Raw genomic sequence first — 57,192 nt, 5'->3', positions numbered from 1 at the left:
CGGCAAGTCCACGCTCATCCGCTGCCTCAACGGCCTGGAGACCATCCAGGGCGGCGAAATCCGTTTCAAGGGCCAGGTGATTCCGAACAACAGCGAGAAGACGTGGCGTCGCCTGCGCACCCAGATCGGCATGGTGTTCCAAAGCTACGACCTGTTCCCGAACCTCACGGTCGCGAAGAACATCGAACTCGGCCCCACCAAGGTGCAGAAACGTCCGAAGGCGGAGGTCGACGAGCAGATGGACCGTCTGCTGGCCGACGTGCAGCTGAGCGAATACCGGGACGCGTACCCGCGTGAACTGTCCGGCGGACAGAAGCAACGCATCGCCATCGTGCGCGCGCTCGCCATGAACCCCGAGCTCATGCTGTTCGACGAGGTCACCGCCTCGCTCGACCCGGAGATGGTGCGCGAGGTGCTGGAGCTCATGCTCCGGCTGGCCAAGCGCCATATGACGATGATCGTCGTCACGCACGAGATGGAGTTCGCCCGCCGTGTGGCCGACACCGTCATGTTCCTGGAGAACGGGGTGATCCTCGAACGCCAGTCCGGCAACGAGTTCTTCACCCATCCGTCCACGGACCGCGCCAAGGCGTTCCTGGACAGCATGTCGCCCGTGGGCGACGAATGACCCGGCGGTGGGGTCCATCCCGCCACCGCTACGACCTGTATTCCGAAACAACCAACAAACCAACCGACATGAGAGAGGAAACCATCATGTTCAATCTGAAGAAGATCGCCGCCGGCGCGCTCGCCGCGGTCACACTGCTGTCCGTGGCGGCCTGCGGCAACGGCCCCGACCCGGCCGCGGGCGGCGCATCCGTCTCCGGCCAGCAGGGCCAGACCGTCGAGGAGATTAAGAAGGCGGGCACCATCCGCATCGCGACGTTCGGCGACCTGCCGCCCTACGGCTACGTGAAGAACGACGGCACGCGCGCCGGCTACGACGTGGCGCTCGGCAACCAGATCGCCAAGGACCTGGGCGTCAAGGTCGACTGGGTGCAGGTCAACGCGGACGGCCGCGTCGACTCCCTGAAGTCCGACAAGGTCGACCTCGTGCTCGCGAACTTCACCGTGACGGACGAGCGCAAGCAGGTCGTCGACTTCGCCGAACCGTACATGAAGGTGTCCATCGGCGTCGTCTCCCCGGACAGCGCGAAGATCACCAGCGCCGATGAGCTCAAGGGCAAGGACCTCGCGGTGACGAAGGGCACCACCGCCGAAACCTACTTCACCCAGAACTACCCGGACGTGAACCTGCAGAAGTTCGATTCCAAGACCCAGCAGTTCCAGGCGTTCAAAGACGGCCGCGTCGCCGCCCTGGCCGACGACAACACGTACCTGTACGCGTGGGCGAAGGACAACCCGGGCTACACCGTGGGCATCAAGACGCTCGGCGACGAATCCACCATCGCGCCGGCCGTGAAGAAGGGCAACAAGAGCCTGCTCGACTGGACGAACAAGGAGATCAAGTCGCTGACCGCCGACGGCTTCTTCGAGAAGGCCTACGAGAGCGAACTCGCTCCGAGCTTCACCTCCGACATCAAGCCCGAGGATGTCATCATCAAGTGACCGTGCGTCCGCGGCCCGGACGCCGCGGACATCGGACGTGCGCGACCTCGTCGCCATATGGGTTGGCCCTCCGGTTCCGGAAGGAATCGGAGGGCCAACCCATATGCGTCGTTCCGGCATGCGCGGGACGGAGCCGGAACGACGGCGGAACGACGTGGGACACGCGACGCCCCGCCGTGTCCCACGGTCCACCCGGGTTCCTATGCTGCCCACTGTCGTAACGCCGGCGCGTCGCCGCGCACGACGCTGCCATCGGGAACAGGAGGAGTGTGATCGGCAAGGAGGCCGGGAACCATGGACGTGAGAATCATGAGGATAGAACGCGGTGTATTCGCGGTGCTGCACGACGGCGTGGGCGCTGGGACCGTGCGCAGAAAGCTGGTGGGGATGCGGCGCATGTGGCTGGCCGACGGCGCCAACGGCGCGCAGGGCGTGTTCCCCTCGAAGAAGGTCGCCGCCGCCTGGCTGGCGGAACGGGGCTGACGCAACCGTCTCCTTCCAGCCTCCGTCGAATCCGCTACATCGACACCTTGGTCAGAGGCATGGCCGAATCGATGGCGAAGTCGGGGGCGCTGGGGGCGACGCCCGCCTCCACAAGGTTCACGCCGAGCATGGCCACCATCGCACCGTTGTCGGTGCACAACTTCAATTCCGGGATGCGTACCTCCACGCCGTTCGACCGTCCGAATTCAAGCAGTTTGGCGCGCAGCTGCGAGTTCGCGGAGAAACCGCCACCCACGATGAGCGTGTCGGAATCGTATTGACGGCAGCCGCGCATCGCTTTCTTCGCAAGCACGGTGGCCACCGAATCAGCGAGCGACGCGCACACGTCGTCCACGGGAATCTCGCGCCCCGCGGCCTGCTCCCCTTCCACCCAGCGGGCGACGGCGGTCTTGACGCCGGAGAAGCTGAAGTCATACGGGTGCTTCGCGCCGGCCTGCCCCTGCGTGAGGCCCTGCGGCACCTTGATGGCATGCGGGTCGCCGTGCTGTGCGTGACGGTCGATGTGCGGCCCGCCGGGATAGGGGAATCCGAGCAGACGGGCGACCTTGTCGAAGCACTCCCCCGCCGCGTCGTCGAGCGTCGTGCCGGCCACGTCGATATGGCGTGCCACATCCTCGACGTGCAGCAGCGACGTGTGGCCGCCGGAGACGATGAGCGCCAACGTGTCCTTGGGGAACGGACCGAACTGCAGCTGGGTGACGGCAATGTGGCCAATCACATGGTTGATGCCGTACAGCGGTTTGCCAGACGCCCATGCGAGCGCCTTCGCGCCGGAGACGCCGACGGCGAGGCACCCGGCGAGTCCCGGACCGGCGGACACGGCGATCGCGTCCACGTCGGCGAGCGTCATGTCCGCGTCGGCGAGCGCCTTGGACACGCAGGGGACGAACGCCTCGGCGTGTGCGCGCGAGGCGATTTCGGGGATGACGCCGCCGTAGCGCGCGTGTTCCTCCATGGAGGAGGCGACCACGTTGGATACGAGCGTGCGTCCGCGCACGATGGCGGCGGCGGTCTCGTCGCAGGTCGATTCGATGCCGAGTACGATCGGTTCGCTCATTTCGTCTCCTCGTTGCTTGTGGGTTCGTCGTCCGTGTGATGCGTGTGCGGCTGTGCGTCGTTCGTCGTATTGTCGCCGGCGCTTTGGAATCCGACGATGTGTGGTTCGAGGTCTAGGACCATGACGTATGCGTCGATGCCTTCGGGCTGGTAGTAGCGTTTGCGCAGTCCTATGCGTTCGAAGCCGAAGCGCTTGTACAGTGCGATGGCGGGTTCGTTGTCGACGCTGACTTCGAGCAGCATACGTCGTGCGCCCTGTTTGTGCGCGCGTTCAATCAGCCAGGTCATCATACCGGCTGCGATGCCTTGCCTTTGGTGGGCTTTGCCGACGCCGACGTCCATGATTTCGGCGTCGTCGCCGTCGTACCAGTAGCCGGCGAATCCGCGTATGGCCGAGGCCGGCACCGTGATCGGCACTGTCGGGCCTTCATCCGTCATGATGTCGGGTTCTATGTCGAACACGTAGGTGCGTGCGGGGGCGTCGAGCTCCTGCCGTATCGACGTCTCGCTCCATGCGTGGTTGCCGAAGAGCTCGACCTCCAGCGCACGTACGGCGGCGACGGCGATCCCGCGGTCGAGGTCGTCCAGTGCGACGAGCATCAGTCCTTCCTCCCTGCGCCTTCATGGCCGAGCACATGCTTGAGCGGTGCAGGCACCTCGGCGTCCGGTCGGCGCAGATACAGCGGTTCGACGGGCGCCTGTGGGTCGTGCGCGTGTGCGATCGTCGCGTCTGCCGCGAAGATGTCGAGGCCCTGCCGCCCTTGGTCGAGCACGGACTCGTCGGTCATGTCACCGAGATGTTCAATGCCGCGCAGCGCGTCGGCGTATTTGGTTGCGCCGTGGCCGACGACGTCGATGACGATCTCGCCTTCGACCGTCGTCGCGTATTCGCGTACGGCGGCGTTCACGCGATCGGCAATCGACGCCGGATAGTCGATGTCCATGTCGATGAGCGTGCGCGTCATGGTTGCGTCGCCGTCGAGCGGGCTTGCGTACAGCGCGAAGTACAGCTGCTTGCGGCGGGCGTCGTTCACGGCGAGCGTGAGCACGTGGCTCGTCTTCGGGTCGCCGAGCGTGCCGGACTTGCTTCGCCGGATGAGGTTCCACTGCGCCTGCGGCGCGAGCACGTCGTGGCCGATGAGTTCGGCGCCGGTGGCGAAGGCGAGCGCTTTGGCGGCGACGATGCCGGCTCTGAGTCCGGTGAACGGCGCTGGTCCGGTGCCGACGATCACCGTGTCGATGTCCTGCGGCGTGTATCCGGCGTCCTTGACCGCACGCGCGATGTTCACCTGCAATCGTTCGACGTGGGTGCGCGAATCGGTTTCGACGATCGGCTCGTGTCCTGTGACGCCCACGGTGGAACCGTATGACGTGTCGATCACCAATACGCAGCCCATGTGTGCATCCTCCCGACGTCTGCCCGTTGCCTCCGGACGTGTTTCCTCCGGCCTGTAGAGAGTGTACACCGCGGACGGCGGCGGCGTCCGGTCAGAGCGTGAAGCCGTTCCAGCGTGCGCCGACGGGCACGAGGGTGACGATGCGCGTGCCGTCGCCGGTGAGTTCGCCGCCGGCGTCCATGGCGCCGGCATCGGCATCGTCGAGCGGACGCGCGATATGGATCTCGAGGCGTTCGGGCGCGAGGGCGGCGGCCATCTGTTCGCCCCATTCCATGAGCACGACGGTGTCGTCACTGGTGTCTTCGAGCTCCTCGTCAAGCCCCAAGGATTCGAGTTCGTCGAGGAGACGGTTGACGGCCGCCTGTCCGGGCGCGTAGTCGGCGCCGCCGAGACGGTACGCGTCGACGTGCACGAGATGCGCCGGGCTGCCGTCGGCGAACCGTCCGTCGAGTTCGCGGGCGATGGTGAACGTGGGCGAGACGATCGGCTCGCCGATGCCGAGTCCTTCACCGAATCCCTGCGCGAGCGTCGTCTTGCCTGCGCCCAGCGGCCCGGACAGGAGCAATACGTCGCCGCCGCGCACGCGTTTCGCGATGCGGCGTCCCAGCGCGCGCATGTCGTCTCCCGTGGGCGCTTCGACGACGATCCGTCCGTCCGTTTCGTTCGCTTCCGTTCCGCTCATGCCCGTCCTTTCGTCGCGATGGTTTCGATGCTGCGTTCCAGCGCGTACATGGGGTCTCCCCCGTTGGTCTTGCATTCCTCGTCCGCCCATGCGAGGGTCCTGATGCAGGTGGCCATGCCGGTGGACGTCCATCCGCCGAGTTTCACGTATTTGCGCGCCCATGGGGACATGCCGAGTTCGGCCGCGCTGATGGTCCCGGCGTTGAACGCGGACACTTTGGCCACGCTCCGCAGTTTCATGGCGAGCGCGCCGATGAGCGCGATGGGTTCGATGCCCTGTTCCACGGCGGAGCGCATCATGACGATGGCGTCGGCGGTGCGTCCGGCCATGGCGGCGTCGGCGACGGCGAAGCCGTCGACCTGCGGGTTGGCGGTGAGGTATTGGTTTACGCGGTCGAGGCCGATGGGGTCGTCGTCGAAGTCGAAGCACAGTTGGCGGCACATGGCGTTGAGTTCGCCGGTGCGTTCGCCGAGCACGTCGACGAGCTGTTGGGCGGCGAGTGGTTCGATGCGCCGATGCTGTTCCTCGAACCATCGGTAGACCATGTTGAGTTTGGCCTCGGGTTTCTTCAGGTCGGGCACGTCCTCCTTGCGCGCCCCGGCCTTGACGAGCCGTTCGACGAGCCGTTTGCCTTTGTTGCCGCCTTCGTGCCGGCAGATGACGATGCCCGTGGGGTTGGGGTCTGATGAGGCGTGTGCGCAGTAGTCGACGATGGCGTCGCCGAGTTTCTCGTCGGCGGATTGCAGGTTGTCCACGCGTACGACGGACGCGTCGGCGAGCAGGGAGGGGCTGACGGCCTCGTCGAACGCGTACCGGTCGGCCGTGGCCGCGTCCAGTTCGATGAATTCGGCGTCGGGACGTTTCCTGAGCGCCTTGTCGCACCATTCGCGCACGGTTCGCCCGTTGAGGTACGTGTCGCCTCCGAACACCACGCGGACCGCCGCGTTTCCTGTCTGTCTCGCCATGTCCTCCATCACCCCACATCCGGTGGACATCGGCGGTTCCGTTCGCCGCTCGGGTACAGTTGGTGCCATATGGGCATCATGGTTCCAAGGGAGGTCATCATGTCGTTGCCGAAGGAGATTCCGGCCGGGGCGCGCATCGTGGTGCGCGTCATCGAGGGCGTCGATCCGAAGGACGGGAGGACGAAGTTCCGTGATTTCGTGGGTCACGTGCTGTCCTGGGACGGCCGCACGTTGGAACTGTCGCGTGATGCCGCGGCGAATGGTTCACGTCCCCAGCAGCGGGTGAGCATCGACGCGGACACGATCGCCACGTTGAAGCCCGTGCCGGAGCGTCCTCGCGTGCGCCCGTAGCTTCCCGCCGGCGGCCGTTCCCCCACGCCGCCGGGTTCAGAGCGCGGACCGCAGTTGGACCCGCATGCGTCCCGCATCGCCGATCGCGACGATGTGCTCGCCGCGACGCGCCGACGCGAGCAGATCGGCCTGCCAACGGTCCCGGCCGGTGCGGATGTCACGCTCCTCGTATCGGGCGGCCATGCCGTCACCGACGGCCCTCTGCCGCGCCTTGTAGTTGCGGAACGGCTGACCTTCGGCGAAGAAGCCGCCCATCGCGCGACGCGCTGCCGCGTCGGCGCCGTCTTCCCCGTTGTCTGTTCCCGCGCGTTCGTCGCGCAGCAGGTCGGCGACGGCGGTCAGCCGCGCGGCCATGTGCCGCAGCAGCGCCTCGACGTTCTCGGCGTCCTCCTCGACCATCGCGCGCGTGCGGTCGGGGTCGGTCAGGGCCACGCGTGTCATGTCGCGCCAGCTGCCCGCGGCGAGCGCGGCGGCGACGTTGCGGTTCGAATCGCCGGTCAGTTCGTTGATGAGCGCGGTGGCGACGACGTGCGGCATATGGCTGATCATCGCGGCGGCCTTGTCGTGCGTGTCGTCGTCGAGGACGATGAGCCGGTCGCCGACGCCGTCGACGATGAGCCGTGCGACGGTGAGGAACCGCCCATAGTCGGTGGCGTCGGTCACGGTGACGGCCCACAGGGCGTCGTCGTAGAGGCGTGGGTCGGCGGCGGTCCAGCCGGACAGCTCGTTGCCGGCCATCGGGTGCGCGCCGACGTAGCGGTCGGACAGGCCGGCTGCCTCGACCTGGGCCCGCACCATGCCCTTGACGCTGCCCACGTCGGTGAGGGTGACGCCGGGCGCCGCGTCGAGCAGCGGCTTGAGCTCCCCGAGGACGGCGGGCATGGCCTTGAGCGGGTTGCATAGGACGATGACGTCCGGCGCGGCGTCGACGAGCGCGGCGAGCGTCGTCACGCAGCGGATGCCGTCCTTCTCGGCTTCGGCGTACGGGTGGGGCCGGTGGTTCCATGCGACGACGTCCACGCCGCGTTCGACGAGACGTCGGGCGAGCGAGCCGCCGATGAGCCCCATGCCGACGACGCCGACGAGACGAGGTCTCGTTCCCGCCGTCGAAGTCGATCCCGTGTCCGTCATGTCGTCTCCGTTCCTCATGTCCTTCGCGCCGGCGTCTACCACAGCAGTTCCCTTCCGACCTTGTTCGTATGCTCCCAGTCGGGTTCGATGCGCATCGCGTCGAGATGGACGCCGCCTTCCGGCAGCCGCCACGCCTCGACCGGGGGGCTGGGCCGGTCGCGTCGCGGGTAGACGGCGAGCGTCTTGAGCCAGATGCCATGTGTGGCGAAGGTTTCGAGCAGGGTGCGGAAGCGCGGCTCCCACGGGGCGGCGTCGAGCGTCGCGATGAAGCTGTAGGTGCCGTCGGTGCCTTTGATGGGCCGGGACATGAAGCTGGTCATGTTGAGACCGGCGTCACGCATCACGTCGAGCATGTTGGCCAGGACGCCGGGGCCGGTGATGAGCGGAATCAGCGTGATGATCGTCTCGAATTCGCCGATGGCATCCTCGCGGAACCGGCGGGACAGGTCGCGTACCTCATCACGTCGGGCGAGGACGAGGAATTCGGTGTGGGCGCCGTCGAAGTCCTGCACGCGTTCGGCGAGCGTGTCGAGCCCGTACAGTTCGCCGCAGATGTGCGGGCCGAACGCGATGCGCCCGGGCTTCAGGTCACGACAGGCGGCGGCGTTGGACGAGGCGGGCACGGCCCTGAGCCCGTGGTCGGCGATGAAGCGTCTGCATTGGGCGAGACCATGGGGATGAGCGGAGACGACAACGGGGTCGTCGCCGGAACGGTGCAGAGGGTCGTCGCCGGCGACGGCGAACGCGTCGAACGTCACGTCGACTCGGACGCGTGCGAACCCGGCGATGTCGGTCGCATCGATCAGGGCGTCGAGGTTCGGCACCACGTAGCCTTCGACGTTGTTCTCCCAGGCGATGACGCCCCAGCCGCGCCCCGACTGGACGGCGTCCATGATGGAGGGGACGTCGGGCAGGGCGACGAGGTCGAACCCGTCGGCGACAGCCGCGTCACCGGCGTCAGCTCCCCCGCCGACGGCCGGGCGCAACCGGTCCGCGGCCTCCATCGCCGCCTGATGGGTGAACGTGCCTTCCGGCCCGAGATAGAACAGTTCCCTGCATGTCATACCGCACCACTGTACCGGCATCCGCACGACGCCGCCGGTGACGCCGCCCGGATATGGACGGGAGGCCCTGTCCGCGGACGAGGTACGGCGGACTCATTCGGCCTTGCGCGGCGGAATGACGAACCAGCGCGACGGCAGGGCGAGCATGACGACCTGCACGACGATCACGCCATACAGCCATATGTAGCCGGCATGCTGGCTGAAGAACGGCATCGGCGTGGAGAACCCCGCCACGACGAGCGCGTCGTCGCCGGCGCCTCCCACCGCCAGCCCCCATGCCGTGATGGAGGAGACGATGAGGTGAAGGGCGAGTCCGGTGACGCCCTGCCGCGCGCGGGCGCAGAACGTCGACAGGCCGATGATGAGGAACGCCAGCGCCAGCCCGTAGGGGATGTCGGCGGAGGCGCCCATGCGGTGCGCGAGAGTGCCGAAGAACGCCGCGCCGGCGCCGGCCGCCAACGTGACGAGCGTACGGCCCACGGGGCCGAACCGGTGCGACCAGGGGGCGGACGGGTCCCGGCGCGGGCTGGGGGCGTGCTGTGTGGTCATACGGGCCACTGTACACCGTCCCTAGATACGCGAGGGAGCCCTCCGCATCCGCGGAAGACTCCCTCTATCGCTATCCACCTTTTGGGCCAGGTTCAGGCTCACTTGCCCTGGGCGGCGGCCTGGGCCGCGTTCTGGCGGCGCTGCTTGGCGCGCCACTTGTACCAATCCTCGCGACCGAGGATGATCTTGCGCACGCGGATGGACTCCGGGGTGACCTCGACGCACTCGTCCTCGTTCGCGAAGTCGAGGGACTCCTCGAGGCTCATCTTGATCGGCGGGGTGAGGGTCTCGAGCACGTCGGCGGTGGAGGAGCGCATGTTGGTCATGTGCTTGGCCAGCGTGATGTTGACGTCGAGCTCGTCCGGCTTGTTGTTGACGCCGACGACCTGGCCCTCGTAGACCGGGGACTGCGGTTCGACGAAGAAGTTGCCGCGGGCCTGCAGACGCTGCATGGCGTACGGGGTGGCCACGCCGGCGCGGTCGGAGACCATGGAGCCGTTCTGGCGGGTCACGATCTGGCCGGCCCACGGGGCGTAGCCGGCGGAGATGGAGGAGGCGATGCCGGTGCCGCGGGTGGCGGACAGCAGCGCGGTACGGAAGCCGATGAGGCCGCGGGACGGCACGGTGAACTGCAGGCGCACCCAGCCGGAACCGTGGTTGGACATGGAGTCCATGCGGCCCTTGCGGTCGGCGAGCAGCTGGGTGACGGTGCCCATGTACTCTTCGGGCACGTCGATGGTGGTGTTCTCCATCGGCTCGTTGACCACGCCGTCGATCTTCTTGGTGACGACCTGCGGGCGGCCGACGGTCAGCTCGTAGCCCTCGCGGCGCATCTCCTCGGCGAGGACGGCCAGCGCCAGCTCGCCGCGGCCCTGCACCTCCCAGGCGTCCGGACGGTCGGTGGGCAGCACCTTGATGGACACGTTGCCGATGAGCTCGCGGTCGAGACGGTCCTTGATCATGCGGGCGGTGAGCTTGTGGTCCTTGCCCTCGCGGCCGGCCAGCGGGGAGTCGTTGACGCCGAAGGTCATGGAGATGGCCGGGTCGTCGACGTGGATGAGCGGCAGCGGCTTGGGGTCGTTCGGGTCGACGATGGTCTCGCCGATCATGATGTCGTTGACGCCGGCGACCGCCACGATGTCGCCGGGGCCGGCGGAGGCCACGGGCTGGCGTTCGAGGCCCTGGGTGCGCAGCAGCTCGGCCACGCGGAAGTTCTCGATGGAGCCATCGACACGGCTCAGGCCGTAGGTCTTGCCCTTCTCCAGGGTGCCGTTGTAGATGCGGACCAGGCCGAGACGGCCGAGGAAGTCGGAGGAGTCGATGTTGGCGACGTGCGCCTGCAGCGGGGCGCCCTCCTCATACTCCGGGGCGGGGATGTACTTGATGATGTCCTCGAACAGGGGCTCGAGATTGTCGTTGTCCGGCAGGGCGCCGTCCGCCGGCTGGTTGGCGGACGCGTAGCCGGCCTTGGCGGCGCAGTAGATGACCGGCAGGTCGAGCAGCTGGTCGAGGTCGAGGTCGATGCCCTCCTCGGCGACGTCCTGGGCGAGGCCGAGCAGCAGGTCGGTGGATTCGGAGACGACCTCCTCGATGCGCGCGTCCGGACGGTCGACCTTGTTCACGCACAGGATGACCGGGAGCTTGGCCTCGAGGGCCTTGCGCAGCACGAAACGGGTCTGCGGCAGCGGGCCTTCGGAGGCGTCGACGAGCAGCACGACGCCGTCGACCATGGAGATGCCGCGCTCGACCTCGCCGCCGAAGTCGGCGTGGCCGGGGGTGTCGATGATGTTGAGGGTGATGCCCTCCGGGTGGCCGTACTTGGCGGCCAACGGGCCGGTGTACTCCACGGCTGTGTTCTTGGCGAGGATGGTGATGCCCTTCTCGCGCTCGAGATCGTTGGAATCCATCACTCGGTCCGGCACCTCCTCGCGTTCGTTGAACACGTGGGACTGCTGGAGCATCGCGTTCACCAGCGTGGTCTTGCCGTGGTCGACGTGAGCCACAATCGCCACATTACGGATATCACCGCGAACCGCCATCGAAACCTCTCTTAGATACTTGCCTGATAGTTTGTTGGTCGCCGTCGCGCGCCGGCCGTTCCGGCCGTGCGGCGTCGACGTTGCCTGCCTGGTACTTGATTCGGTTCTTCACCTGTCACTGACACAAACCGTCACGATGATACCCATACGGCCCGACCGTGCCGCGTCAGCCTCGGGTGAGGGCGGTGTAGGAGTCCTCGATGGCGAGGGAGATGCGTTCGATCTGCCCGCGGGTCAACGGTTCGCGGAAGGTCATGCGCAGGGCGGATTTGGCGACGGCCGGCTCGATTCCCATCGCAAGGAGCGTGGGCGGGATCTCATGGCGGCCGATCGCGCAGGCGGAGCCGGACGAGCAGGCGATGCCGCGCGCGTCGAGGTCGACGAGCAGCGCCTCGCCGGTGACGCCGGGGAACACGAACGAGACGTGTCCGGGAAGCCTGCGTTCCGGGTCGCCGGTGAGCTCCGCGCGCGGGACCACGCGCCGGACCGCGTCGATGAGCATGTCGCGCGAGGCGACCAGCTCACGGTAGTGCGCGGCCATGCGGGTGTTCGAACGCCGCAGGGCGATGGCGAGCGCGACGGCGCCGGCCACGTTCTGCGTGCCGGATCTGAGCCCCCGTTCCTGCCCGCCGCCGGAGAGGATCGGTTCGATGGGTACACGCCCGCGTACGAGCAGGGCGCCGAGTCCTTTGGGCGTGCCGAACTTGTGTCCGGAGACGGCGAGCGAGTCGATGTCCCAGTCGCGCATACGGATGGGGATGAGTCCTGCGGCCTGCACGGCGTCGACGTGGACCGGTACGTGGTGCGCGTGCGCGATCGCGACGATGCGTTCGACCGGTTCGACGGTGCCGACCTCGTTGTTGGCGAGCATCGTGGCGACGAGCGTGGTCCGCTCCCCCGCCTCGCTGTCGAGCGCGCGTTCGAGCGCGGCGAGGTCGAGATGCGCCTCACCGTCGACGGGGATGCGCACGACTTCGAAGCCGAGCCAGCGTGCGAGCCATTCGGCGGACCGCGTGACGGCCGGGTGTTCGATCGCCGAGATGATGATGCGCGGGGGCCGGGCGGCGTCGCCGCCCAGACCGAGACGCCGCATCCTCGCCATCGCGATGCCTTTGACGGCGAGGTTGTCGGATTCGGTGCCGCCGGAGGTGAAGATCACGTCGTCGGGTTTGGCGCCGAGGTCGGCGGCGAATGAGGCGCGGGCGGCGTCGAGCGCGCGGGCGGCGGTTTTGCCGGGCTGGTGGACGCTGGCCGGGTTCGCGTATGCGTCGGTCAGGAACGGGAGCATCGCGTCGATGACGTCCCGGCTGACCGGTTCGGTGGCGGCCGCGTCCAGATACAGTGTCTCGTTGTCGTCGGTCATGGACGTTCCTCCAGCCAGTCCAGTCCGAGGTCGATGGAGCGTACGGAGTGGGTGAGGGCGCCCACGGAGATGACGTCGACGCCGGTGGCGGCGACGGCGGCCACGCGTTCGAGACTCATGTTGCCGCTGGCTTCGACGATGGCGCGGCCGTCGATGAGTTCGACGCCGCGGCGTGTGTCGGCGAGCGTGAAGTTGTCGAGCATGATGGTGTCGGAGCCGCCTTCGACCACGGCGGGGATCTGGTCGAGCGAGTCGACTTCGACCTCGATGTGCGTGGTGTGTCCGACCTGTTCGCGCACGTGGCTGATCGCGCCGGCGAGGTCGATGCCGCGCGCGGCGAGTGCGGCGAGATGGTTGTCTTTCATCATGACAGCGTCGGACAGGCCGTAGCGGTGGTTGTGGCCGCCGCCGCAGACGACCGCGTATTTCTCGAACGGGCGCAGTCCCGGCGTGGTCTTGCGCGTGTCGGCGATGCGCGTGCGTGCGTAGCGGCGGGGGCGCACGACCGGGCCGTGCTCCCTCTCGTACCCGTCCGCGTAGATGGCGTTCACCGCTTTGACGAACGAGGCGGTCATCGTGGCGATGCCGCTCATGCGCTGGGTGAAGTTGAGGGCGACGCGTTCGGCGGTCAGCAGGTCCCTGACGGGCCCCGATACGGTGGCGAGCATCTGCCCTGCGTGGAAGCGTTCGCCGTCGGCGATGGCGGGCGCGGTCTCGATGCGTGGGTTCTGCGCCCGGAAGGCGGCGGCGAACACGTCGAGGCCGCTCATGACGCCGTCCTCGCGGGCGGTGAGCGCGGCCGAGCCGGTTTCGTCCGCCGGGATGGTGGTCTCGCAGGTCACGTCGCCGTAGGGCGCGTCCTCGGCGAGCGCCGCCTCGACGGCGGTGCGGATGATGTGCTGGGTGAGCATGGATGGTCTCCTCGTGTTCCGGTTCAGGCCCTGACGTAGGCGACGGAGTGCGCCCATTCGTCGCGGGGTTCCGGATGGTCGGTGCGTGCGTGGGCGCCGCGCGATTCGGTGCGGGCGAGCGCGGCCACGGCGGCGATGCGTCCGACGGTGAGCATGTCGCGGTTCTCCAGCGCGGTGACGTCGTCCGCGGTCCCGGCCTCTTCGACGGCGGCGTTCGTCGCGGCGAGTCCCTGCGTCAGCGCGTCGATGGCGTGCATGAGCCCGTCCGCGTCGCGCAGGACGCCGACGCCGTCCCACATCGTGTGCTGGATGCGTGTGCGGTCCCATACGCGGTCACCGCCGCGGTCCGGCGCGCCCGTCGGAACCGGGCCGGCAGGGTCGGTCAGTCGGATCGGGGCCGCGTCGTAGGCCGCACCGGTCGCGGAGTTGAGGAACGGTTCGGGCGACCACACCGTGTCGGCCGTGTCCTTGACGGCGGCGAGTCCCGCGCGGCGGCCGTAGACGAGTCCTTCGAGCAGCGAGTTGGAGGCGAGGCGGTTGGAGCCCATGACGCCGGTGCGGGCGCATTCGCCGGCGGCGTAGAGGCCGGGGATGGAGGTCCGGGCGTCGAGGTCGGTGCGGATGCCGCCCATGAAGTAGTGCGCGGCGGGCGCGACGGGGATCGGCTCACGGCTCCAGTCGAAGCCGAGGGAGCGCGTGTAGGCGTCGATGGTCGGGAACCGGTGTCTGAGGAACGCGGCGAGGTCGGGGTTCTCCTTCCGCATCGGGGAGACGTCGAGCATGACGGGTCGGCCGTTCTGGCGCTGCATGACGCGGAAGTTCTCTCGAGCGACGACGTCGCGAGGGGCGAGTTCGGCGCGCGGGTCCACGTCTTTCATGTAGCGGCGCCCGTGTTCGTCGAGCAGGACGGCGCCCTCGCCGCGCACGGCTTCGGAGACGAGGAAGTGTTCGCCGACGGCCATCGCGGTGGGATGGAACTGGTAGAACTCGAGGTCGGCGACCTGGGCGCCGGCGCGCCATGCGGCGGCGAGCCCGTCGGCGGTGGCGACGGCCGGGTTGGTGGTGTACGGGTACATGCGTCCCGCGCCGCCGGTGGCGAGGATGACGCGGCCCGCGGTCAGCGTCTCCGGCCGGGCCCCATGCGCGTCATCGTCGTCGATCAGGAGCCCGACGCCGGCGATGCGGCCGTCCTTGACGACGAGGTCCTTGAGGAAGGCGTGCTCGACGATGTGAATCAACGGGTTGGCGCGCACCATCGCGGACACGTCGAGTTCCAGTATCCTGCCGGTGGCGTCGCCGCCTGCGTGGACGACGCGTGCGCGCGAGTGCGCGGCTTCGAGACCGCGCAGCATGTGTCCTTCGGCGTCGCGGTCGAACCGGACGCCGAGCGCGGCGAATTCGCGCACGCGGTCGGCGCCCTCGCGTGTGAGGATGCCGACGGCCTTCGGATCGCACAGGCCGTGTCCGGCGGCGATGGTGTCGGCGGCGTGCAGTTTCGGGTCGTCGTCGGCGAAGATGGCCGCGGCGATGCCTCCCTGCGCGTGGTAGGTGTTCGATTCGACCAGTTCGGATTTGGTGACCAGCGTGACGTCGTGTCCTGTGCCGGCCACGGCGAGTGCGGCGGACAGGCCGGCCACGCCGGCGCCGATGACGATGATGTCGCTATCGCTCATTGCTTCTCCCCTGATACGGAAGCGTCACGGATGGACGCGGAGCATGCGCTCCAGCGCGATCTTGGCCTCGCGGGCGGTGTCCTCGGCGACGGTGATGCGGTTGACGATATTGCCCTGTTCGAGGTTCTCCAGCGCCCAGGCGAGGTAGGCGGGGTGGATGCGGTACATGGTGGAGCAGGGGCAGACGACCGGGTCGAGGCAGAACACGGTCTTGTCCGGGTATTGGGCGGCGAGGCGGTTGACGAGGTTGATCTCGGTGCCCACGGCGATGGCGGAGCCGGCCGGCGCGTTGGCGATCTCCTTGACGATGTATGCGGTGGAGCCGGTGCCGTCTGCCGCGTCGACGACCTGCATCGAGCATTCGGGGTGGACGATGACCTTGACGCCCGGGTACGCCTTGCGCGCGCGTTCGATCTGCTCGACGGTGAAGCGCTGGTGCACGGAGCAGAAGCCCTTCCACAGGATCATCCTGGCGTTCGCGTAGTCGGCGGGGTCGTCGGCGCCGCCCATCGCCTTGAACGGATCCCACAGCGGCATCTGGCTCAGCGGGATGCCCATGGCGCGCGCGGTGTTGCGCCCCAGATGCTGGTCGGGGAAGAACAAGACGCGGCGGCCTCGTGCGAACGCCCATTCGAGCACGGCGTGCGCGTTGGAGGAGGTGCACACGATGCCGCCGTGGCGCCCGCAGAAGGCCTTCAGGGCGGCGGAGGAGTTCATGTAGGTGACGGGGACGATCGGCTGGAGGCCGTCGGAGCCTGGCTTGGTCCCGCAGATCGCGCCGAGCTGCTCCCACGCATCCTCGACCTGGTCGATGTCGGCCATGTCGGCCATCGAGCATCCGGCGGACAGGTTCGGCAAGGTCACGGTCTGTTCCGGGGTGGAGAGGATGTCCGCGGTCTCGGCCATGAAGTGGACGCCGCAGAAGACGATGTGGTCGGCGTCGGGGCGTTCGGTCGCGTTCTTGGCGAGCTGGAAGGAGTCGCCCACGAAGTCGGCGTGCCTGATGATCTCGTCGCGCTGGTAGAAGTGGCCGAGGATGAGGAGCTTGGAGCCGAGGCGGCGCTTGGCGTCGGCGATGCGCTGCTGGAGCTCCTCTTCGGAGGCGTTGCGGTATTCGTCGGGCAGGACCTGCTGGCGCGGCGCGCCCACGGGCAGACGGTCGAGCATCGAGGCGCCGGGGCCGTAGCTGGGCTTGGTGGTGTCGAAATGCCACGGGTCGAGGGTGAGGCCCGCGTCGCAGGTGCTTTGCGCGCCGAGCCGGGCGATGATCTCGTCGACGGACGGCGCGGTGAAGGTTGAGGACATGTTCGTTCCTTTCGTGCATGTCCCGTTCCGTGCGGTGGAACGGGACGGTTGGCTTGTGTCGGCGTGTGTCGGCGTACGGTCAGCGTGCGAGCGCCGACAGGGCGTCGGCGTCCTCGCGCGCGTCCGGACGACGCCCATGCGGCCCGTCGCGTCCCGCATCCGGCGTTGGTTCCGACGCCCACTGCGCGGGGTTCCACAGGTCGCGCCGTTCCCCGTCGGCGGGTCCGGCCGGCGGTGAGACGTACCGGTAGACGGCCGCCGGCCGGTGTCGTCCGACGCGCTGCTTGGCGCCGGTGTCCTCGAGTTCCCCGGAGGCGAGCATCCGCCGCCGGAAGTTCGCGAGGTCGATGGATTCTCCGGTGATGGCCTCGTACACGTCGTGGAGTTGGCCCAGCGTGAAGGTCTCGCCGACGAGGCGCACGGCCACGTCCGGGTATTCGATCTTGTTTCTGAGGCGCCACAGCGCGTAGTCGATGATGCGGCGGTGGTCGAAGGCGAGTTCGGGCAGCTCGTCTTCGGGGAACCATCGGACGTTGTCGGCTTCGACGAGGTCCTTCGTCTCGGCCTGGCCGACGAGCGCCCAGTAGACGATGGACACCATCGGCAGTCCCCCGCGGGAGCGGTCGGGGCCGCCGAACGTGTACAGCTGCTCCAGATAGCGCGGATGCAGGGACGTGGTCGATTCGAGCGCCGCGTAGGCGGAGCGTTCGAGCGTGCGGTCGGCCGCGAGACCGCCGCCGGGCAGCGCCCACATCCCCAGATACGGTTGGCGCACGCGTCTGACCAGCGGCAGCCACAGCCGTCCGCGCCCCGATTCGTCCCGATCGGGCGCGAGCGCGAGGATGACGACGGAGATGCCGACCTGCGGCGGTGCGAGACGCCGTTCGGAGACGTTGCCGATGCCCATCCGGACCTCTTTTCCCTGCATGTGACCTTGGGTCGCGGCCCATGGCCTGTCATCGGGAAAGAAGCTTAACACCATTTATGGTCATAATGACCATAAATGGAAACGCCTGGAATTCCAAGGATTCCGACGGCATGATATACGAACGCTCCGTCGGGGCCGCGCATGTGCAGCCCCGACGGAGCGGAACACGGAACGACGAAGGGGGATCGTCAGACGCCGTCGCCGATCACCTCACCGACGTCGGGGAGGAACGGCGCCAACGACGGCAGCTGGCCGAGGGAATCGAGACCCATGTATTCGAGGAAGGCGTCGGTGGTGACCAGCAGCGCGGCGCGCGTCTCGGGATCCGTGCCGTCCTCGCGCACCAGGCCACGCACCGTGAGCGAGCGGATCACGCCGTCGGAGTTGACGCCGCGGACCGCCGCCACCCGCGCGCGCGTCACCGGCTGCCGGTAGGCGATCACCGCCAGCGCCTCGAGCGCCGCCTGGCTGAGTCTCGCGGCCTGTCCGTCGGTGACGAACGCGCGGACCACCGGCTCGTATTCGGCGCGGCTTGCGAACCGCCACCCGCGTACGCCGCGCCGCAGCTCGAACCCTCTGCGGGACACCTCGTAGGAGTCGGCGAGACGCTCCAACGCCTCCTCCACCAACGGCTCGCCCACACCGAGCACCCGCGCCAGCTCGCCGGTCTGCAGCGGCCGGTCGGCCACCATGAGCACCGCCTCGAGGCACGACTTCAGCCCGCCCGGGAAATCCTCCACGGCGAGATTCCCGGCGGCGGACGCCGTGGCGTTCTCCGTACGTCCCCGTCCATCGATCATGCGAAATCCCCCTCCTCTAGGTCCATGCCGGCGTCGCCGCCGGCACCCGGCATCCACCGCAGGTGCAGCGGGCGATACGGCCCGTCCTGCCTGAACTGCAGCGTTCCCTGCTTGAAGAACATGAGCACGGCCAGGAACCGCGCCACCACCTCGGCCCGATCCGAAGCGTCGGAGATGAGCTCGGCGAACGTAAGGGAGCCGCCGTCGCCCGCGCCGCGCAGACGGTCGCGCACCAGACGCGCCTGCGCCCTGAGGTCCACCAACGGCACGTGGAGCTGATGGACGCTCACCTCGGATGCCGGGGCATCCGCGAACACGCGCGCCGCGAGCATCGCCAGATCGGCGGGGTCCGTCGTCCACACCAAATCGGGCAGCATGGCCGACACGGCGTCATCCATGATCCCGGGATGCGCGAAGCTGCCGCCGTTCGCGGCGAGACGCGCGCGGAAATCGGCGGCGACGTTCTTGTACGCGCGGTATTGCAGCAGTCTGGCGAACAGCAGATCACGCTCGCGCAACGCCTCCATGCCGCTCACGTCCCCGCCGTCCCCGGTCTCCTCCGCGGGCAGCAGGGCGGCGCTCTTCGCCTCGACCAGCACGGCGGCGACGTCGAGGAACGCGCTCGCCTCGTCCATGTCGGCCGCGAAGTCCAGCCCGCGGGCGTAGGCGAGGAACTCGTCGGTGACACGGCTCAACGCGATCTCGGTCAGTTCGAGGCGCCTGTCGGCAATCATGCCGAGCAGCACGTCGAACGGCCCCGCATAGACGTCCAGATCCACAGAGAACCCAGGGGACGCTGGCGCGCCCGCCGTCGCGTCCTCCCCCGGCACGCCGCCCCCGTTCAGGCGACCACCCCGTTGGCGATGAGCTCCCGAGCCACCTCTCGGTACTCCTTGCTGGTCTTGTGCTCCGGCGCGAAGATAGTGATGGGCGCCGCGGCCACGGTGGAGTCGGGCAGCTTGATGGAACGGGAGATGACCGTATGGAACACCTTGTCCTGGAACGCCTCGTAGATGCGCTGCATGACCTCCTCGCAGTGCAGGGTGCGCGTGAACATGGTCACCAGCACGCCGTACACCTTGAGGTCCGGGTTGATGCGGCTCTGGACCTTCTCGATGGACTGCATGAGCAGGGCCACGCCGCGCAGCGCGAAGAACTCGGCGGCCACGGGGATGATGACGCCGTCGGCGGCGGTCAGCGCGTTCACGGTGAGCAGGCCGAGGGACGGCTGGCAGTCGATGATGATCACGTCGTACTCGTCCTTGAGCGGACGAAGCACGCTGGCGAGGATCTGCTCGCGTCCCACCTCGGTGACGAGCTGCACCTCCGCGGCCGAAAGGTCGATGTTCGCGGGGATGATGTCGAGGTTCTCGAACTCGGTGTGGCGCACCACATCGTGCACGTCCATGCGCACGTCGAACAATGCGTCGTAGATGGTCCTCTCCACCGTGTTGGCGTTGATGCCGAGGCCCACGGTGGCGGCGCCCTGGGGGTCGAAGTCCACGATGAGGCACCGGCGTCCGTACTGGCTCAGCGCGCCGGCGATGGAGATGGAGCTCGTGGTCTTGCCCACGCCGCCTTTCTGGTTGCACATGGCGATGACCCTCGCGGGACCGTGCTGTCTCAACGGTTCCGGCGCCGGAAAGGTCTCATATTCGCGTCCAAGCATATCCGTAGGCATACTGTTCACCTTATCATCATCATCCGTGTCGGTCCTTGCTTCGGCCGTGGGCGTCCGCGGCCCTCATCTCGCCCTGGGATGCGAGTTGAGGTACGTCTCGATGAGCGTCTGCGGACTGACATGCGTGTAGATCTGCGTGGTGGTCACGCTGGCGTGGCCGAGCAGCTCCTGCACGGTGCGTACGTCCGCCCCTCCCTGGATGAGATGGGTGGCGAAGGAGTGCCGCAGCGTGTGCGGGTGGAGCGGTTTGCCGAGGTGGGCGCGCTCCCCCGCCCTCCGCACGATGTCCCACGCCGATTGGCGGGACAGCCGGCGGCCGCGCCTGTTGAGGAACACGGCCCGGCGTTCCGGCATGCGTGCCGTTGATCTCGCCTCGAGGACGTCCCTGCCACGCGTGAGATAGATGCGCATCGCCTTGCACGCGTACGAGCCGATGGGGACCAGACGCTGCTTGTCGCCTTTGCCGGTGAGCCTGGCCACATGGTCGTCGTCGAGGTCGAGGTCGGCGAGGTCGGCGCCGACGGCTTCGGAGACGCGGCATCCGGTGGCGTACATGAATTCGAGCAGCGCCCTGTCGCGTGCGAGCACGGCATCCTCGAACCCGTACCGTCCCTCCCCGTCCGGATCGGGCATGGGGGCGGCGTCGAGCAGACGGGACACCTCGTCCACGGTGAGTACGTCGGGCAGGGTCTGCGCGCCCTTGGGCGCCTTGATCCGCGCGGACGCGTCCCGGACCACCATGTGCCCCGCGAACGCGAAACGATGGTATTCGTGCACCGCGGCGAGACGGCGGGCCTTGGAACGGGCGCTCTCCCCCTGGGCGTCCATCCACGCGACGTACGCCTCGACGTCGGCCGGGGATACCTGCGCCGGATCGGTCATGCCCCGTCCGCGGAGCCATGCGACGTACCGGCGTATGTCCGCGGCGTACGCGGAGACGGTGGCCTTGGCGAGTCCACGCTCCACGTCGATGTGGGCGAGGAACCGTTCGGTGAGTCTGTCGAATGCGTCGGTGTCGGTCATGGTGTCCTACGGTAGGCGTCTCGGGCGAAAAAAGGGACCCGCGATGCGGGTCCCTGATGTCTCATACGTCTCGCCGCCTGAGCGGCGCGGCGTCACGCCTCGACGGGGGCGTTCACGTCCTCCGGGAGGGCGGCCTTGGCGGCCTCCACGATGGTCTTGAACGTGTCCGGATCGGAGACGGCGAGCTCGGCGAGGGCGCGGCGATCCAGCTCGATGCCGGCGAGGTGCAGGCCCTGGATGAAGCGGTTGTAGGTGATGCCCTCGGCGCGGACGGCGGCGTTGATGCGCTGGATCCACAGCTTGCGGAAGTCACCCTTGCGGGCCTTGCGGTCGCGGAAGTTGTAGTTGAAGGAGTGGAGCAGCTGCTCCTTGGCCTTGCGGTACAGGCGGGAGCGCTGGCCGCGGTAGCCGGAGGCCCTCTCGAGAACGACGCGACGCTTCTTGTGGGCGTTCACTGCGCGCTTGACACGTGCCATAATCTATTTCCTCAGCTTTCTGAAAGTCTTGTTTGCGGAACCGTGGCTCACTTGGCGAGCATGCGGTTGATCTTGTTGGCCTGTCCGTTGCGGACGACCTCGTCGCGGCTCAGGGCGCGACGCTTGCGAGCGGACTTGTGCTCGAGGTTGTGGCGCATGGAGCTGCCGACGTGCATGAGCTTGCCCGTGCCGGTGCGGCGGACGCGCTTGGAAGCGGCGGAATTACTTTTCATCTTCGGCATTGCTGCCCTCCTTGTTGATGTGCTTCTTGCTGGAAGTCGCGGTGGAAATCGTCTGCTGGGCCTCGGCCGCGGCCTGGGCCTGGGCCTCCTGCTTGGCGGCGAGGCGGGCGGCCTGGCGGGCCTGGCGCTCGGCGCGGGATTCGGCGCCGCGGCGGCGCTGTTCGGACTGCGTATGTACCTTCTTGCCCTTGGGCGCAAGCGTCATGATGATGTTGCGGCCCTCCTGCTTGGGCTTGGACTCGACGGTGCCGTATTCCTCCACGTCGGCGGCGAGGCGCTGCAGCAGCTCGACTCCGCCGATCGGACGGGACTGTTCGCGGCCACGCAGCATGATGGTGACCTTGACCTTGTCGCCGCCGGAGAGGAAGCGGACCACGTGGCCCTTCTTCACCTCGAAGTCGTGGTCGTCGATCTTGAGACGGAAACGGATCTCCTTGATCTCGGCCGTGTTCTGATTGCGGCGGGCCTCGCGGGCCTTGATCTTCTCGTTGTACTTGAACTTGCCGTAATCGATGAGCTTGGCGACCGGAGGCTTCGCGTTGGGCGCCACCTCGACGAGATCGAGGTTCGCTTCCTTCGCCAGGTTGAGGGCGACCGAGGTCGCGATGACTCCCACCTGCTCGCCGTTCGGGCCGATCAGGCGCACCTGCGAGACGCGAATCTCGTCGTTAATGCGTGGTTCGTCGCTGATGATGACTCCAATCCTCTAACTGTCCTGCGCGGGACCATCCGGGAGCACCGTCATCGCTTCGATTTCACGACAGAGCCGCATGCCTGCGCGTGACGACGCGACGCCGCCATGCCCTTGGCATGATGCATAATCATCAATCGCTTTCCGCATCGCTCGGATGCCGCGGACCTCGTGTCCGCATGGAAAGGAAGGCTGCTGCCTTGAACCCGAGACCATGACAGGTTTCCAGGTGGGGTTGCCCCGCTTTCTTGATTTCTCAAGCCGAAAAGGTACTATACCACACCCCGGGACCGGGGCGTGTCGCGGGGTGCTCACTGCACGGCGCGCAGCAGTCCGCCGATGCCCTCCTTCCTCAGGATGTCGCGGTACGGTCCGGCCTGCTCGGCGATGAGTCTGTCTATGGCGCGCATGCCGAGCAGCTCCACCGGCGCATGGTCGTCCGTGAGGATCAGCGACCTGTCACCGGCGTCGTCCGAGGGGTCCTGCACGGCGGTCATGCGGCCGCCGACCTCGCTCATGTACGCGGCGAGCTCGCCGTCGGAGGTACGCTCCCACGTCGCGGCACGCAGCGTCTCGGCCTTGACGTCGCCGCGCATCGAGGAGCCGATCGGCTTGGAGACCGTGGCGATCTCGCCGGTGCGCCGCCGGGAGTCGCTGCACCCGCCGTAGCGGGCGAGCTCCTCCCGCGTGGGGGCTTTAGCGAACAGCTCCCGGTTGGTGGTGCCCGGCACGTCGGCGGTGTAGGTCGTGCCGATGCGGCACGCGCCGTCGAACACGTTGGCGATGGTGGCCTGAAGGGCCTCGTTGATGGATCCCTCGCCGTCCGAGACCATGTTCATGTTGACGACCATCACGCCACCCGGGTTGAGATGGTTCCGCACCATGGTGAAGAACTCGTCGGAGCTCATCTGGAACGGGATGGTGATGTCCTGATACGCGTCGACCATGATCACGTCGTACGTGTCGTGCGAGGCGGCGAGCCATGCGCGGCCGTCGTAGGTGGAGACGGGCACGTCGTCCGGCTCGTCGAAGTACCTGACGGCGAGGTCGGTGATCTTCCGATCGATCTCGACGCCGGCGACCTTCATCTTCGGGTAGTAGCGCTTCAGCTGGCGAGCGTAGGTGCCGGTGCCCATGCCGAGGATGAGCGCCGAGCGCGCATGGTCGGCGAGCGCCGGGGCCGCGAGCGCGGTGTCGTAGTACATGCCGGTGAGTCCCTGGTCCTTCATGGTGACGGATTGGACGCCAAAGAGCACGTTGGTGGACAGGATGGTCCGGTCGGACAGGTTCCTGACCTGCAGGTAGTTGTAGATGGATTCGCCTTCGTATGCGAGGGTCGTCCGGTTCTCCCAGAACGCGAACCCGGTCATCGGCGAGAGGACGGACGATATGGCGAACACGGCCGCGGAGACGGCACATGCGATCAGGCGTGCCTTCATCGAGACGAAGTAGACGAGCGGGATCGCGAGCAGCGCGCCGGAGAAGAGCAGGAACGTGACGAACGTGCCGGCGGCGGGGATGGTGACGAACGTCGGCAGGAACGTGCCGAGGATGGAGCCGATTGTGTTGCATGCGGACAGGCGACCGACGACGGTGGCGTTGTCGTCGAGCGAGTCGGTGGCGAACTTGTTGAGTCCCGCCGTGACGGTGCCGAGCAGGAACAGCGGGGGCACGAAGACGAGCATGCAGGAGACGAACGCGGCGATGATGAGGAAGTTCGTCGAGACGGTCACGATGAGGAGGCCCGAGACCAGGAGGACCACGTATTTGCCGGCGAGCGGGATGAGCGAGATCCATACGGCGGCGGCCATGATGCGCAGGTAGAGCTTGTCGGGGTCGGGGTCGCGGTCCGCCCAGCGGCCGCCGAACACGGCGCCGAGGGCGAGCGCGATCATGATGGTGCCGATGATGATGGTCCATACGATCTGCGAGCTGGAGAAGTAGGGGGCGAGCAGGCGGGACGCGCCGAGCTCGGCGGCCATGACGGCCATGCCGGAGAAGAATTCCGTGACGTACAGGAACGTCTTGGATTTGAGGATCGGGCGTTCGCTCGCCGCTGTTTTCACTGCCATGGCCCCAACGGTATTACGGCGAACGTACACCGCGGACGCGTGGATGGGGCGCGTAGACTGGTGAACCATGCCAGCGGGCGCCTCACGGCGTCCTGCGGCTGGCGTGCAGGCGGGCCGGAAGCAAGGGAGGACGCGATGGCGGCGGAGTCGAGGGACGACGGGACAACGTGCGTGGTGTTCGCCGCGGGCGAATACTATGACGCGGCGTCGAATCCGGCGAACCGCGTCGTCGTGCCCCGCGGCGCGTTCGTCGTGGCGGCGGACGGCGGCCTCGACCATGCGCGGGCGGCGGGAGTCACGCCGGACGTGGTGGTGGGCGATTTCGATTCGCTGCGTGGGGCGCGTCCGGCGCCGGGCGCCGGCACCGTGGCGCTGCCGCCGATGAAGGACGATCCCGACCTGCTGAGCGCGTTGAAGATCGGATGGGCCCATGGATGCCGCACGTTCCATGTCTACGGCGCCTTGGGCGGACGCATCGACCACACCCTCTCCGCGATTCAGCTGACGGCGATGCTGGCCCGCCACGGCGGCATCGGGTTCCTGCACGGCGACGGGACGACGGTCACGGCGGTGTGCGACGGCGAGCTGCGGTTCGCGGCGCATGACGCGGCGCCGAGGCGCATGGTCTCCGTGTTCCCGCACGGTGGTCCGGCGCGGGGCGTGGACGAGCCTGGGCTCCGCTATGAGCTGATGGACGGGACGCTGGAGGCGGACGCGGTGCAGGGCGTGAGCAATGAGTTCCGTCCCGGCGTGCCCGGGGCGGTGTCGGTGCGGGAGGGCACGCTGGTCGTCACGTTCCCGGCGGAAGCCCCGACGCCCGAGGTGGTGCGCCGTCATGCGTTCGACGGAGGCATCGGCGAGCTGGACACGCACGTCTCCCCGCTGCTGGTGCGCTGACTCGCCGAGGCGCGGCCGCGGCCCGTCGAAGGCATGCGCCGTCTGGATTGTGAACGCTCACGGAATTTTTCGTCTTTTTCGAGGAAACACCCGCAAAACATTGCCGTAAGTACAGGTGGGGCATTAGAGTAAGGATCGTTGGTAAACAATGGCTTCGTGTGCGCCCATGCATGCGGGGTCTTCCCCAAGGGAGAATTACATGACAGTTAAGATTGGTATCAACGGCTTCGGTCGCATCGGTCGTCTCGCCTTCCGTCGCATCTTCGAGCTCCAGGCTCGCGGCGGCCAGGCCGGCGACATCGAAGTTGCCGCCATCAACGATCTGACCACTCCGGCCACCCTGGCCTACCTGCTGAAGTACGATTCCACCCACGGCACCTTCCGTCACGACGACGGCACGCCGGTCGACGTGAAGGCCACCGAGGACTCCATCGTCGTCGACGGCAAGGAATACAAGGTCTACGCCGAGAAGGACGCCAACAACATCCCGTGGGTCAAGAACGACGGCGTCGAGTACGTGCTCGAGTGCACCGGCTTCTACACCTCCGCCGAGAAGTCCCAGGCCCACATCAACGCCGGCGCCAAGAAGGTCCTGATCTCCGCCCCGGCCAAGGACGACGTCACCCCGACCGTCGTGTTCGGCGTGAACCACGACATCCTCAAGGCCTCTGACGTGATCGTCTCCGCCGGTTCCTGCACCACCAACTCCATGGCCGCCATGGTCAAGCTGCTGGACGAGAAGTTCGGCATCAAGGCAGGCTTCATGACCACCATCCACGCCTACACCGGCACCCAGATGCTGCTGGACGGCCCGCGCGGCACCAAGACCGGCCGCAACCTGCGCGCCGCCGCCATCAACACCATCGCCCACTCCACCGGCGCCGCCAAGGCCATCGGCAAGGTCGTCCCGTCCGTCAACGGCAAGCTGCAGGGCCACGCCCAGCGCGTTCAGGTCCCGGACGGCTCCGTCACCGAGCTGACCACGGTCCTCAACAAGGAGACCACCGCCGACGAGATCAACGCCGCGTTCAAGGACGCCTTCGAGAACTGCGAGTACTACGGCTACAACGACGAGGGCATCGTGTCCTCCGACATCCTGGGCGACACCCACGGTGGCGTCTTCGATCCGACCCAGACCGATGTGAACAACATCGACGGCCTGACTCTGGCCCGCACCGTCTCCTTCTACGACAACGAGTACGGCTTCACCTCCAACATGATCCGTACCCTGCTGTACTTCGCCGAGATCTCCGAGTGAACCGTCGCGGGTGAACCCCGCACGGCGCCACCACGGCTCTAGGTGAATGGAACCCCCGCTCCACCGAGCGGGGGTTCTTCGTATCATGGGACCCATGGCCAAGAAGAAGAAACACGAGAAGGGCGCCGGCTCCACTCCGGCGACGGTCCAACTGGAACGTGCGGGCGTGCCGTTCACCCCGTACGAGTACGAGCATTCGAACGACCACATGGACGACGGCTACGGCGTGGAGGCCGCCACGAAGCTCGGGTTCGACGAGCATCAGGTGTTCAAGACCCTGATGGCGGACACGGGCGACGAACGCGTGGTCGGCGTCGTGCCGGTGTCCGGTCACATGGACCTCAAGGCGCTGGCCGCGGCGGTCGGCGCGAAGAAGGCGTCGATGGCCGATCCGAAGGTCGCGATGCGCGAATCCGGCTACGTGGTCGGCGGCATCTCGCCGTTGGGACAGAGGACGCACCATAAGACGGTGCTGGACGACAGCGCCCTCAAGTTCGACGTGATCCTCGTCTCCGGCGGCAAACGCGGCTTCTCGGTCGGCGTGAATCCGAACGACCTCCTCAAGGTCCTCGACGCCGTCGCCGCGCCCATCGGCACGTGGTGACGGCACGTCACCGCGAAGGCTACCGGCGGCGGAGTTCCGCCGGTAGCACGAAATGCATGTCCTCCCTGGTGGTCTCCACCGAGGTGATCTCCGTGTAGCCCTTCGATCCGAGCGCGGCGATGACGCCGTCCACGTATTCCTCCGGCACGGAGGCGCCCGAAGACACGCCCACGGCCTCCACGCCTTCGAACCATGCGTCGTCGAGGTCGCCGGCGTCGTCGACGCGGTGGGCTCGCCCGCGCTCCCCCAGCCCCTCCTGCGCGACCTCGACGAGGCGCACCGAGTTCGACGAGTTGGCCGACCCCACGATTACCACGCAGTCGGATCGTTCGGCGACGACCTTCACCGCGGCCTGACGGTTGGACGTGGCGTAGCAGATGTCCGAGCTGGGCGGCATCTCGATCCATGGGAACCGGGCCTGCAGCGCGGCGATGGTGCCGGCGGTCTCGTCGACGCTCAACGTGGTCTGCGTGAGCAGCACGAGCTTCGTGTCCGGCGTGAAGTCGAGCGCGGCCACATCGTCCTCATGCTCGATGAGGTGCACGTGCTCGGGGCTCTCCCCCACCACGCCGACCGCCTCGTCGTGGCCCTTGTGGCCGATGTAGACGATTTCGTAGCCGCTCTTCGCGAACCGCAGCACCTCGCGGTGCACCTTGCCGACCAGCGGGCAGGTGGCGTCCACGACGTTCAGCCCGCGCGCCTTCGCCTCGGCCTTGACCGCGGGCGAGACGCCGTGCGCGGAGAAGACGACCGGCACGCCGGCGCGCGCCGCGGCCTCGGGGATTTCGGAGAGCTCCTCGACGAACACGGCCCCCTGCGCGGACAGGTCCTCCACGACGTGCTTGTTGTGCACGATCTGACGCCGCACATAGACCGGCGGCAATCCCTCCGCCGCGAGCGCGGCGGGGTCCGCGACCGAGACCGGGCTCCCCTTGAGGATCGTGTGCACGGTGAGAATCGCACGGTCCACGCCCGCGCAGAATCCGCGCGGATCGGCCAACACGATGCGCTTGCCCATAAGTCCCGTCTCCTTCATGTCGGATCGTCGATGATATGCCGGACCCCGTCCGCCGCCCCGTGGACGGCGTGGCGGACGGGTGTCCCGGACATGTCCGCCACCAGCCTAGCAACCGTTCCGCGTCCACCTGGTCCGGGGACGCGCGGGGAACGTGAAGAAACGGCATGGGAACCGCAGGAAAACGATATGCCGCGCAGGTCCCGCATGTGCGTCGGAGCCGCCCACGCATTAGGATGGTAACGGTAACAACATCTCTCACTTTGGAGCGGACCATGAGCACTACGCCACGTACCGGCAACCAGTATTCCATCCATTACGGCGACTATTCGGCCGTCGTCTGCGAGCTCGGCGCGAAGCTGCGCCGGTTCGACTGGCGGGGCAAGGAGATCTTCTGCCCGTTCGGCCCGGACGACCTGACCCCCACCTGCAACGGATACATCCTGGCGCCGTGGCCGAACCGCATCAAGGACGGCGAATACGACTTCAACGGCCGTCACTACTGCGCGCCGGTCAACGAGCAGCATCCGGCGCCGCGCAACAACGCGAACCACGGCTACGCCTACCACTACATGTGGAGGCTCGAATCGCTCACCGAGAACGCCGTCACCCAGTCGCTGCGCTTCCCTAACCTCGACGGCTACCCGTTCGACGTGACCGTGACCGCGACCTACGAGTTGGGCGAGCAGGGCATGACCGTGACGGTCTCCGCGTCCAACGGCGGCGACGAGCCGGCCCCGTGGGCGCTGGGTCTGCACCCGTGGCTGGCGAACGGCAAGCAGGGCGCGACGAGCGCGGAGCGCGACGCCGACTCCGCCGCCTGCCATCTGAAGATCGACGCGAACGAGCACGTGGTCGTCGACGCGGGCCTGATCCCCACCGGCGTCGAGCCGGTGGAGGGCGTCACCGACCTGCGCGAAGGCCCGACCCTCGAGGGCCGCTCCTTCGACGACGCCTGGCTGGACGTCAACCGCGCCGCCGACGGCACCACGACCACCGTGTTCACCCGTCCCGACGGCATCGAGGTGAAGCTCATCGGCGACGGGACGATCAACGCGTGGCAGTGCTACACCGCCACCGGCGCGCCGCTCGAGGAGCATCCGTACGGCGTGGCGGTCGAACCGATGACCGCGCCCGCCAACGCGTTCCGCTCCGGCGACCATCTGACGACGATCGCTCCCGGTGAGACGGTCACCACCGTGGTCCGCTACGAGGTGACGCGCAAGTAGCCCGATCCGACGGCGATCGGCAGTCATTCCCCGGGGAGGGTGTCGCAGGCGCATCAGCAATGCGTCCGCGACACCCTCCCCGCATATTCATGACGTTCCGGACGCGCCGGCCGTCGTCCCGGACCGTCTACGGAATTCGAGCGGCGAGACGCCCATGCGTTTCCTGAACGACGCGCAGAACACGGAGGTGGTGGAGAAGCCGCATGCCTCGCAGATCTCCTTCAGGGCGACCTGCGAGTTGACCAGCATATACTTCGCGGCGTCCAGCCGCGCCTGCGCCACGTACGCGTGGGGCGTGTACCCGGTCTGCGCCTTGAACGCGCGGATGAAGGCGTATTCGCCCATGTAGACCGCGGCGGCGAGTTCACCCACCGTCAACGGTTCGTCGAGATGCTGCGCGATGTAGGACATCACCCGGCGTATGTCGTCCTGTTCCTTGCGTCTGGCCGGCTCGATGCCGTTGTCCTCCGCGAGCATCTCGCACAGGATGTCTACGATGTATTTGCCCAGAAGGGGTTCGCGGATGCGCTCGCCGTTCCTGAAGGTCTCGTAGATGCGCGCCAGCTGGTTCAGCGCGTAGGCCGGGTTCCGCAGCGCGAAGGCGATTCCCCGCCGCTCGTGGATCAGCTCGCAGTAGGCGCGGGCGTACCCGCCGTCGAAGTGCAGCCAGATCGCGTCAGTGGGCTCCAACGCCTGGTAACGGTGGTATTCGTAGCAGTCGAGCAGCACGAAATCGCCTCCGCGTGCGGTGACCTCGTCGTCCTTGGTGCGCACGAGCATCGAACCGTCACGCAGGTACATGATCAGGAAACTGTCGAATCGGGTTCGTTCGGCCTTCATGCCTTCCTTGTAGTGGAACATACCGGTCTGCAGCGGGTAGAGGAACGTGTCGCGCGCGACCTTGCTCGGCGTGTGGATGTAGTAGTCGTAGTCGCCGCCCCAGACCAGATGCGAGGCGGCGTCCGCATACTCGATCTCGTTGATGTCCACAGGCCCGCCTCCTCGTCGTCCCGCCGCATGCGCCGCATTCCAGTGTACAACGGGGAGGCGGGACGGCTGCGTGCCCCCGCCCCGGAGGGGACGCGCCGCGGATTCGTGTCCGGACATGCGCACGCCCCGGCGGGGACCGGGGCGTGCGGCGTCATCGGCGCGTCGATGGCCGGGCCGTCGGCGTCACTCGCCGTCCAGCTCGAGCAGGTGCAGCTCGAACCTGGCCTTGGGGTTGTCGGGGTTGAGCTTGAGGCTCTCCTCGAACAGCTCACGGGCGCCGGCCTTGTCGTTGAAGAACAGGCGGCTGTAGGCGAGCGCGCGGACCGTTTCGGCCTTGTGCTCGGTCACGCCGTCGGGCACGAACGACAGGTGCAGCGAGGTGACGATGGGCTTGCGGTCGAGGTCGTTCCTCGCGTCCTCCTCCCACTTGACCACGGAGGCGCTCATGTCCTTGCGGGAGATGATGTTGTCGCCGAGCAGGCGTTCGGCGAGCGCCACGTAGTAGTCGGTCTCCGGTCCCATGTAGGGGCTGTAGTTGCTGTGGATGAAGGGCAGCAGGCGGGATGCGGCCTTGCGGGCCTCGTCCTCGCGGCCGAGCTTCTGCAGCGCGGCGGCCTCGAACCAGCGGGCGTAGTACAGCTGCTGGGTGTCCCACCAGCCGGCGCGGAAGTTGGCGGGGACGATCTGCGCGTTGCGGTAGCATTCGAGCGCTTCCTCGACCTTGCCGTCGCGTTCGAGCAGTCGTCCCTTGCAGCACAGGGCGAAGGTGTACGACTCGGTGAGGTAGGTCTCCTGGCATTCGGCGGCCACGAACTCGTGGGTTTTGAGCACGTCGAGCGCCTTGTCGAATTCGAACACGTTGCTGTAGGCGTCGGCCAGGTCCCAGGCGAGGGTGTCGGAGGGCTTGTCGGGCAGGTTGGCGAGCAGCCAGTCGAGGCGTTCGCGCCCGTCGACGCCGAGCTTGGCGGCCACGTAGTTGGTCTCGCGTACGAGCGTGTCGTCCTTCGGCTTGGCCGCCACGGCCTTCTTCATGAGTTCCAGCGCCTCTTCGCGGCGGTCGAACTTGCTGAAGTAGGCGATGGCGAGGTTGCGCCAGCCGATGTGGAAGTCGGGCTTCAATTCGGTGACTTTCCTCCACTGGTCCGTGGCGGCCTGGTACTGCAGCTTGTTGTACAGCAGGCAGCCGTACAGGTAGGCGGCGGTGTAGTCGGTCGGGTCGGCTTCGACGGCGGCCTTGAGCACGGGCAGCTCCTCGAGGCGGTACGGGAACACGTCCACGATCGGGCTGTCGGACACGGCCTCGCGGTTGGAGGCGGCGGCCTCGCTCCTGCCGAGGGCGTCGTAGACGAAGGCGAGCGTGTAGTGGGTCATCGGCGTGGACTGTCCGGCGAGCGTGGTGCCTTCGAGCAGGGCGACGGCCTCGTCCTTCAGTCCGGCGCGCAGCAGGTCGAACGTGACGTCGAGGATGGTCTGCGCGGGGTTGCTCAGCAGGATCGAGTAGAACTCGCCGAGGTCCCTGCCGGAGTAGTAGAGGTAGGCGAAGCGGGCCAGGTGGTCGAGGCGGTCGCGGGCGATGATGTCCTCGAGCTCCGCCAGACCGGTCTCGCGGTCGCCGAGCTTGATCTGCGCGATGGCCTTGTAGGTGCCGCAGACGGCGTGGTCGGCCTCCTTTTTGAGCGCCTGCCCGGCGTGCTCCCTCATCTTGGCCCAGTCGCCGCGCTGGCCGTCGATGCCGGCGATGAAGGTCATGGCCGGGGAGATGACGTTGTTGCTCCACGCGGCCTTGAAGAAGGTCTCGTAGACGGCGTCGACCTCGCCCTTGCCGTACTCGCACAGCGCCTTGAGGTAGCTATAGGTGCCGTCGTACGGGTTGTGGTTGAACCTGTTGAGCACCTTGTCGGCGCGGCGCAGGTATGCGAGCGCCTCGTCGTACAGGGCGTTGTTGTAGCGGTCCTCGGCCATGGCGAGCAGCGACGGCAGGTGCTCGGGGTCGCGTTCGAGCGCCACCAGGTAGTAGTCGCGGCCCTTGAACGACGGGTCGCGGTACTGGTCGATGTGTTCGCCGGCCACGTAGATCTCCTGCGCGGTGGTGAGCTCGTGCGGGGTGGGGATGCCGGGGTTGTCCTCGGGGATGCGCAGCACGTCGGGCTTGTCCTCGGTGTAGTCCATGAGCACGGTGCCATCGGCGGCGGTCAGGCGCAGCGTGTAGACGTCGGCGGGCAGCGCCACGTCGAACTCGCGGTAGTTGCCGGGGTCGAGCGTGATGCTCTCGCGCAGCACCGTGTTCTCGCCGTCTGACACTTCGAGCACGGCGTCGGCCACGCTCTTGGTGACGGCGACGCGCACTTCGCCGTCGGCCTTGTCGAGGGTGACCACGCCGTGGATGTTGGCGAAGGTCGGGGCCTTGGTGCCGTGGATCGGATACCAGAACTGCGACCAGGTCTTCACCTCGTAGGGGGCGATATACGTGAAGTCGGGCTGGTCGTCGGAGTAGGCGCCGGCCATGAGCTCGGCATGCTCGCCGTCGTTGTCGGTCAGGTTGGCGTTCCACGCGTCGCCGAGATCCTCGAGCGCCCACATGAACTGCTTCTTGCCGGGCACCACGTGGTGGTCGGCCACGTGCACGGTGCCGCAGTCGCGGTCGTGGTCGTAGCCACCGAAGAAGTCGTACTTCGACGGGGCGGCGAAGTAGGAGTTGCCTTTCAGCGTGTTCCTGTGGAGGCTGATGTCGGTCTCCTCCTCGTGGTTCTCCACCGCGTACCAGCCCTTGGTGATCGGGAAGGTGGCGTGGTGGCGGTCGTAGTGGTGGTGCACGTAGCCGACGTCCTGCGGGAAGAACAGCTGGTAGTTGGCGTTGACGTGGATGCCGGCGTTCTCGTACCAGAGGAACGGATGCTTGACGGGCGTACGGTTGTCGATCTTCACCACGGTCTCGTAGTAGGAGACGTCCGGGCGAAGCTTGACGCCCCACGTGCCCTTGAGACGGTACTGGCCCGGCGAGGGTGCGGCCTCGGAGCACCAGACGATCACGGTGCCGTCGTTGAGCTTCTCGATGCTGTAGTCGACGGGCATCCATGTGCCGGGACGGTGATGGAACGGGAAGTTGAACTCCATGCCGCCGGAGATCCAGTTGCCGTAGGAGCCGACGATGACGGGCTTGATGCGGTGGTGACGGTAGAAGAAGTTGTAGTCGTTGACCTTGTCGTAGCCTTCGAGGATGCGGCCGCCGAGCTCGGGCAGGATCAGCAGGCGGATGTAGTCGTTCTCGAGGCGGACCACGGTGTATTCGTGATCGGTGAGCCTGTCGCGCTCGACGCCGAGCGTCACGCGGTTCGGGTAGGCGTAGCCTGTGGAGCCCTGGTGCTGGCGGAACTCCGAGTACATGGGCATCTCGTCGGGGGCGGGCGGCTCGTAGGTCGGGATGATCATCCTCTCGACGCCGGCGGTCACGGGATTGTAGGACATGATGGACTCCTTCGTTGGACGAATGTCGATTGTGGATTATTGCCATCGACTGCGTTGTCACCATCAACGGTATGCCCGAAACCGGGGTCGAAATATATAAAAAATGCTCTGCGGTTATCGAAGGATGCTCAGGCTCCGCGGCCGGCGCGCGGGGCGGCGTCGTGCATCGAACGCCGGTACTCCAGCGGGGTCATCCCCTCCAGTCGCCTGAACGCCAGGCAGAACGCGCTGGGCGACGAGAACCCGCAGCGCGTGCAGATCTCCGTCTGAGGGAGGCGTCCGAGCCGGCCAGCATCCGCTTCGCCGCGTCCATGCGCGCGTTGACGACGAACGCGTGCGGCGTCGTGCCGGTGGCGCGCCGGAACTCCTTGATGAAGTAGCCGGTGCTCATCGAGGCCATGTCGGCCAGCTCGTCGTTCGTCAGGTCCCGCGACAGGTTCGCCACGATGAAGTCCTGCACGTCCTCCATCGCGTAGCCGTGGGCCGATTCGTCCGCCGGACCGTCGTCGGGGACGCCGGCGCATTCGGTGAGGATGTCGGTCAGATAGCGCGCCATCACCGGCTCCGACATGCGCTTGCCGGCGCGGAACCCCGCGCATATGCGCTGCAGCCGGTTGACCGCGAACTGCGAGTTGACCGCAGAGAACACGTTGCCCCTGCGCGCGCTGATGAAGTCGTAGTACATGCGCGCCGAGACGCCGTTGAAGTGTATCCACAGGGCTTCGCTGGGCTCCAGCGCCCGGTACGACTGCGGCGCGTAGCAGTCGATGAGCACGAAGTCGCCGGCGTGGGCGACGATGTGCTCCCGGTCGGGCAGATCGATCGAGAACCTGCCGGAACGGATGAAGAACAGCAGGAAGTTGTCCAACGGTCCGCGGTTCAGCGTGTATCCGTTGGCGTACCGGTACACGCCGAGCCATTCGGGGTACAGGAACACCTGCGCGCCGGAGTTGGACGGACGGTACTGGTAGTGCTCGGACTGCTCTCTGATGACGTTGCGTTCGGCCGGTTTCATGATGGGCCGCCTTTCCTTGCCGTGTGGGTCGGATGTGGGTCGGGAGGGGATGAACAGGAAAGGGGCATCGGACGGACGCGATGCCGTTCGATGCCCCGGAACACGGGAGACGGAAGGATGGGGAGGAGGTGCGCGCTACGCCCTGGCGAGACGCGCGGAGTACACCGGCTGCAGGCTCACGGAGCCGAGTCCGGCGACCGTGCTTTCGGCGTTCTCCATGCGCGCCGCCATCGTGGACTCGACGTTCACGTTGGCGCCCTCACGGATCGGCGTGATGGTGAGGACCAGCTGGTTGCGGTTGTCGGCCAGCAGCTGCGCGTACTCCCTGAGTCCGACCTCCCACACGTCGCCGTTGCAGAAGTTGTCGTCGACGAGGACGCCGCCGCACCACAGCCAGCCGATGTCGCCCGAGTAGCGGATCCGCAGACGCGCGTCGTCCACGCCGTCGCCGGTCAGCCAATCGTCCGGCAGGTCGATGATGTAGCGGGTGTCGGAGAGGCGCGTGACCTTCGGCTGGGCGTCGGCCGCCCCGGCGTCGCCGAGGCGCACGTCACCGTCCGTCGGGACGTCCGCAAGGTATCCGGCCGGGTACGTCGCGACGGCGACGGTCGGACGCGTCGATTCGACGACGACCCTCCCGTCCGTCTCGTACACGACCGCGCCGTCGTTGACGATGGATGGGGCCGCGACGTCCTGCGACACCACGTCGCCGGCGAACACGAGCGCTTCGCCGTCGAGGACGGTCATCGCATCGGCGTCTGCACGGCTCACGCACAGGATCGTCACGGCGTGACCTTCGCCATCGGAGACCTCGAACAGCTCACGGTCGTCGGTGACATGGCGCACCGTGCCGTCGGCGAACCTGAACCAGCAGTCGTCCATGCCCTCGGGACGCAGGAACACGAACGTGCGGTTCGCGGCGCCCGGCGTGCGGATCGCCGTGACCGGCTGTGCGGTGGCGGCGACGAGCGTCACCCCGTCCAGGTCCATGTTGAACGGCAGCATGCAGTTCTCGTCGGAGGCCAGGCCGATGCCGTCGAACGTGACCGTCGAACCATCGGCGAGCGTGACCATGATGGTCTCGCCGTGCTTGGCCGGCATCGTGGCGTGGTCCTGGAAGTTGTCGATGAACACGAATCCGCGCTCGCCGTCGGTACGCACGCACCAGCGCAGCGTGTCCGTGTCGGTGGGGTCGATGCCGTCCTGGCCGTCCGGCACGACGACGCCGAGCGGGCACAGGCGGTCGGCGAACGCCAGTCCGAAGTAGTGCAGCGCCTTGGCGCGACGGTACGATTCACGCGCCTGGCCGAACTCGCCGAGCATGGCCTGGAAGTCGTAGGAGATCTTAGGCAACTGTCCTTCGTTGAGGTAGATGCCGTCGCCGATCGGGTTCGAACCACCTTGGAACATGTAGTATCCGAGGAAGTTGCAGCCGGAGGCCATCTTGATGTTGGCCATCGCGTCGACCGACTTCATCGGCAGCACGAAACGGTAGTTGTAGGAGCTGAACATGCCGCCGCCCATCTCGCAGCAGGCGTAGGGTTTGCTTTCCGGCTCGTAGGTGGGGTCGAACGCCTCGTTGCGTGGGCAGTCGTCGGAGTGGAAGTCGCGGTAGAGGTATTCGTCGGTGACCGGGTGGTCGCCGGGACCGGCGTAGAACAGCCATGGGCGGTACGCGTAGCCGCCCCACAGCGGCAGCACGTCGTCCGGGACGGGCGAGCCGCCCCAGCCGGTGTTCGTGTAGAACGGCACCGAGATGCCCTCCTCCTCGGCGATGCGGCGCAGCGCGTGCACGTACTCGAAGCCGTCGTGGCCGCCGGGCACCCATTCGTCCGAGATGCCGGTGGTCATCTCCCACGGGGCGGCCGAATGCATGTACTCGTTGTCGAGCTGGGCGGCGACGATCGGGCCGCCGTCCTTGAAGTAGAGGCCGTCGAGCTGGGCCGCGATGTGCGCGTAGAGGTCGCGCACCTTGTCGAGGAACCCGGGGTCGACGGAGCGCACCTCATAGGGTTTGCCGTACATCCAGTCGGGGATGCCGCCGTTGCGGACCTCGCCGTGGTCGAAGGGCCCCATGCGCACGATGACCTTGAGCCCGTGCTTGGCGCAGAGTTCGACGAATCGGCGCAGGTTGCGGCGTCCGGTGAAGTCCCACTGGTTCTCGTGCTCCTCGTGATGGTTCCAGAACACGTAGGTGGCGATGACGTTGACGCCGCCGGCGGCCATCTTGGCGAGTTCCGCATCCCAGCGGGAGGGGTCCATGCGCGAGTAGTGGAATTCGCCGCACACGCCGTAGAACGGTTCGCCGTCGAAGGTCATGTAGTAGTTGGTGAAGTCGACGGCGGTGCCGTCCGGGGAGACGCCCCAGTCGTTGCGGGTGATGGGGAACGGGGTGATGGCCTTCGGCTTGAATCCGGTGAGGTCGAGGGTGTGGTTCATGTCATTGCCTTTCGTATTGTCCGTGCCAGTGGATGTGCGATGGCGACGGGGTTGCGTTGTTGTCGGGTCATTCCTTGACGGCGCCGGCGGCGAGGCCGGACTGCCAGTACTTCTGCAGGCACAGGAACGCGATGACCAGCGGGATGATCGTGATCAGCGAACCCGTGATGACCAGGTTCTGGATCGCCTGACCACCGGCAGTGCTGGCCTGGTCCTTCCACTGGTTCAGGCCGATCGTCAGCGGATACCAGTCCGCGTCCTTCAACATGATCAACGGCAGGAAGTAGTTGTTCCACGTCGCCACGATCGTGAACAACGCCGTCGTCACGATACCCGGCGCCAGCAGGGGCAGGCTGATCGTCCAGAACGTGCGGAACTCGCTCGCCCCATCCACCCTGGCCGCCTCCAGGAGCTCGGTCGGGACGGCCTGCTCCGAGAAGATCCACATCAGATACAAACCGAACGGGCTGATGAGGCTCGGGATGATCATGGCCCACGGCGTGTTCGTCAGGCCCAATTTGGCGAACAGGAGGAACTGCGGGACCGCCAACGCGATGCCCGGCACCGAAATGCTGCCGATGATGACCGCGAACACGGCCTTCCTGCCCGGGAACCGGAACTTCGCCAACGCGTACCCGCCCATGATCGCCAACAGGGTCGCGCCGCCCGCACCCACCACCACGTACAGGATCGTGTTGACCAGCCAGCGGCCGAAGATCCCGTCCTGGTACGTGAACACCGTCACGATGTTGTCCCACAGGGCGAACGAACGACCGAACCCGAGACCGAACGTCGAGGTGAAGTCCGCCTGCGTCTTCGTCGCGTTGATCATGAGATACACGAACGGGAACAGGCAGTACACCGCGAACAGGGCGCACACGACCGTCATCCACGTCGACCGGCGCGGATTGTTCACGTTCGCGAACCCGCTCTTCTCCGCCCTGCGGCGCTCCGCCGCCTCGTCCCTGGCGACCCGCTTCTGACGCGCCTTCTCGGCGGCTTTGGCGGCCTTCTCTTGGGCCTTGAGCTCGGCCGGCGTCAGACGGTCGGCCTTCATGGAAGTCGTTGCACTGGTCATGGTCACTTCATCTGCTCCTTGAGGCTGTTGAGCTGCACCGCGTACGCGATCGCCATGGTGATCACGGCCATCGTGATGGCCAGGGCGGCGGCGTAGTTCGATTGGTTGCCCGAGAACGACAGGTTGTACGCGTACATGTTCGGCGTGTAGTACGTCGTGATCGCGTTGCCCGGCACCATGTTCTGCAGGATCGAAGGCTCGTTGAACAACTGGAACGAGCCGATGATCGAGAAGATCACCGTGATCGCCAGCGACCCCCTCAACTCCGGCAGCTTGATCGCCTTGACGATCTTCCATTCGGAGGCGCCGTCGATGCTGGCGGCCTCATACAGGGAATGCGGGATCGTCGACAAGGAGCTGTAGAAGATCAGCATGTTGTAGCCGACGAATTCCCAGGTCACGATGTTGCCGATGGAGGCGAGCAGCACGTTCGGGGCGAACATGTCCAAATGAGTGCCCAACGCGCCGTTCAGGCTCCCGACCAGACCATACTTCGCGCCATACACGAAACCCCAGATCAGGGTCGACACCACCGCCGGCACCGCGTACGGCAGGAACGTCGAGATGCGGAAGAACTTCGTGCCATGCAGCTTCATCGAATCCAACGCCAGAGCCATGGCGGCGGACAGGAACAGCATGATCGGCACCTGCACGCAGGTGAACAGGGCCACGCGCACCACCGACGACCAGAACTGCTGATCGCCGAACAGTCGGACGTAGTTCTCGAACCCCACGAACTTGGTGCCGCCGATCATCTGCTTCTTGAAAAACGAGATATAGACCGCGTACACGATCGGGATGATGAACACGAACACGAACACCACCGCGAACGGTCCCATGAATTTCCAACCACGCCAGTCGGCCTTGTGTTTGTTCTCACGCACCGCGGCGGTGGGCGGCATACTCATCGATTTGCTCATTCGAATCACCCTGCTTGTGTCAATCACCGGTGCGGGACGGTCGGAACCACCGATGGGGACGGTTCCGACCGTCGGTCCCGACGCCGATTCCCGGACGGACGGCTACTTGACCGTGTATCCCTGTTCCTTGGCGTAGTCGATCAGTGCGTCCTGGTAGGAGGCGACGGCCTTCTTCAGCGAGGTCTCACCCTGATATGCCTTGCTGATGTAGTCGCCGAAGATCGACTGGGCGTAGGTGCTGAAGGGCAGGAATTCGTAGGAGGAGGAATCCATCTGGGCTGCGCGGGAGAGCACTTCGTTCACCTTCTGGCCGCCGAAGTACTCGTTGGTCGCGTTCTTGAATTCGTCTCCGTTGAGGATGGACTTGAGGGCCGGGAAGTTGCCGTGGTCCACGAAGATCTGCGCGCCGTCACCGTGCGTGGCGTAGTTGATGAACGCCCATGCGGCCGCCTTGTTCTTGGATTGCGAGGGGATGGTGAACACGGAACCGCCGTCCTCGGCGTTCGTGGGATGGTCCGGATCCCACTGCGGGATGTCGGCGGCACGCCACTTGCCCTTGGCGGCGCCGGAGCTGCTTTCGAGGTTGGTGGGCATCCATGCGCCGACCGCGAGGGAGGCCGTGGTACCGTCGGAGAGGCTGCGGAACCAGTCGTCGGTCCAGTTGCGGATGCTGGTGTTGACGAGGTCCTCGTCGATGAGCTTCTGTTGGAAGTCGATGAACTTCTTCACCTGCTTGTCGCCGGTCAGATCGATGGTGAGGTTCTCCCCGTCGAGTTTGAACGGCTGCGCGGCGAGCTGCCAGAGCATGGCGTTGAATTCCGAGTAGCTGTCGCGGTCGCCGGCGTTGTTGGTGATGTAGTAGTCGTCGCCGAGCGCGCGGATCTTCTTCGCGTCCTCGTACCATTCGTCCCAGGTGGTGGGAGGCGTGTCGATGCCGGCCTTGGAGAAGACCTCCTCGTTGTAGAAGAACACCATCGGGCCGCCGCCGATCGGCATGCCGTAGGTGGTGCCGCCGAACTGCGCCTGACCCCAGATGCCGGGGGCGAAATCCTTTCCCATGTCGTTCGCGCCGAATTCCTTGAGGTCGGAGATGCTGCCCTCCTGGGCGAACTTGGAGACGTCGGTGCTGAGCATCATGCTGACGTCCGGGGCGCCCTTGCCGGCGGCGATCGCGTTGTTCAACGCCTTGGAGGTGTCGGCGCCGGTGCCGGTGCTCGAATACTTCACCTTGATCTTCGGGTAGGCCTTTTCGAACGCCGCGATGGTCTCGTTCATGCCGTTGCCCCAGCCCCAGATGGTGATTTCGCCGGAGGCGTCCTTCGGGTCGGTGGAGGTGGTCTCCGAGGAGGAGCCGCAGGCTCCCAGCGGAACGATCATGGCGACGGCGGCGGCCGAGGCGATCATCGTCTTCTTCATATCGAGCAACTTCATTGTTTTCTCCTTACTTGTGCCTTCACCAGCCCGCGCGAACGGAATTGATAAAAACCAACTGTGGCCATTCACAGCCGGACGTGGGTACGGAACCGTTTGGCCCGTCGGTGGCTTCCTGCTCTTCCTGTCGAGTACCGACCGCTCCATTGCTGTGATTCGGCAATCGGCTCAACGTTTCGAGTAATTCAAGTGTACGTTCGCCCCACGTTCCGTCTTTCACTTTATCTGCCTTTCGATATGCAAAAATTGCGCATCGGTTCCCAATCACCATGGTTGAAAATTGCGTCTGCCCACGTTCCTTACGACCCTTGCGTTACAACCCTTGCGGCAACATGCGCAACGGGTGATGGGGCATGCGCATATGCGCATGCCCCATCACCCGTTATATCGTGACGGACCGGCTCCTCACACCGCTACCGGGCGGATGTCCCGCCGATCACAGCACGTGACGGTTGTTGACCTCGTCCGCGAACAGATTCGCCTGGATGTGGCTCGGGTCGAGCCTCAGAGCCTCATCGAGCAGCCGGGCGGCCTTGTCCTTGTCGCCGTTGCCGATGTTGGCGAGGGCCATGAGGTACAGGCAGTGGATGCGGTTCATCTTCGTGTAGTCGTTCTCGAAGATGAGGAAGTCCGGCAGCGAGACGGCGAAGTAGTCGATCCTGACCTGGTCGTCGAGGTGCTGCTCACCGTAGTCCAGCAGGCGGTAGAAGCGGGCGTTGGCGGGCCCATCCTCGCCGAGCGCCTTGTGGGCGAGACCCTGGAAGAGGATCATCTCGGCCGGCTGGTCGTTGTAGTACATTGCGCCCTTGACCTCGTCGGGGCCGATGGTGGCCCTACGGAATTCGGCCTGTGCGGCGGTCTCGTCGCCGAGGTGGCGTTCGACGACACCGAGGTAGTAGTGGATGTCGTTGTCCTTCTGGCCTTCGAGTTTGCCTTCGCCGAGGTTGTGCGGGTAGGACAGGGTACGGGTCAGCAGGTCCTTGGCGCGCGTCCAGTCGCCGGCGGCCATCGCGTCCTTGGCGAGCAGGGTCAGCGCGATGCGGTATTGCGCGGTGACTTTGCCTTCGCCGCCCTCCCACGGGTGGAAGTGGCGTCGGCTCATGAGGTCATACGCCTTGGCGTAGTTGCCGGTCTGGTTGAGCACGGTGAGATATTCGATGAACAGATCGTCACGTTCGGCGACCACGTCGAGGTGCTTGTCGAATTCGACGAGGCGTTGGGCGTAGGTCCAACCGACCTTGCGGTGCAGCTGGTCGAGTTCCAGGAAGACGCGTGCGTCGGATTCGTCGAGGCGGTAGGCCTCCTCGATCTCGCGGCCGGCGGAGGCGGCGTCGCCGCGCTTGTTGTAGTAGGCGAGCGCCAGATTGCGGTGCACGGTGGGGAATTCCGGGTCGAGGTCGCGTGACCGTTCCCACAGGGCGATGGCCTTCTCGGCCTGGACCTTGTCGTAGTACAGGCATCCGAGGTAGTAGGAGGCCTTGGCGCCGTTCACGGTCTCAATGGCCTTGGCCAGCGGCGCGATGTCCTCGAGCTTGTTCGGGAAGCAGTAGTCGCCGGGCGCGGCCTCAGCGGCCTCGAACGCGGCCTTGGCTTGCGTTTCGCGGCCGAGGAGGGACAGGTAGTAGCCCTCGTAATACTTGACCATCGGTTTGGACTGGTCGGTCTCGGCGAGCAGCGTCAATGCCTCGTCGTACGCGCCGAACAGGGCGTAGTCGCGGGCGGCCTGCAGGTAGTTCTCGTGGAAGCCCCGCATGAGGCCGGCGAGTTCGGCCGGGTCGGCGCCGGCAATCACGCGCTCGTTGCCGGAGACGAAGTCGAATTCGTCGACGGTGATGTTCTCGGCGAGCGCGGCGGCCGCCTCGTCCGCGCGTCCCAGCTTGCGCAGCAGGTAGGCCTTGAGTCCGCGTGCCTTGATGTTCATCGTGTTGCGGGTCAGGGCGTTCTCCACGTATTCGAGGGCGTCGGCGTAGTCGCCTCGACGGGCGGCGATGGCGGCCATGTAGAAGAAGGCGCGCTCCTTCTGCGTGTCGTCCCAGGTCGCCTTGTAGAAGGCGTCGAACGCCTTGTCATACTCGCCCTGGTAGAAGAGGGCGAGACCGAGGTTGTAGTGCGGTTCGGAGTCGTACGGCTGGGTGTTGTGCTTGGTCAGGCGCTTGATGGCGGCGCGGAAGTGGCCCTCCGCCTCGTCGAACACGCCGCGGCGCAGCAGCAGGCGGCCGTACGCGTTGTTGATGCGGGCGTCGCCCGGATCGCGCTTCAAACCTTCGAGGTAGTACGGGTCCGGCATGTATGTGGCGTGGCGGTACTGTTCGAGGTGCAGGCCGGCGAGCAGCAGCTCCTCGTTGGTGAGGATGTCCTGCGGGTCGTCGGCGGCCTTGGCCGGCTCCGGGAGCTTCTCGATTGTCTTCGGCTGTGGGGTGTAGTCGATGAGGATGTTGCCGTCCGCGTCGGCCACGGTGGCGGTGATGTCGGTGGCGGCCGCTTCCCCGGTCTCGAATTCGGCCTTGACGATGTCGTTGGGGCTGATGCGGCCGGTGTGGGAGTACAACGTCTCGCCGTTCTTCGTGGTCACGGTGACGGTGGCGTTCTCGTATATGGAGGTGGCGTACACGGTCACGCGGCCTTGTCCCGCCTTGAGCCCCTGGGCTTCCACGCCTTCGGTCTCGCCTGCGGCGCCGAAGGTGTCGGCGGGGCCGATCTCGAGGTTGACGGCGGCCTTGATGGAGGCGTTCTTGACCTGGCCGACGGCCTTGTACGGCATGAAGTACTGGGTGAAGGTCTTGCCTTCGTACGGCTTGAGCCAGGTGAAGTCGGGCTGGTTGTCGGTGAACACGCCGGTCATGAGCTCGACATACGGGCCGTTCGCGTCGGTGAGGTTCCTGTCCCATGCCTGGCCGAAGTCGCCGTTGCCCCAGGTCCACTGCTTCTTGCCGGGGCTCACATGGTGGTCGGCCACGTGCAGGATGCCGGCGCCGACGCCGAAGTCGTAGCCACCGACGAAGTTGTAGTCGGAGTGCGCGGCCATGTAGGAGGTCGGGACCGGCACGTTCTTGTATCGGCCGATGTCGACGCCTTCGGAGTAGTCGTGCTTGTAGTAGGTGCCGGTGGCGATCGGGTAGCGGGAGACGTCGCGCTTGCCGTGGTCCATGACGGCGGTGACGTCCGGCGGCATCACGGTCTTGGTGTGCTGGTTGACGGGCACGGCCGGGTTGGCCCACCACAGGAAGGTCTGCGGCAGCGAGGTGCCGTTGTACAGCTGGGCGGAGATCTCGATGTACGCCTTGCCGGGGTGCAGGGCGATCGTGGTGATGACCTGGGTGCCGTACATCTGGTCGGTGTCGTGGCACAGGACGGCCTTGCCGCCGTCGGCGAGGTTCTCGACCTTGTAGTCGACCGGCAGGTAGGTGGTGGGACGGTGGTGCTGCGGCCAGTTGAATTCGATGCCGCCGGAGATCCACGGTCCGGTGAGGCCCACGAGGGCGGGCTTGATGACGTCGTTGCGGTAGACGAAGTCGTAGTCGTTGGTCTTGTCCTTGGCGTACTGGATGCGGCCTCCGAGTTCGGGCAGGACGGTCACCTCGAGGTATTCGTTCTCGATGATGACGGCCTTGTACTGCTTGTCGCGCTTCTCGTCGCTGATGGTCTCGATGACCGGGTATGGGTAGACGCGGCCCGAGCTGCCCTGGTAGACGCGTTTTTCGATGAATTCCGGGTTCTTGTCCGCCTTGCCGATCTCGTAGGTCGGGATCGTGATGACGGTGTCCTTGATGGTCACGGCCATGGTTCTACTCCTTCGTTGGATGCCGCAATGCAGGTCACTGCATTCGTGATGTGTTGATTGCTTGCCTCCAAGCCTAAGACCGAATCCACGCCCGCCGCACAGTTTTCCTGCTCTGAAATATGCAAAAATTGCCGTCATCGCGGAAGGTCCTGTTTCACCGCCGGTTCCGCCGCGTACCGCGGGTCTTCCACGGTCCGCAACGGTTCACGGCACCTATGGACGGCATCCGATGATGATAATTGCAGCATTCGGTGTGAAAATTGCGCTTGTCATGCGCTTGCGGGCGTCCCTCTCCCCTTGTCGCACGAAATGTGGAATAATTGCCGCATCATGCATCGCGACCAAGGGAGGAGGGACGATGAAGCCGGCGGAGAGGCATATCAGCGACGAGGGCTCGGAATTCTACATCTACACGCCCAGCAGAACGGCTGTGCGGACCTTCCTGTATCCGCTGCGTGTGGGATTGTTCCGATATGAGCCGGGGTACCGTCAGGAGCGCAGCTCGTTCGACAGCTTCCTGCTGATGGCCGTGCGCCGCGGTTCGCTCGACGTCACCACCGAGAAGGGTACGATGCGCGCCGGCAAGGGCGATTTCGTGCTGTTGGACTGCTACCGGCACCATTCCTACGGCACCGATGAGGGCAGTGAGGTCCTGTGGCTGCATTTCGACGGCGTCGCCGCACGCGCGTACTTCGATCTCATCGACGACAGGCTCGGTCCGGTGTTCGCGCTCAGGGATCCGGTCTATGTGATGACGCGGCTTACGGACATCTATGACACGTTCCATGACGCCGAACGCGTGAGCGAGCCGCGCATGTCGAAGACCATCACCGACATCCTCACCGAGTTCGCGATGGCGGCCTGTGACGGCGATGTCTCCTCCCAACGCCAGCCGCATGCGATCGAGGACGTGCTCACCTACATCTCCGGTCATCTGGGCGAGCCGTTGCCCATCGACGAACTGGCGGCGCGCGCGTTCATGAGCGAATACTATTTCATCCGCGTGTTCAAGAAGAAGACCGGGTACACGCCGCACGCCTATATCATCGACGCGCGCATGCACGCCGCGAAGTATCTGCTCATCAATTCGGACATGCCTCTGAAGCGGCTGTGCGAGGAGTGCGGGTTCACCGACACGAGCTCGTTCTGCGCGACGTTCAAGCGCAGGAACGGCGTCTCCCCCATCGAGTTCCGCAGGCGCAGCGAGGTTCGTTGACGCGGGACACGCTCCGCGTCAACGCCTTCGCCCGAGCGCGATGACGCGCCCCACGTTCTCTGCGGCGTCCGCGAGGTTCGCCGGCCCGTCCGCCAACGCCTGTGCGAGGTCCGTCACGCCCGGCGTGATGGCGAACGCCGCGTCGATGCCGATGCCGTGCAGGGCGGCGGCGTCCACGTCGAGGGATCCGGCGAACGCGATGACGCCGATGTCCGGGTTGCCGCGGCGTACAGCCTGCGCCACGCCCATGGGCGTCTTGCCGTAGCGGGTCTGCGCGTCGATGTGTCCTTCGCCGGTGAGGCAGTAGTCGGCGTCGACGGCCCTGTCGGCGAGCCGTGCGGTCTCGGCGACGAGGGCCGCGCCGGAACGCATCGTGGCTTGGGTGAAGGCGAGCAGTCCTGCGCCCAGTCCGCCCGCGGCGCCGGCGCCGGGTTGTCGTTCCACGTCGCGTCCGAGGCATCGTCGGATGACGTCGGCATAGTGCCGCAGGTTCCGGTCGAGCGTCTCGACCATGTCCGACGTGGCGCCTTTCTGCGGGCCGAACACGACGGAGGCCCCCGTGGGGCCGGTCAGCGGGTTGGTCACGTCGGAGGCGACGAGGATGTCCGTCGCCTTGATCCGTGGGTCGATGCCGGAGACGTCGATGCGGGCGAGACACCCGAGCGCGCCGCCGCCGCGCGGAATCGGCCGGCCTGCGGCGTCGAGGAGGCGCACGCCCAGGCTTTCCGCCATACCTGCGCCGCCGTCGTTGGTCGCCGACCCTCCGATGCCGAGGATGATGCGGCGCGCGCCGTCGTCGAGCGCGGCGCGGATGAGCTGTCCGGTCCCGTAGGTGGTGGCCGTGAGCGGGTCGAGGTCGGCGGCGTCCACATGTTGGATGCCGGACGCCTCGGCCATTTCGATGACGGCGGTGTGCCCGTCGCCGAGCATGCCGTATGTCGCGCGGATGGGTCGCTGCAGCGGGTCGAGCACGTCGGCCCCGCACAGGACGCCGCCGGTGGCGTCGACGAGCGAGGCCACGGTGCCTTCGCCGCCGTCGGCCATCGGCACCAGGTCGTACGCGGCGTCGGGGAACACGCGGGACAGGCCCTCCCGTATCGCCTCGGCGGCCTGCCGCGCGGTCATGCAGTGTTTGAACGAGTCCGGGGCGATGACGAACTTCAACGGGGCTCCCCTACCGCAGGTCGCGGAAATCGCGGATGGTGCGGTCGTACAGGCTCCGCAGGGCCGGGTCGGCGGTGACGTCGACGCGAGCGTATCCGGTGACTGCCACGACCGTGGCGCCGGCGGCGCGCGCCGCGGTGAGACCGGGAACGGAATCCTCGAACACGACGCAACGGCGCATGAGCGCGGAGTCGACGGGAGCAATCGACGGCACGGCGCCGTCGACGCCGGAGACGATGCCGGCGATGCGCGCCGCGGCCCAGTAGGGTTCCGGCGCGGGCTTGTGCGGCATGTCCTCCTCGCCGCTCACCGATCCGACGAACGCGCCGGCCGGCGCGTGGGCGATCACGTTGTCCACGATGGGACGCGGCGATCCGGTGACCAGCACGGACGGCACGCCGGCCTCGGCCAATCCGGTCAGCGCGTCGCGCACGCCGGGGATCCATGGCAGGCATTCATCCTCCATGCGCATCACGTCGGCGGTGAGGCGTGCCACAATGGCGTCATGGTCCATGCCGCTCACGCCGCGCTCATGCAGCAGCCGCGTCACGGTGGGCAGGGATGCGCCCTGCATCGCCTCGGCGAGCGGATCGTCCCACACGCCGCCGTGCTCCTCCAACAGCGCGCGTTCGGCGCGCACCCAATACGGGTCGGAATCGATGAGCGTACCGTCCAGATCCCAGAACACGGCCTCCGGCTTCTCGTCATGCCACCACATTTCATGCCTCCTTTGCATACCTCCCATCATGATGGCATCCACGGAGAGGCGGATGCCGGAACGACATCCGGCGTGTCCCGGGAATCCGGATCGTCGCCGTTCCCCTGACCGGATATCCGGCATATGGACTCGCGCTCGTCTGGCGAAGGCGAATTCGTCGAGGGGGGGGTGCCAAGATTGGGGCAAACCCTCAGCAATGCCGCATCAAGGATGCATTATGAATATGAAACAGGTCTCCTCTTCCAATAATCCGAAACCCAACATCGACCCCGTCACCACATCTCTTGCGTCTAAAACAGGCGGGAGTCTGCCGCCGGTTCCTCTGCCGCCGGATGCGGACGGCGGGAACATGGGAGACGACAGGAGCGCCAGGAAGCCGCGTTCGAAGTGGCTGGTGCCGACGGTCGCCGTCGTGGCGGTGGTGGCGCTTGCCGTGGGTGGCGGCCTGGGTTGGCGTGCGTGGACTGCGCATGAGCTGGAGGCGGCCAGGACGGCGTGCTTCCAGGCGGCGGACACGCTGCGCGGACAGGCGAACGCGTACAACACGCTGGTGAACGGGGACGCGGCCCAGGCGGCTTCCATCAAGATCGCGGACGTGAAGGACGCGAAGACCGTGGACGCGCTGGCCAAGCTGTTGGCGGAGAAGACGCCCGGGTATCCGGGCTGCACGGCCGACGACAAGACGGGCCTGGACGAGGCCGCGACCACCATGGGCGAACAGTCCGACTGGTACGGGAAGCACATGAAGAGCCTCAAGGCGGCCGTCGCGGCGGTGGACGCGTCGCACGAAGCGAAGCTCCTCGACGATGCGAAGACGGCGCTCAAGTCCAGCCTGGATGCGGGCGAATCCAAGTACAAGGACACGGAGGGTAAGGTCGCGGACGAGAACACGCGCGCCTCGCTGCGAACCGTGTTGGACGACGCGAGGAAGACCCATGACGACGAGAAGGCGGACGTGAAGGCCCTGTCCGACGCGAAAAGCAAGGTGGATGACGCGGCCAAGGCCGTGGACGCGTCCGTCAAGGCGAAGGAGGAGGCGGACCGTCAGGCGGCGGAGATCCAGGCGTCGTCCGGGGCGCGTTCCTCGTCCGGCGGGTCCACGTCCCGCAAGTCGTCGGGCGGTTCCACGTACCGGAAGTCGTCCGGTGGGTCCACGTACCGGGGGTCGTCGGGCAAGTCGTCCGGCGGATCGTCCTCCGGCGGCAGCTCTTCTGGAAACTCCAATAGCGGAAACAGCAGTGGCCCTGACTGGTGGGGTGGATGTGAAGTATCTCAGTCCAATCCGTCTTGCGAATCGGACTGGATGACCCCCTGATAGACCTCTTCCTAGTCTTCTTTCCGCTTCTTGAGGGCGGCGGCACTCCCCGTGCCGTCGCCCTCTTCCCGTATCCGCCGGACGCACGCTTGGGGCCATGGCATCGTCACCCGGCTTTACTTTCGTATCTTCCTATGCGACTCCGTCTGATTCGTCCCAACGCACGATCCGCATAGACGCGGGTCGTGTCCGGCGAGTCCACGCCGGACCGGATGATTCGAAAGGAGCCGGAACCTATGAGGTTCTCATGGAAACAGGCGGCGCGCACGCTGACGGCGCTCGCGGTCGCCACCGCCACGCTCGCCGCGGGCGACGGCGGCAGCGGCTCCGGCGACGGAGGCTCTGGCAACGGAGGCGGCCAAGGCGAAGGCAAGATCAGCTGGGTGTACCAGGACTCGTGGGGCACGCCGACCTGCTGAAGTAGCAATCGCACACCGCTTCTCCATGCCGATGCGGACCGACATCGCATTCGGCGACGGCCGACATCCCCTGCGTGCCACGAACGCCAACACGCTACCATTGTGAGCGGTAACAATCCGTTTTTCGGCGTCCGATTCGCGCGCCTGTCCACGAAGGAGTGTCACGTCATGGTTCTCAAACCCCGTACCGGCAACCAGTATTCGATCCGCAAAGGCGACTGGAGCGCCGTCGTCACCGAGCTGGGCGCGAGCCTGCGCGAGCTCAGATGGCAGGGCGAGGACATCATCGTCCCGTTCGACCCGAACAAGGTCATCCCCTGCTGCAACGGCTGGGTGCTGGCCCCGTACCCGAACCGTGTGACCGACGGCCAGTACACGTTCGACGGCGAAAGCTACCAGATGCCGATCGACGAGTTCGACCGCTCCGCCTCGCTGCACGGCTACGCGTACCGCTATATGTGGAAGCTCGAGGACCTGGGCGAAAGCCACGTCACGCTCTCCTGGCGCTCCCCCGACCTGGCCGGCTACCCGTTCGACATCACCATCACCGCCACCTACGCGCTCGAGGAGGACGGTCTGCATGAGACGTTCACCGTCCACAACAACGACGAGGTGAGGGCCCCGTGGGCGTTCGGCATCCACCCGTGGCTCTCCAACGGCAAGACCTCCCACGGCCCCGCCATCACGCCGGACAACGAGCGGTGCCGTCTGACGCTTCCCTGCGCCACGCACGTCACCGTCGACGAGCATCTGCTGCCCACCGGCGAGGAGCCGGTCGCCGGCATCTACGACCTTCGCGACGACCCCACGCTTGAAGGACGCGGCTTCGACGACGCGTGGACCGACATCGTCGACCGCGACGCGGACGGCGGCACGTCGGCCGTGTTCACCCGTCCCGACGGCATCAAGGTGACGCTGACCGGCGACGGGACCATCAACTCGTGGCAGGTGTGCACGGGCAACGAGATCGGCGAGAAGGTGCGCCAGCCCGGTGTAGCCGTCGAGCCGATGACCGCGTACGCCGACGCGTTCCGCTCCGGCAAGGACCTGGTCGTGCTGGAACCCGGCGACGACTACACGACGCGCGTCACGTTCCGGGCCGAACGGGTCTGACGCTTCCGCAGGGACCGTATGCCATGCGGCATCGGGTCCGAAGCCTGCCGGAAAATGCCGCATCGCGGCGCGCGGTTGAGAACGTCGCCGCGATGTGGCATAATGCCGAAGGCTTAATTATCTTCAGCAAAGGAGTCCATCATGGGCATGCGCGGACGTAAGCGCAAGGATCGTCGTAAGAAGGCCGCCAACCACGGCAAGCGCCCCAACGCCTGATCCCGTCGCAAGACATACGGAAACCCGCCTAGGCCTTTCGGCCGGGCGGGTTTTCTCATTGCGGGCGTCCGTCCACGTCCGTCCGATTGAAGCCAAGCCGCTTGGGGTGCGCGGTCACTGCCCGCAGCAATGGTCGAGGCACGCCTTGACACGCGCCTTGAGGCATTCCGGCGCCTCGTCGGGGCGCAGATACGCGCGCAGCGCGGCGATCATGGCCTGTTCGCGCTCCGAGCAGCAGGTCGAGGGGTCGAAGCAGTCCCCGTCCACGGCCGGATCGTAGGAGACGGCCTCGTCCGTGTCGTCCGTGACACGCACCTCGGTGCGGCTGACCGTCCTGACCGTGCCGTCGGGCAGCGTATGTGTGATGGAGATGTGATGCACGCGTTCCACCTGTCGTCCGTTCATCGTGTCTCCTTTCCTCGTCCGGCGATGGGCGACGCCCCCGCATGGGGGCCTTTCCTCCCATTATGACCGGAAACCGCCGGTGCGGAAGGGATTTCGGCGGACTTTGCTTTCGGTGAATCCGCGGTCTTGCCGGAACGTTCCGCGGGAAGCTTCGTCCCGTAGCCGTGCTCCCGCGCATAGGACGCCAATTCGCGCTTGAGCTGCGTGCGCGCGCGGTTGAGCCGGCTCATGACGGTGCCGATCTTCACGCCCTGCTCGTCGGCGACCTGCTGGTACGACTTGCCGTCGATGGCCGCGTCGATGAACACCTGCCGGCGTTCCGGCGACAGCTTCGCCAACGCGTCCATGATCTCCTCGGGGGCGAACGCGTCGAGATACTCGTCCTCGGCGGATTTGAGCGCATCCGGGGAATGCTCCGACGCCGCGTACAGATCCCAGTCGTCGTATTCGCCGTCGGCGTCGTTGGCGCGTTGGGGGCGCCGCTTGGCCTTCGCGTACTGGTTGAAGTAGGTGTTGCGTTCGATGGTGGTCATCCACGCCTCGAAGTTGGTGCCCGGCTGGAACGAATCGAACGCCTTGAACCCCTTCTCGAACGTGTCCTGCACCAGGTCCTGGGCGTCGTCCGGATTGTTCGTCAGACGCATCGCCCGCCGGTACAGCGCGTCGAGCGCTGGCATGGCGAGCCGTTCGAAGCGCGCGCGCTTCTCGGCGAGTGTCTCGGTCTGTGGGGTGGTCACGGTTGCCCATTGTAGCCACCGGACGCCGCGCCGGCGTCCGGGACGGGATGCGCTGCCGGTATGCTTACCGAACGGACACCTCCCATACAGGAAACTCCCGGTTTCATCCGTCATCGTATACCCGTTCCGTCATCACGCATCATCCGTTCCCCGAAAGGACCTCTCATGGCTTTGACCTTGGATTCGGCCGCCTCCCTGCTCGAACGCCACCACCTGCTGCGCGAAGTGGTCCACGGCGGCGAGTGGACGAGGACCGTCGACGGCATCACGGACGCGGACAAGGCGTTCGCCGCCATCACCTACGACACCCGCAGCGTGGAGCCCGGAGCCCTGCTCGTCTGCAAGGGCCGGTTCAAGCCCGAATTCCTCGACGGATGCGACGCGAAGGGCCTCGCCGCCTATGTGGCGGAGACCGACATGTCCGAACACACCGCCGCACCGGGGCTCATCGTCGACGACGCGCGCAAGGCCCTCGCCCTGCTCGCCGCCGAATTCTACGGACGTCCGCAGGACGAGCTCACCGTCATCGGCATCACCGGCACCAAGGGCAAGACCACCACCGCCTACTTCACGCAGGCCATCCTCAACGCGTATTCGGGCGGACGCTGCGCCCTCTTCTCCTCCGTGGACAACTGCCTGGACGGCCGCACGTACGAGGAATCGGACCTCACCACGCCGGAGTCCCTCGACGCGTTCCGCATGATGCGCGAAGCCGTCTCCAACGGCATGCGCTACCTCGTCATGGAGGTCAGCTCGCAGGCGTACAAGGTGCATCGCGTGTACGGGCTCACGTTCGACGTGGGCGCGTTCCTCAACATCTCCCCCGACCACATCAGCCCCATCGAACACCCCACGCTCGAGGACTACCTGTACTGCAAACGCCGGATCGCGTACAACAGCCGCGCGCTCGTGCTCAACGCCGACGCCGCGCACGCCGACCTGCTGCGCGAGGACGCGGCCGCCGCCGGCATCCCCGTCACCACGTTCCGTCTGCTCGCCGACGAGCCGGCCGACGACGACGCACGCACCGCCGACGTCACCGGCGTGCCCGCCGACGCCGCCCACGACCACTACCGGTTCGCCCTGGACGGTGCCGACCTGGGCGACTACCGCCTGCATCTGGTCGGCGACTTCAACTACGCGAACGCGCTCGCCGCGATCGCCCTCGCGCACGCCGCCGGCGTGCCCGCGGACGCCACGGACGCGCTGCACGCCATGGAACCGACGCGCGTGTCCGGCCGCATGGAACTCACCGAAGACCCGGCGACCGACACGCACGTCATCGTCGACTACGCGCACAACTACACGTCCGTCAAGGCGCTCCTCGACTTCGTCGCAGCACGGTACGGCGACCGGAACCCGTACATCACGCTCGTGGCCGGCTCGGCCGGCAACAAGGCGTACGACAGGCGCAAGGAGATCGTCGACGCGGCGCAGGCGCGCATCGCGCGCTTCGTGTTCACCGCCGAGGACACGGACACCGAACCGTACGAGGACATCTGCCGCGACATGATGTCCAATGTGACGAACCCGGACGTGAAGGCGGACGTCATCGTCGACCGCGTCCAGGCCATCGCCGACGCCCTCGCCGACGCGCGCTCGCACCCGGAGCGCACGGACGTCACGCTCATCATCGGCAAGGGCCATGAACGCTGGATCAAGGACCTCAACCGGCACGTGCCGTACGAGGGCGACGACCATGTCGTGCAGCGTCTCCTCGACGAACGCTGACCGGCGCAGGAGAACGGGAAACCGGCGCCGACGGAACGCATTGGATTGAGCACAGCGCCGGAGTAGTATCGGTGGGGCGCGCGAAACCCGCGCCGCCGAAGAAACAAGGGAGAGCCACATGTCCACCACGACTTCGCCGCTGAGCCTCGCCTCCGTGGCCAAGCTGCTGGAAGAACACCATCTGCTGCGCGAGATCGTCGCCGGCGACCATTGGACCATCGACGCCGACACGGTGCCCGGCGCCCACGATCCGATCCCGTCCATCACCTACGACACCCGCGAGGTGAAACCCGGATCGCTGCTGTTCATCAAGGGACGCTTCAAGCCCGAATTCCTCGACGGCATCGACGACAAGGGCCTCGCCGTGTACGTGGCCGAGACCGAATACTCCGACCGCACGAAGGCGCCCGGCCTCATCGTGGACAACGTGCACCGGGCAATGAGCCTCATCGCCGCCGAATACTTCGGACACCCGGAACGCGAACTCACCATGGTGGGCATCACCGGCACCAAGGGCAAGACCACCACCGACTACTACACGCACGCCATCCTCAACGCGTACACGCACGGCCACGCCGCCATGATGAGCTCCATCGCCGTGTGCCTCGACGGCAAGACCTTCGAACCCTCGAAGCTCACCACGCCGGAGCCGCTGGACGCGTTCCGCATGCTGCGCGAGGCCGCGGACAACGGCATGACGCATCTGGTCATGGAGATCAGCTCCCAGGCGTACAAGATCCAGCGCATCTACGGGCTCACGTTCGACGTGGGCGCGTTCCTCAACATCTCCCCCGACCACATCAGCCCCATCGAACACCCCACGTTCGAGGACTACTTCCACTGCAAGCGCCAGATCATCGCGAACTCCCGCACCATGGTGATCGGCGCCGACTCCGCCCACATCGGCCTGCTGCGCGAGGACGCCGCCGCCCACGGCGCGCCCGTCACCACATTCGCCATGCACGATCCGGCCGCGGGCCTGCACACGCCGGCCGACGTGGTCGTGGCCGCCGACCCGCGCCGCAAGACCGGGTTCATCGCCGCCTGCGGCGACGAGGCGCGCCCGTTCGAGCTCGACATGCTCGGCGAATTCAACTTCCTCAACGCCGCCGCGGCCATCGCCATCGCCATGAAGGCCGGCGTGCCGTTCGACAGCGACGCGCTCGCCGCAATCGAGCACGTGCAGGTGCCGGGCCGCATGGAACGCTTCATCGGCGGCGACGACCTGCACGTGTACGTGGACTTCGCGCACAACTACATGTCCACCAAGGCGCTCGTCGACGAGATGATCCGCGTGTACGGCGAACGGAACCCGCGCATCACGCTCGTCTCCGGCACCACCGGCGGCAAGGCCATCGACCGCCGCGAAGGCATCGTCAAGGGCGCGCTGGGCCGCGCCGAATCGTTCATCTTCACGCTCGACGACCCGAACTTCGAGGACCCGCGCAAGATCTGCGAGGAGATGGCCTCGTTCGTGCCGGACGACGGCAGGCAGACCGTGCAGATCATCGTGCCGCGTGAGGAGGCCATCGTGACCGCCATCGCGCAGGCGAAGGAGTCCACCGAACGCGACGGACGCTTCAACATCGTCCTCGTCATCGGCAAGGGACACGAGACCCGCAACATCATCAACGGCAAGCACGTCTGGTGGCCGGGCGACGCCGTCATCGTGCGCCGCGAACTCGGCCTGGACGACGCGTCGTCGCAGACCGCATCGCAGACCACGCAGCAGCCGCAGGCGTGACGGCCGACACAGCACCGGCACAACGCATCAGTACAATGAGGCAACCATGAACCCACATACGCTCATCAAATCCGAACGGGACGTGTCCACCTACCTGCAGCCGGTCGTGCTCGGCGCGGACACGCTCTCCTACTCCTACGCCCGCTGCTTCCACGAGGCGTACGGCGTCAACAGCATCGTGATCGGCACCGCCGACCAGAAGTTCGTCTCCTCCAGCCGCTTCGTCGACTACCGCATGGTGCCGCACGCGGACCAGGAGGCCACCATGCTCGACTACCTCGACACGCTCGGCCGCGAGCTCGAAGGCAAGAAGGTGCCGATCCTCGTCGGCTGCGGCGACTGGTACGCGCGCATCTTCTCCCAGAACAAGCAGCGTCTCGAACGCTACTTCGTCGTGCCGTACATCGACTTCGACCTGCTGGACCGCATCACGCAGAAGGGCGAGTTCTACCGCATCTGCGAGAAGCTCGGCATCCCCTACCCCAAGACGTGGAGCTTCGACTGCTCCGACCCGAACGTGAGGATCCCGGTGGACGAGTTCACCTACCCGGTCATCGCCAAGCCCTCGAATTCGGCGCGCTACCACTACGCCGAATTCCCCGGCAAGGAGAAGGTCTTCACCATCGAGACCCCTGAGAAGCTCGAATACGTGTTCACCGAACTCCAGAAGTCCGTGTACGACAAGGACCTCATCGTCCAGGACTGCGTGCCCGGCGACGACGCGCACCTCAGGTCCATCACCTGCTTCTCCGACAAGGACGGCAACGTGCTGGTCTCCTGCATCGGGCAGGTGCTCCTGCAGGACCACCACCCCACCGCCATCGGCAACCCGGTGTGCATCATCGACGACAAGCAGCCCGACGTGGTGGCCCAGGCGGCGAAGTTCCTCAAGGAGACCCACTACGAGGGCTTCTCCAACTTCGACGCGAAATACGACGAACGCGACGGCACCTACAAGTTCTTCGAGGTGAACACGCGTCCCGGACGCAACACCTACTACCTGACGCTCGCCGGCGTGAACTTCGTCACCCTGTTCGTCGACCACTATGTGCTCGGCAAGACCATCAAGCCGCGCGTGGCCGACAAGGACTTCCTCTTCCAGATGGTGCCGAAGTCCGTCATCAAGCGCTACGTGGCCGAGCCGGAACGCTCCCGCGCGCTCGCCCGCATCAAGGCCGGCGACGCCGGATGCCCGCTGTTCTACCGCAAGGACACGCTCGCGCACCTGTTCTGGTCGGCGATCAACTACTTCCACCAGATCACCAAGTTCCGCAAGTACCTCGGCAAGCCGGCAAACTCGAAGACCCATTACCATGTTTGGTAGGTCCCGGTGGTCGGGGCCGGGTCGCCGGTTCCGGTATGACTGTCTCGCCCTGTCGTTGATGATCCGGGGGGTGTTGTCGCCGGGAGCGGGGGCATCCGATGACCGCTGATAGGAACCAGGCCGGCCGCATGGACGCGTAGGGGCGCATGGCCCAGGTCTCTCCGTAATGTGGATGCGGCACGGGCGTCCGGACTCCATCGACCGAGTCGCGGCGGCCGACGGAACCCCATGACGGGAGGAACGATGATGAGCCCGGACGACATCGACGTGTGGGTCGGCCTGGACGTCGGCAAGAGCGCGCACCACGCGTGCGCCCTCGACCGCGACGGGAACACCCTGTACGACAGGCCGCTGAAACAGGACGAGAACGCCATCCGCACGATGCTGGAACGCCTCCGCGAACACGGCCGCGTGCTGCTGGTCGTCGACCAGCCCAACACCATCGGCTCCCTGCCCCTGACCGTGGCCCGGAGCATGGGCGTCACGGCCGCGTACC

Annotated in this window: 51 protein-coding genes (1 of these 51 only partly in view); 16 read left to right on the top strand and 35 right to left on the bottom strand. The window is 66.5% G+C overall.

Translation table 11 applies throughout. The features are described 5' to 3' along the window. The 3 genes from JS531_RS04090 to JS531_RS04080 all read left to right on the top strand — a co-directional run. Window positions 1-628, top strand: the 3' portion of a protein-coding gene (locus JS531_RS04090) for an amino acid ABC transporter ATP-binding protein (protein WP_276313140.1). It extends 194 nt beyond the left edge of the window; only the last 628 of its 822 coding nucleotides appear in the window; the start codon falls outside the window, past its left edge; it ends in the stop codon at window positions 626-628. 86 nt (window positions 629-714) lie between these two features. Continuing rightward, complete coding sequence (locus JS531_RS04085; protein WP_214313051.1) at window positions 715-1,569, top strand: transporter substrate-binding domain-containing protein; 855 nt, start codon at window positions 715-717, stop codon at window positions 1,567-1,569. 309 nt (window positions 1,570-1,878) lie between these two features. Beyond that, window positions 1,879-2,052 (top strand): hypothetical protein, encoded by a 174-nt coding sequence (locus tag JS531_RS04080; RefSeq protein ID WP_214313049.1) that lies wholly within the window; start codon window positions 1,879-1,881, stop codon window positions 2,050-2,052. Window positions 2,053-2,086: 34 nt separating this feature from the next. Here the strand turns inward: JS531_RS04080 and tsaD are convergent, their stop codons facing one another. From tsaD to holA, 5 genes are all read right to left on the bottom strand, one after another. Beyond that, on the bottom strand, window positions 2,087-3,130 hold the full coding sequence (gene tsaD / locus JS531_RS04075; protein ID WP_214313047.1) for a tRNA (adenosine(37)-N6)-threonylcarbamoyltransferase complex transferase subunit TsaD: 1,044 nt from the start codon (window positions 3,128-3,130) through the stop codon (window positions 2,087-2,089). Next, window positions 3,127-3,729, bottom strand: a complete 603-nt coding sequence (locus tag JS531_RS04070) for a GNAT family N-acetyltransferase (protein ID WP_214313045.1) — start codon at window positions 3,727-3,729, stop codon at window positions 3,127-3,129. Before JS531_RS04070 ends, tsaD begins: the two co-directional genes overlap by 4 nt. Next, complete coding sequence (tsaB, locus tag JS531_RS04065; protein WP_214313044.1) at window positions 3,729-4,526, bottom strand: tRNA (adenosine(37)-N6)-threonylcarbamoyltransferase complex dimerization subunit type 1 TsaB; 798 nt, start codon at window positions 4,524-4,526, stop codon at window positions 3,729-3,731. Before tsaB ends, JS531_RS04070 begins: the two co-directional genes overlap by 1 nt. 91 nt (window positions 4,527-4,617) lie before the next feature. Continuing rightward, a complete protein-coding gene (gene tsaE, locus JS531_RS04060; protein WP_214313042.1) occupies window positions 4,618-5,208 on the bottom strand; it encodes a tRNA (adenosine(37)-N6)-threonylcarbamoyltransferase complex ATPase subunit type 1 TsaE in 591 nt (196 codons plus the stop codon). Continuing rightward, complete coding sequence (gene holA / locus JS531_RS04055) at window positions 5,205-6,173, bottom strand: DNA polymerase III subunit delta (protein WP_214313021.1); 969 nt, start codon at window positions 6,171-6,173, stop codon at window positions 5,205-5,207. The genes tsaE and holA overlap by 4 nt, the downstream gene beginning before the upstream one ends. 99 nt (window positions 6,174-6,272) lie before the next feature. Here holA and JS531_RS04050 point away from each other — a divergent pair, with 99 nt between their 5' ends. Further along, on the top strand, window positions 6,273-6,524 hold the full coding sequence (locus JS531_RS04050; protein ID WP_214313019.1) for a DUF6725 family protein: 252 nt from the start codon (window positions 6,273-6,275) through the stop codon (window positions 6,522-6,524). A gap of 36 nt (window positions 6,525-6,560) precedes the next feature. Here the strand turns inward: JS531_RS04050 and JS531_RS04045 are convergent, their stop codons facing one another. The 17 genes from JS531_RS04045 to JS531_RS03965 form a co-directional block, all read right to left on the bottom strand. Next, the gene (locus tag JS531_RS04045) at window positions 6,561-7,673 is read right to left on the bottom strand and encodes a prephenate dehydrogenase/arogenate dehydrogenase family protein (protein ID WP_214313017.1); all 1,113 of its coding nucleotides are present in this window, start codon (window positions 7,671-7,673) and stop codon (window positions 6,561-6,563) included. 17 nt (window positions 7,674-7,690) lie between these two features. Continuing rightward, on the bottom strand, window positions 7,691-8,719 hold the full coding sequence (locus tag JS531_RS04040) for a prephenate dehydratase domain-containing protein (protein ID WP_214313010.1): 1,029 nt from the start codon (window positions 8,717-8,719) through the stop codon (window positions 7,691-7,693). Between the two features lie 93 nt (window positions 8,720-8,812). Further along, entirely contained in the window at window positions 8,813-9,268 is a 456-nt protein-coding gene (locus JS531_RS04035; RefSeq protein ID WP_214313009.1) for an alcohol dehydrogenase, read from the bottom strand. A gap of 98 nt (window positions 9,269-9,366) precedes the next feature. After that, a complete protein-coding gene (gene typA / locus JS531_RS04030; RefSeq protein ID WP_214313008.1) occupies window positions 9,367-11,307 on the bottom strand; it encodes a translational GTPase TypA in 1,941 nt (646 codons plus the stop codon). Window positions 11,308-11,473: 166 nt separating this feature from the next. After that, entirely contained in the window at window positions 11,474-12,670 is a 1,197-nt protein-coding gene (locus JS531_RS04025; protein WP_214313007.1) for a cysteine desulfurase family protein, read from the bottom strand. Next, entirely contained in the window at window positions 12,667-13,581 is a 915-nt protein-coding gene (gene nadC / locus JS531_RS04020; protein ID WP_214313006.1) for a carboxylating nicotinate-nucleotide diphosphorylase, read from the bottom strand. The genes JS531_RS04025 and nadC overlap by 4 nt, the downstream gene beginning before the upstream one ends. Before the next feature lie 23 nt (window positions 13,582-13,604). Further along, the gene (locus JS531_RS04015; protein WP_214313005.1) at window positions 13,605-15,254 is read right to left on the bottom strand and encodes an FAD-dependent oxidoreductase; all 1,650 of its coding nucleotides are present in this window, start codon (window positions 15,252-15,254) and stop codon (window positions 13,605-13,607) included. A 24-nt stretch (window positions 15,255-15,278) separates the two neighbouring features. Then, on the bottom strand, window positions 15,279-16,559 hold the full coding sequence (gene nadA, locus JS531_RS04010) for a quinolinate synthase NadA (RefSeq protein ID WP_214313004.1): 1,281 nt from the start codon (window positions 16,557-16,559) through the stop codon (window positions 15,279-15,281). Between the two features lie 79 nt (window positions 16,560-16,638). Further along, window positions 16,639-17,466: an NUDIX domain-containing protein gene (locus JS531_RS04005; RefSeq protein ID WP_214313003.1), complete on the bottom strand. Its 828-nt coding sequence runs from the start codon at window positions 17,464-17,466 to the stop codon at window positions 16,639-16,641. 209 nt (window positions 17,467-17,675) lie between these two features. Then, window positions 17,676-18,287 carry an SMC-Scp complex subunit ScpB gene (scpB, locus tag JS531_RS04000; protein ID WP_214313000.1) on the bottom strand — a complete coding sequence of 204 codons (612 nt, stop codon included), beginning with the start codon at window positions 18,285-18,287 and terminating at the stop codon, window positions 17,676-17,678. Then, complete coding sequence (locus tag JS531_RS03995) at window positions 18,284-19,132, bottom strand: ScpA family protein (RefSeq protein ID WP_346427758.1); 849 nt, start codon at window positions 19,130-19,132, stop codon at window positions 18,284-18,286. Before JS531_RS03995 ends, scpB begins: the two co-directional genes overlap by 4 nt. Next, entirely contained in the window at window positions 19,129-19,968 is an 840-nt protein-coding gene (locus tag JS531_RS03990) for an AAA family ATPase (RefSeq protein WP_214312998.1), read from the bottom strand. Before JS531_RS03990 ends, JS531_RS03995 begins: the two co-directional genes overlap by 4 nt. A 63-nt stretch (window positions 19,969-20,031) precedes the next feature. Beyond that, entirely contained in the window at window positions 20,032-20,991 is a 960-nt protein-coding gene (xerD, locus tag JS531_RS03985; RefSeq protein ID WP_214312989.1) for a site-specific tyrosine recombinase XerD, read from the bottom strand. A gap of 92 nt (window positions 20,992-21,083) precedes the next feature. Further along, entirely contained in the window at window positions 21,084-21,467 is a 384-nt protein-coding gene (gene rplT / locus JS531_RS03980; protein ID WP_214312987.1) for a 50S ribosomal protein L20, read from the bottom strand. 47 nt (window positions 21,468-21,514) lie between these two features. Further along, window positions 21,515-21,709, bottom strand: a complete 195-nt coding sequence (gene rpmI, locus JS531_RS03975) for a 50S ribosomal protein L35 (protein ID WP_214312985.1) — start codon at window positions 21,707-21,709, stop codon at window positions 21,515-21,517. Continuing rightward, window positions 21,690-22,412 (bottom strand): translation initiation factor IF-3, encoded by a 723-nt coding sequence (gene infC / locus JS531_RS03970; RefSeq protein WP_214313559.1) that lies wholly within the window; start codon window positions 22,410-22,412, stop codon window positions 21,690-21,692. Before infC ends, rpmI begins: the two co-directional genes overlap by 20 nt. Window positions 22,413-22,711: 299 nt before the next feature. Next, on the bottom strand, window positions 22,712-24,472 hold the full coding sequence (locus JS531_RS03965; RefSeq protein WP_240542024.1) for a fused MFS/spermidine synthase: 1,761 nt from the start codon (window positions 24,470-24,472) through the stop codon (window positions 22,712-22,714). A gap of 135 nt (window positions 24,473-24,607) precedes the next feature. Between JS531_RS03965 and JS531_RS03960 the strand changes: the two genes are divergently transcribed. The 3 genes from JS531_RS03960 to ybaK all read left to right on the top strand — a co-directional run bounded on the left by JS531_RS03960 (window position 24,608) and on the right by ybaK (window position 27,231). After that, window positions 24,608-25,369 (top strand): thiamine diphosphokinase, encoded by a 762-nt coding sequence (locus JS531_RS03960; RefSeq protein ID WP_214312983.1) that lies wholly within the window; start codon window positions 24,608-24,610, stop codon window positions 25,367-25,369. Between the two features lie 199 nt (window positions 25,370-25,568). After that, complete coding sequence (gene gap / locus JS531_RS03955) at window positions 25,569-26,627, top strand: type I glyceraldehyde-3-phosphate dehydrogenase (protein WP_214312976.1); 1,059 nt, start codon at window positions 25,569-25,571, stop codon at window positions 26,625-26,627. 94 nt (window positions 26,628-26,721) lie between these two features. Further along, window positions 26,722-27,231 carry a Cys-tRNA(Pro) deacylase gene (ybaK, locus tag JS531_RS03950; protein ID WP_214312973.1) on the top strand — a complete coding sequence of 170 codons (510 nt, stop codon included), beginning with the start codon at window positions 26,722-26,724 and terminating at the stop codon, window positions 27,229-27,231. A 19-nt stretch (window positions 27,232-27,250) separates the two neighbouring features. Here the strand turns inward: ybaK and JS531_RS03945 are convergent, their stop codons facing one another. Continuing rightward, the gene (locus JS531_RS03945; RefSeq protein ID WP_214312971.1) at window positions 27,251-28,249 is read right to left on the bottom strand and encodes a 4-hydroxy-3-methylbut-2-enyl diphosphate reductase; all 999 of its coding nucleotides are present in this window, start codon (window positions 28,247-28,249) and stop codon (window positions 27,251-27,253) included. Between the two features lie 272 nt (window positions 28,250-28,521). On the opposite strand from JS531_RS03945, the gene JS531_RS03940 reads away from it, so the two are divergent. After that, window positions 28,522-29,475: an aldose 1-epimerase family protein gene (locus tag JS531_RS03940; RefSeq protein ID WP_214312969.1), complete on the top strand. Its 954-nt coding sequence runs from the start codon at window positions 28,522-28,524 to the stop codon at window positions 29,473-29,475. Window positions 29,476-29,562: 87 nt separating this feature from the next. Here JS531_RS03940 and JS531_RS03935 read toward each other — a convergent pair whose 3' ends face one another. The 8 genes from JS531_RS03935 to JS531_RS03900 all read right to left on the bottom strand — a co-directional run bounded on the left by JS531_RS03935 (window position 29,563) and on the right by JS531_RS03900 (window position 44,594). Then, a complete protein-coding gene (locus JS531_RS03935) occupies window positions 29,563-30,465 on the bottom strand; it encodes a helix-turn-helix domain-containing protein (RefSeq protein ID WP_214312967.1) in 903 nt (300 codons plus the stop codon). Between the two features lie 183 nt (window positions 30,466-30,648). Beyond that, window positions 30,649-33,930 (bottom strand): DUF5107 domain-containing protein, encoded by a 3,282-nt coding sequence (locus JS531_RS03930; protein WP_214312965.1) that lies wholly within the window; start codon window positions 33,928-33,930, stop codon window positions 30,649-30,651. A gap of 190 nt (window positions 33,931-34,120) precedes the next feature. Beyond that, entirely contained in the window at window positions 34,121-34,945 is an 825-nt protein-coding gene (locus JS531_RS03925) for an AraC family transcriptional regulator (RefSeq protein WP_214312963.1), read from the bottom strand. Between the two features lie 135 nt (window positions 34,946-35,080). After that, window positions 35,081-37,384, bottom strand: coding sequence for a beta-galactosidase (locus tag JS531_RS03920; protein ID WP_214312961.1), 2,304 nt, complete (start codon window positions 37,382-37,384; stop codon window positions 35,081-35,083). Window positions 37,385-37,451: 67 nt separating this feature from the next. Next, window positions 37,452-38,462 (bottom strand): carbohydrate ABC transporter permease, encoded by a 1,011-nt coding sequence (locus JS531_RS03915; RefSeq protein WP_214312960.1) that lies wholly within the window; start codon window positions 38,460-38,462, stop codon window positions 37,452-37,454. Between the two features lie 2 nt (window positions 38,463-38,464). Then, entirely contained in the window at window positions 38,465-39,382 is a 918-nt protein-coding gene (locus JS531_RS03910) for a sugar ABC transporter permease (RefSeq protein WP_240542023.1), read from the bottom strand. A 102-nt stretch (window positions 39,383-39,484) separates the two neighbouring features. Next, window positions 39,485-40,813 carry a sugar ABC transporter substrate-binding protein gene (locus tag JS531_RS03905; protein WP_240542022.1) on the bottom strand — a complete coding sequence of 443 codons (1,329 nt, stop codon included), beginning with the start codon at window positions 40,811-40,813 and terminating at the stop codon, window positions 39,485-39,487. A gap of 436 nt (window positions 40,814-41,249) precedes the next feature. Next, window positions 41,250-44,594, bottom strand: coding sequence for a DUF5107 domain-containing protein (locus JS531_RS03900; RefSeq protein ID WP_214312958.1), 3,345 nt, complete (start codon window positions 44,592-44,594; stop codon window positions 41,250-41,252). 358 nt (window positions 44,595-44,952) lie between these two features. Here JS531_RS03900 and JS531_RS03895 point away from each other — a divergent pair, with 358 nt between their 5' ends. After that, window positions 44,953-45,810, top strand: a complete 858-nt coding sequence (locus JS531_RS03895; protein WP_214312956.1) for an AraC family transcriptional regulator — start codon at window positions 44,953-44,955, stop codon at window positions 45,808-45,810. 18 nt (window positions 45,811-45,828) lie between these two features. Here the strand turns inward: JS531_RS03895 and JS531_RS03890 are convergent, their stop codons facing one another. After that, window positions 45,829-46,974 (bottom strand): glycerate kinase, encoded by a 1,146-nt coding sequence (locus JS531_RS03890; protein ID WP_214312954.1) that lies wholly within the window; start codon window positions 46,972-46,974, stop codon window positions 45,829-45,831. A 10-nt stretch (window positions 46,975-46,984) separates the two neighbouring features. After that, window positions 46,985-47,692 (bottom strand): HAD family phosphatase, encoded by a 708-nt coding sequence (locus JS531_RS03885; protein WP_214312952.1) that lies wholly within the window; start codon window positions 47,690-47,692, stop codon window positions 46,985-46,987. Between the two features lie 349 nt (window positions 47,693-48,041). Between JS531_RS03885 and JS531_RS03880 the strand changes: the two genes are divergently transcribed. From JS531_RS03880 to JS531_RS03870, 3 genes are all read left to right on the top strand, one after another. Then, entirely contained in the window at window positions 48,042-49,007 is a 966-nt protein-coding gene (locus JS531_RS03880) for a colicin transporter (RefSeq protein WP_214312950.1), read from the top strand. 236 nt (window positions 49,008-49,243) lie between these two features. Continuing rightward, window positions 49,244-49,426: a hypothetical protein gene (locus tag JS531_RS03875; protein WP_214312948.1), complete on the top strand. Its 183-nt coding sequence runs from the start codon at window positions 49,244-49,246 to the stop codon at window positions 49,424-49,426. Between the two features lie 168 nt (window positions 49,427-49,594). Beyond that, window positions 49,595-50,539 (top strand): aldose 1-epimerase family protein, encoded by a 945-nt coding sequence (locus JS531_RS03870; protein ID WP_214312940.1) that lies wholly within the window; start codon window positions 49,595-49,597, stop codon window positions 50,537-50,539. 330 nt (window positions 50,540-50,869) lie between these two features. On the opposite strand, the gene JS531_RS03865 is transcribed toward JS531_RS03870, so the two are convergent. Continuing rightward, a complete protein-coding gene (locus tag JS531_RS03865; protein WP_214312938.1) occupies window positions 50,870-51,160 on the bottom strand; it encodes a hypothetical protein in 291 nt (96 codons plus the stop codon). Further along, window positions 51,157-51,837 (bottom strand): sigma-70 family RNA polymerase sigma factor, encoded by a 681-nt coding sequence (locus JS531_RS10980; RefSeq protein WP_346427757.1) that lies wholly within the window; start codon window positions 51,835-51,837, stop codon window positions 51,157-51,159. The genes JS531_RS03865 and JS531_RS10980 overlap by 4 nt, the downstream gene beginning before the upstream one ends. Window positions 51,838-52,062: 225 nt before the next feature. Here JS531_RS10980 and JS531_RS03855 point away from each other — a divergent pair, with 225 nt between their 5' ends. From JS531_RS03855 to JS531_RS03840, 4 genes are all read left to right on the top strand, one after another. Continuing rightward, window positions 52,063-53,628, top strand: coding sequence for a UDP-N-acetylmuramoyl-L-alanyl-D-glutamate--2,6-diaminopimelate ligase (locus JS531_RS03855; protein ID WP_214312934.1), 1,566 nt, complete (start codon window positions 52,063-52,065; stop codon window positions 53,626-53,628). A 118-nt stretch (window positions 53,629-53,746) separates the two neighbouring features. After that, the gene (locus JS531_RS03850) at window positions 53,747-55,372 is read left to right on the top strand and encodes a UDP-N-acetylmuramoyl-L-alanyl-D-glutamate--2,6-diaminopimelate ligase (protein WP_214312932.1); all 1,626 of its coding nucleotides are present in this window, start codon (window positions 53,747-53,749) and stop codon (window positions 55,370-55,372) included. 46 nt (window positions 55,373-55,418) lie between these two features. Further along, a complete protein-coding gene (locus JS531_RS03845) occupies window positions 55,419-56,696 on the top strand; it encodes an ATP-grasp domain-containing protein (protein ID WP_214312930.1) in 1,278 nt (425 codons plus the stop codon). Between the two features lie 228 nt (window positions 56,697-56,924). Further along, the coding region (locus JS531_RS03840) for an IS110 family transposase (protein ID WP_240542021.1) at window positions 56,925-57,192 on the top strand (268 nt) is incomplete at its 3' end.

This window comes from Bifidobacterium sp. CP2 (assembly GCF_018555635.1).
Taxonomy (GTDB): domain Bacteria; phylum Actinomycetota; class Actinomycetes; order Actinomycetales; family Bifidobacteriaceae; genus Bifidobacterium; species Bifidobacterium saguinibicoloris.
This window is presented reverse-complemented; position numbering and strand designations above follow the sequence as displayed.

Bases quoted from the DNA above. Each gene is read 5' to 3' on its own strand.
- JS531_RS04085 (WP_214313051.1), top strand. From the start codon at position 715: ATGTTCAATCTGAAGAAGATCGCCGCCGGCGCGCTCGCCGCGGTCACA.
- JS531_RS04080 (WP_214313049.1), top strand. From the start codon at position 1,879: ATGAGGATAGAACGCGGTGTATTCGCGGTGCTGCACGACGGCGTGGGC.
- tsaD (WP_214313047.1), bottom strand. From the start codon at position 3,130: ATGAGCGAACCGATCGTACTCGGCATCGAATCGACCTGCGACGAGACC.
- JS531_RS04070 (WP_214313045.1), bottom strand. From the start codon at position 3,729: ATGCTCGTCGCACTGGACGACCTCGACCGCGGGATCGCCGTCGCCGCC.
- tsaB (WP_214313044.1), bottom strand. From the start codon at position 4,526: ATGGGCTGCGTATTGGTGATCGACACGTCATACGGTTCCACCGTGGGC.
- tsaE (WP_214313042.1), bottom strand. From the start codon at position 5,208: ATGAGCGGAACGGAAGCGAACGAAACGGACGGACGGATCGTCGTCGAA.
- holA (WP_214313021.1), bottom strand. From the start codon at position 6,173: ATGGCGAGACAGACAGGAAACGCGGCGGTCCGCGTGGTGTTCGGAGGC.
- JS531_RS04050 (WP_214313019.1), top strand. From the start codon at position 6,273: ATGTCGTTGCCGAAGGAGATTCCGGCCGGGGCGCGCATCGTGGTGCGC.
- JS531_RS04045 (WP_214313017.1), bottom strand. From the start codon at position 7,673: ATGAGGAACGGAGACGACATGACGGACACGGGATCGACTTCGACGGCG.
- JS531_RS04040 (WP_214313010.1), bottom strand. From the start codon at position 8,719: ATGACATGCAGGGAACTGTTCTATCTCGGGCCGGAAGGCACGTTCACC.
- JS531_RS04035 (WP_214313009.1), bottom strand. From the start codon at position 9,268: ATGACCACACAGCACGCCCCCAGCCCGCGCCGGGACCCGTCCGCCCCC.
- typA (WP_214313008.1), bottom strand. From the start codon at position 11,307: ATGGCGGTTCGCGGTGATATCCGTAATGTGGCGATTGTGGCTCACGTC.
- JS531_RS04025 (WP_214313007.1), bottom strand. From the start codon at position 12,670: ATGACCGACGACAACGAGACACTGTATCTGGACGCGGCCGCCACCGAA.
- nadC (WP_214313006.1), bottom strand. From the start codon at position 13,581: ATGCTCACCCAGCACATCATCCGCACCGCCGTCGAGGCGGCGCTCGCC.
- JS531_RS04015 (WP_214313005.1), bottom strand. From the start codon at position 15,254: ATGAGCGATAGCGACATCATCGTCATCGGCGCCGGCGTGGCCGGCCTG.
- nadA (WP_214313004.1), bottom strand. From the start codon at position 16,559: ATGTCCTCAACCTTCACCGCGCCGTCCGTCGACGAGATCATCGCCCGG.
- JS531_RS04005 (WP_214313003.1), bottom strand. From the start codon at position 17,466: ATGGGCATCGGCAACGTCTCCGAACGGCGTCTCGCACCGCCGCAGGTC.
- scpB (WP_214313000.1), bottom strand. From the start codon at position 18,287: ATGATCGATGGACGGGGACGTACGGAGAACGCCACGGCGTCCGCCGCC.
- JS531_RS03990 (WP_214312998.1), bottom strand. From the start codon at position 19,968: ATGCCTACGGATATGCTTGGACGCGAATATGAGACCTTTCCGGCGCCG.
- xerD (WP_214312989.1), bottom strand. From the start codon at position 20,991: ATGACCGACACCGACGCATTCGACAGACTCACCGAACGGTTCCTCGCC.
- rplT (WP_214312987.1), bottom strand. From the start codon at position 21,467: ATGGCACGTGTCAAGCGCGCAGTGAACGCCCACAAGAAGCGTCGCGTC.
- rpmI (WP_214312985.1), bottom strand. From the start codon at position 21,709: ATGCCGAAGATGAAAAGTAATTCCGCCGCTTCCAAGCGCGTCCGCCGC.
- JS531_RS03965 (WP_240542024.1), bottom strand. From the start codon at position 24,472: ATGGCAGTGAAAACAGCGGCGAGCGAACGCCCGATCCTCAAATCCAAG.
- JS531_RS03960 (WP_214312983.1), top strand. From the start codon at position 24,608: ATGGCGGCGGAGTCGAGGGACGACGGGACAACGTGCGTGGTGTTCGCC.
- gap (WP_214312976.1), top strand. From the start codon at position 25,569: ATGACAGTTAAGATTGGTATCAACGGCTTCGGTCGCATCGGTCGTCTC.
- ybaK (WP_214312973.1), top strand. From the start codon at position 26,722: ATGGCCAAGAAGAAGAAACACGAGAAGGGCGCCGGCTCCACTCCGGCG.
- JS531_RS03945 (WP_214312971.1), bottom strand. From the start codon at position 28,249: ATGGGCAAGCGCATCGTGTTGGCCGATCCGCGCGGATTCTGCGCGGGC.
- JS531_RS03940 (WP_214312969.1), top strand. From the start codon at position 28,522: ATGAGCACTACGCCACGTACCGGCAACCAGTATTCCATCCATTACGGC.
- JS531_RS03930 (WP_214312965.1), bottom strand. From the start codon at position 33,930: ATGTCCTACAATCCCGTGACCGCCGGCGTCGAGAGGATGATCATCCCG.
- JS531_RS03925 (WP_214312963.1), bottom strand. From the start codon at position 34,945: ATGAAACCGGCCGAACGCAACGTCATCAGAGAGCAGTCCGAGCACTAC.
- JS531_RS03920 (WP_214312961.1), bottom strand. From the start codon at position 37,384: ATGAACCACACCCTCGACCTCACCGGATTCAAGCCGAAGGCCATCACC.
- JS531_RS03915 (WP_214312960.1), bottom strand. From the start codon at position 38,462: ATGACCAGTGCAACGACTTCCATGAAGGCCGACCGTCTGACGCCGGCC.
- JS531_RS03910 (WP_240542023.1), bottom strand. From the start codon at position 39,382: ATGAGCAAATCGATGAGTATGCCGCCCACCGCCGCGGTGCGTGAGAAC.
- JS531_RS03905 (WP_240542022.1), bottom strand. From the start codon at position 40,813: ATGAAGTTGCTCGATATGAAGAAGACGATGATCGCCTCGGCCGCCGCC.
- JS531_RS03900 (WP_214312958.1), bottom strand. From the start codon at position 44,594: ATGGCCGTGACCATCAAGGACACCGTCATCACGATCCCGACCTACGAG.
- JS531_RS03895 (WP_214312956.1), top strand. From the start codon at position 44,953: ATGAAGCCGGCGGAGAGGCATATCAGCGACGAGGGCTCGGAATTCTAC.
- JS531_RS03885 (WP_214312952.1), bottom strand. From the start codon at position 47,692: ATGTGGTGGCATGACGAGAAGCCGGAGGCCGTGTTCTGGGATCTGGAC.
- JS531_RS03880 (WP_214312950.1), top strand. From the start codon at position 48,042: ATGGGAGACGACAGGAGCGCCAGGAAGCCGCGTTCGAAGTGGCTGGTG.
- JS531_RS03875 (WP_214312948.1), top strand. From the start codon at position 49,244: ATGAGGTTCTCATGGAAACAGGCGGCGCGCACGCTGACGGCGCTCGCG.
- JS531_RS03870 (WP_214312940.1), top strand. From the start codon at position 49,595: ATGGTTCTCAAACCCCGTACCGGCAACCAGTATTCGATCCGCAAAGGC.
- JS531_RS03865 (WP_214312938.1), bottom strand. From the start codon at position 51,160: ATGAACGGACGACAGGTGGAACGCGTGCATCACATCTCCATCACACAT.
- JS531_RS10980 (WP_346427757.1), bottom strand. From the start codon at position 51,837: ATGCCAGCGCTCGACGCGCTGTACCGGCGGGCGATGCGTCTGACGAAC.
- JS531_RS03855 (WP_214312934.1), top strand. From the start codon at position 52,063: ATGGCTTTGACCTTGGATTCGGCCGCCTCCCTGCTCGAACGCCACCAC.
- JS531_RS03850 (WP_214312932.1), top strand. From the start codon at position 53,747: ATGTCCACCACGACTTCGCCGCTGAGCCTCGCCTCCGTGGCCAAGCTG.
- JS531_RS03845 (WP_214312930.1), top strand. From the start codon at position 55,419: ATGAACCCACATACGCTCATCAAATCCGAACGGGACGTGTCCACCTAC.